This window comes from Mycolicibacterium sp. Y3 (genome assembly GCF_051188035.1).
Taxonomy (GTDB): domain Bacteria; phylum Actinomycetota; class Actinomycetes; order Mycobacteriales; family Mycobacteriaceae; genus Mycobacterium; species Mycobacterium fluoranthenivorans.
In genome coordinates this window covers 3,211,791-3,268,005 of the sequence record NZ_JAVQLT010000001.1, presented here as the reverse complement: position 1 = coordinate 3,268,005, position 56,215 = coordinate 3,211,791, and the positions used below count along the sequence as shown (strand labels likewise).

At 65.8% G+C, this 56,215-nt stretch carries 60 protein-coding genes and 1 pseudogene (2 of these 61 only partly in view); 26 read left to right on the top strand and 35 right to left on the bottom strand.

From position 1 onward, the window contains the following. From mgtA to QN239_RS15830, 4 genes are all read right to left on the bottom strand, one after another. Positions 1–206: the 5' end (the start) of a magnesium-translocating P-type ATPase gene (gene mgtA, locus QN239_RS15845; RefSeq protein WP_499011706.1), read on the bottom strand. 2,422 nt of this gene lie to the left of the window's left edge; the window shows 206 of its 2,628 coding nt (coding positions 1–206); the start codon lies at positions 204–206; the stop codon falls past the left edge of the window. Beyond that, positions 206–1,093: a universal stress protein gene (locus QN239_RS15840; RefSeq protein ID WP_499011704.1), complete on the bottom strand. Its 888-nt coding sequence runs from the start codon at positions 1,091–1,093 to the stop codon at positions 206–208. Before QN239_RS15840 ends, mgtA begins: the two co-directional genes overlap by 1 nt. Before the next feature lie 135 nt (positions 1,094–1,228). Then, on the bottom strand, positions 1,229–2,275 hold the full coding sequence (locus tag QN239_RS15835) for a zinc-dependent alcohol dehydrogenase family protein (RefSeq protein ID WP_499011702.1): 1,047 nt from the start codon (positions 2,273–2,275) through the stop codon (positions 1,229–1,231). Between the two features lie 49 nt (positions 2,276–2,324). Continuing rightward, entirely contained in the window at positions 2,325–3,806 is a 1,482-nt protein-coding gene (locus QN239_RS15830) for a bifunctional aminoglycoside phosphotransferase/ATP-binding protein (RefSeq protein ID WP_499011701.1), read from the bottom strand. 212 nt (positions 3,807–4,018) lie between these two features. On the opposite strand from QN239_RS15830, the gene QN239_RS15825 reads away from it, so the two are divergent. From QN239_RS15825 to QN239_RS15810, 4 genes are all read left to right on the top strand, one after another. Then, on the top strand, positions 4,019–4,993 hold the full coding sequence (locus tag QN239_RS15825) for an Acg family FMN-binding oxidoreductase (protein ID WP_499011700.1): 975 nt from the start codon (positions 4,019–4,021) through the stop codon (positions 4,991–4,993). Between the two features lie 28 nt (positions 4,994–5,021). Beyond that, positions 5,022–5,303, top strand: coding sequence for a dsRBD fold-containing protein (locus tag QN239_RS15820; protein WP_499011699.1), 282 nt, complete (start codon positions 5,022–5,024; stop codon positions 5,301–5,303). 20 nt (positions 5,304–5,323) lie between these two features. Further along, the gene (locus QN239_RS15815; protein WP_499011698.1) at positions 5,324–6,166 is read left to right on the top strand and encodes a universal stress protein; all 843 of its coding nucleotides are present in this window, start codon (positions 5,324–5,326) and stop codon (positions 6,164–6,166) included. An 86-nt stretch (positions 6,167–6,252) separates the two neighbouring features. Further along, positions 6,253–6,900, top strand: a complete 648-nt coding sequence (locus QN239_RS15810) for a response regulator (RefSeq protein WP_499016813.1) — start codon at positions 6,253–6,255, stop codon at positions 6,898–6,900. A 16-nt stretch (positions 6,901–6,916) separates the two neighbouring features. Here QN239_RS15810 and QN239_RS15805 read toward each other — a convergent pair whose 3' ends face one another. Beyond that, positions 6,917–7,207 (bottom strand): dsRBD fold-containing protein, encoded by a 291-nt coding sequence (locus QN239_RS15805; protein WP_267289028.1) that lies wholly within the window; start codon positions 7,205–7,207, stop codon positions 6,917–6,919. Positions 7,208–7,352: 145 nt separating this feature from the next. On the opposite strand from QN239_RS15805, the gene QN239_RS15800 reads away from it, so the two are divergent. The 3 genes from QN239_RS15800 to QN239_RS15790 all read left to right on the top strand — a co-directional run bounded on the left by QN239_RS15800 (position 7,353) and on the right by QN239_RS15790 (position 11,307). Next, entirely contained in the window at positions 7,353–8,009 is a 657-nt protein-coding gene (locus QN239_RS15800; RefSeq protein WP_499011696.1) for an SRPBCC family protein, read from the top strand. Then, positions 8,006–10,348, top strand: coding sequence for a heavy metal translocating P-type ATPase (locus QN239_RS15795; RefSeq protein WP_499011694.1), 2,343 nt, complete (start codon positions 8,006–8,008; stop codon positions 10,346–10,348). Before QN239_RS15800 ends, QN239_RS15795 begins: the two co-directional genes overlap by 4 nt. 83 nt (positions 10,349–10,431) lie before the next feature. Next, complete coding sequence (locus tag QN239_RS15790; RefSeq protein ID WP_499011693.1) at positions 10,432–11,307, top strand: universal stress protein; 876 nt, start codon at positions 10,432–10,434, stop codon at positions 11,305–11,307. Between the two features lie 112 nt (positions 11,308–11,419). Here the strand turns inward: QN239_RS15790 and QN239_RS15785 are convergent, their stop codons facing one another. The 4 genes from QN239_RS15785 to QN239_RS15770 form a co-directional block, all read right to left on the bottom strand. Next, positions 11,420–11,800, bottom strand: coding sequence for a three-helix bundle dimerization domain-containing protein (locus QN239_RS15785; RefSeq protein ID WP_499011692.1), 381 nt, complete (start codon positions 11,798–11,800; stop codon positions 11,420–11,422). After that, entirely contained in the window at positions 11,800–12,402 is a 603-nt protein-coding gene (locus QN239_RS15780) for an Rv1733c family protein (RefSeq protein ID WP_499011690.1), read from the bottom strand. Before QN239_RS15780 ends, QN239_RS15785 begins: the two co-directional genes overlap by 1 nt. Positions 12,403–12,538: 136 nt before the next feature. Further along, complete coding sequence (locus tag QN239_RS15775; protein ID WP_499011689.1) at positions 12,539–13,531, bottom strand: Acg family FMN-binding oxidoreductase; 993 nt, start codon at positions 13,529–13,531, stop codon at positions 12,539–12,541. A 104-nt stretch (positions 13,532–13,635) separates the two neighbouring features. Beyond that, positions 13,636–13,995, bottom strand: coding sequence for a hypothetical protein (locus QN239_RS15770; RefSeq protein ID WP_499011688.1), 360 nt, complete (start codon positions 13,993–13,995; stop codon positions 13,636–13,638). Positions 13,996–14,191: 196 nt separating this feature from the next. On the opposite strand from QN239_RS15770, the gene QN239_RS15765 reads away from it, so the two are divergent. Beyond that, positions 14,192–15,067 carry a universal stress protein gene (locus tag QN239_RS15765; RefSeq protein ID WP_499011686.1) on the top strand — a complete coding sequence of 292 codons (876 nt, stop codon included), beginning with the start codon at positions 14,192–14,194 and terminating at the stop codon, positions 15,065–15,067. Positions 15,068–15,081: 14 nt separating this feature from the next. Here the strand turns inward: QN239_RS15765 and QN239_RS15760 are convergent, their stop codons facing one another. The 11 genes from QN239_RS15760 to QN239_RS15710 form a co-directional block, all read right to left on the bottom strand. Next, entirely contained in the window at positions 15,082–16,272 is a 1,191-nt protein-coding gene (locus tag QN239_RS15760) for an alpha/beta hydrolase family protein (protein WP_499016812.1), read from the bottom strand. A gap of 68 nt (positions 16,273–16,340) precedes the next feature. Beyond that, positions 16,341–16,619: a DUF1876 domain-containing protein gene (locus tag QN239_RS15755; RefSeq protein WP_267289012.1), complete on the bottom strand. Its 279-nt coding sequence runs from the start codon at positions 16,617–16,619 to the stop codon at positions 16,341–16,343. A 39-nt stretch (positions 16,620–16,658) separates the two neighbouring features. Then, positions 16,659–17,282 (bottom strand): hypothetical protein, encoded by a 624-nt coding sequence (locus tag QN239_RS15750; protein WP_499011684.1) that lies wholly within the window; start codon positions 17,280–17,282, stop codon positions 16,659–16,661. A 126-nt stretch (positions 17,283–17,408) separates the two neighbouring features. Further along, positions 17,409–19,016 carry a GAF domain-containing sensor histidine kinase gene (locus QN239_RS15745; protein ID WP_499011682.1) on the bottom strand — a complete coding sequence of 536 codons (1,608 nt, stop codon included), beginning with the start codon at positions 19,014–19,016 and terminating at the stop codon, positions 17,409–17,411. Positions 19,017–19,397: 381 nt separating this feature from the next. Beyond that, a complete protein-coding gene (locus QN239_RS15740; RefSeq protein WP_499011681.1) occupies positions 19,398–19,658 on the bottom strand; it encodes an acyl carrier protein in 261 nt (86 codons plus the stop codon). Between the two features lie 3 nt (positions 19,659–19,661). Beyond that, complete coding sequence (locus QN239_RS15735) at positions 19,662–20,795, bottom strand: dihydrolipoamide acetyltransferase family protein (protein WP_499011679.1); 1,134 nt, start codon at positions 20,793–20,795, stop codon at positions 19,662–19,664. After that, positions 20,792–21,769, bottom strand: coding sequence for an alpha-ketoacid dehydrogenase subunit beta (locus QN239_RS15730; protein WP_499011677.1), 978 nt, complete (start codon positions 21,767–21,769; stop codon positions 20,792–20,794). Before QN239_RS15730 ends, QN239_RS15735 begins: the two co-directional genes overlap by 4 nt. Beyond that, complete coding sequence (gene pdhA, locus QN239_RS15725) at positions 21,766–22,746, bottom strand: pyruvate dehydrogenase (acetyl-transferring) E1 component subunit alpha (RefSeq protein ID WP_499011674.1); 981 nt, start codon at positions 22,744–22,746, stop codon at positions 21,766–21,768. Before pdhA ends, QN239_RS15730 begins: the two co-directional genes overlap by 4 nt. After that, positions 22,743–24,539, bottom strand: a complete 1,797-nt coding sequence (acsA, locus tag QN239_RS15720) for an acetate--CoA ligase (protein WP_499011672.1) — start codon at positions 24,537–24,539, stop codon at positions 22,743–22,745. The genes pdhA and acsA overlap by 4 nt, the downstream gene beginning before the upstream one ends. Continuing rightward, the gene (locus tag QN239_RS15715) at positions 24,536–24,802 is read right to left on the bottom strand and encodes a hypothetical protein (protein WP_499011670.1); all 267 of its coding nucleotides are present in this window, start codon (positions 24,800–24,802) and stop codon (positions 24,536–24,538) included. Before QN239_RS15715 ends, acsA begins: the two co-directional genes overlap by 4 nt. Positions 24,803–24,876: 74 nt before the next feature. Further along, positions 24,877–25,335 (bottom strand): DUF2267 domain-containing protein, encoded by a 459-nt coding sequence (locus QN239_RS15710; RefSeq protein ID WP_499011667.1) that lies wholly within the window; start codon positions 25,333–25,335, stop codon positions 24,877–24,879. 222 nt (positions 25,336–25,557) lie between these two features. On the opposite strand from QN239_RS15710, the gene QN239_RS15705 reads away from it, so the two are divergent. Beyond that, complete coding sequence (locus QN239_RS15705) at positions 25,558–25,992, top strand: CBS domain-containing protein (RefSeq protein WP_499011664.1); 435 nt, start codon at positions 25,558–25,560, stop codon at positions 25,990–25,992. 73 nt (positions 25,993–26,065) lie between these two features. Here the strand turns inward: QN239_RS15705 and QN239_RS15700 are convergent, their stop codons facing one another. Beyond that, the gene (locus QN239_RS15700; protein WP_499011662.1) at positions 26,066–27,208 is read right to left on the bottom strand and encodes a site-2 protease family protein; all 1,143 of its coding nucleotides are present in this window, start codon (positions 27,206–27,208) and stop codon (positions 26,066–26,068) included. Between the two features lie 30 nt (positions 27,209–27,238). After that, positions 27,239–28,573 carry a phosphoribosyltransferase family protein gene (locus tag QN239_RS15695; protein ID WP_499011660.1) on the bottom strand — a complete coding sequence of 445 codons (1,335 nt, stop codon included), beginning with the start codon at positions 28,571–28,573 and terminating at the stop codon, positions 27,239–27,241. Between the two features lie 188 nt (positions 28,574–28,761). Here QN239_RS15695 and QN239_RS15690 point away from each other — a divergent pair, with 188 nt between their 5' ends. From QN239_RS15690 to QN239_RS15675, 4 genes and pseudogenes are all read left to right on the top strand, one after another. Next, the gene (locus tag QN239_RS15690; RefSeq protein ID WP_499011659.1) at positions 28,762–29,196 is read left to right on the top strand and encodes a PNPOx family protein; all 435 of its coding nucleotides are present in this window, start codon (positions 28,762–28,764) and stop codon (positions 29,194–29,196) included. Further along, positions 29,186–30,334 carry an Rv2629 family ribosome hibernation factor gene (locus QN239_RS15685; protein ID WP_499011657.1) on the top strand — a complete coding sequence of 383 codons (1,149 nt, stop codon included), beginning with the start codon at positions 29,186–29,188 and terminating at the stop codon, positions 30,332–30,334. Before QN239_RS15690 ends, QN239_RS15685 begins: the two co-directional genes overlap by 11 nt. Positions 30,335–30,374: 40 nt before the next feature. After that, positions 30,375–30,848, top strand: a complete 474-nt coding sequence (locus tag QN239_RS15680; RefSeq protein ID WP_499011656.1) for a DUF5709 domain-containing protein — start codon at positions 30,375–30,377, stop codon at positions 30,846–30,848. A 50-nt stretch (positions 30,849–30,898) separates the two neighbouring features. After that, positions 30,899–31,543: pseudogene (locus QN239_RS15675) on the top strand (dienelactone hydrolase family protein); the annotation flags it as partial. Between the two features lie 21 nt (positions 31,544–31,564). Here QN239_RS15675 and QN239_RS15670 read toward each other — a convergent pair. Further along, entirely contained in the window at positions 31,565–31,756 is a 192-nt protein-coding gene (locus QN239_RS15670; RefSeq protein WP_499011654.1) for a DUF1918 domain-containing protein, read from the bottom strand. A gap of 197 nt (positions 31,757–31,953) precedes the next feature. Here QN239_RS15670 and QN239_RS15665 point away from each other — a divergent pair, with 197 nt between their 5' ends. Together QN239_RS15665 and QN239_RS15660 are read left to right on the top strand one after the other, a co-directional pair. Next, positions 31,954–32,214, top strand: coding sequence for an Rv2628 protein family (locus tag QN239_RS15665; protein WP_499011652.1), 261 nt, complete (start codon positions 31,954–31,956; stop codon positions 32,212–32,214). Further along, positions 32,211–32,564 (top strand): hypothetical protein, encoded by a 354-nt coding sequence (locus QN239_RS15660; RefSeq protein WP_499011650.1) that lies wholly within the window; start codon positions 32,211–32,213, stop codon positions 32,562–32,564. Before QN239_RS15665 ends, QN239_RS15660 begins: the two co-directional genes overlap by 4 nt. On the opposite strand, the gene QN239_RS15655 is transcribed toward QN239_RS15660, so the two are convergent. The 3 genes from QN239_RS15655 to QN239_RS15645 form a co-directional block, all read right to left on the bottom strand. Further along, entirely contained in the window at positions 32,527–33,534 is a 1,008-nt protein-coding gene (locus QN239_RS15655) for a 1-phosphofructokinase family hexose kinase (RefSeq protein ID WP_499011648.1), read from the bottom strand. The genes QN239_RS15660 and QN239_RS15655 overlap by 38 nt on opposite strands. Continuing rightward, positions 33,489–35,537, bottom strand: a complete 2,049-nt coding sequence (locus tag QN239_RS15650; RefSeq protein ID WP_499011647.1) for an erythromycin esterase family protein — start codon at positions 35,535–35,537, stop codon at positions 33,489–33,491. Before QN239_RS15650 ends, QN239_RS15655 begins: the two co-directional genes overlap by 46 nt. A 115-nt stretch (positions 35,538–35,652) precedes the next feature. Next, the gene (locus tag QN239_RS15645) at positions 35,653–36,432 is read right to left on the bottom strand and encodes a sigma 54 modulation/S30EA ribosomal C-terminal domain-containing protein (protein ID WP_499011645.1); all 780 of its coding nucleotides are present in this window, start codon (positions 36,430–36,432) and stop codon (positions 35,653–35,655) included. Positions 36,433–36,616: 184 nt separating this feature from the next. Here QN239_RS15645 and QN239_RS15640 point away from each other — a divergent pair, with 184 nt between their 5' ends. From QN239_RS15640 to QN239_RS15625, 4 genes are all read left to right on the top strand, one after another. Then, a complete protein-coding gene (locus QN239_RS15640) occupies positions 36,617–37,048 on the top strand; it encodes an Hsp20/alpha crystallin family protein (protein ID WP_499011643.1) in 432 nt (143 codons plus the stop codon). Between the two features lie 139 nt (positions 37,049–37,187). Continuing rightward, entirely contained in the window at positions 37,188–38,012 is an 825-nt protein-coding gene (locus tag QN239_RS15635; protein ID WP_499011641.1) for a universal stress protein, read from the top strand. A 69-nt stretch (positions 38,013–38,081) separates the two neighbouring features. Next, entirely contained in the window at positions 38,082–38,978 is an 897-nt protein-coding gene (locus QN239_RS15630; protein ID WP_499011639.1) for a universal stress protein, read from the top strand. After that, positions 38,971–39,552, top strand: coding sequence for a hypothetical protein (locus QN239_RS15625; protein ID WP_499011638.1), 582 nt, complete (start codon positions 38,971–38,973; stop codon positions 39,550–39,552). Before QN239_RS15630 ends, QN239_RS15625 begins: the two co-directional genes overlap by 8 nt. 70 nt (positions 39,553–39,622) lie before the next feature. On the opposite strand, the gene QN239_RS15620 is transcribed toward QN239_RS15625, so the two are convergent. The 8 genes from QN239_RS15620 to QN239_RS15585 form a co-directional block, all read right to left on the bottom strand. Then, a complete protein-coding gene (locus tag QN239_RS15620) occupies positions 39,623–39,751 on the bottom strand; it encodes a hypothetical protein (RefSeq protein WP_499011636.1) in 129 nt (42 codons plus the stop codon). Positions 39,752–39,800: 49 nt separating this feature from the next. Continuing rightward, positions 39,801–40,700, bottom strand: coding sequence for a universal stress protein (locus QN239_RS15615; RefSeq protein WP_499011635.1), 900 nt, complete (start codon positions 40,698–40,700; stop codon positions 39,801–39,803). 129 nt (positions 40,701–40,829) lie between these two features. After that, complete coding sequence (locus tag QN239_RS15610; RefSeq protein WP_499011633.1) at positions 40,830–42,206, bottom strand: MprF family protein; 1,377 nt, start codon at positions 42,204–42,206, stop codon at positions 40,830–40,832. A gap of 454 nt (positions 42,207–42,660) precedes the next feature. Then, entirely contained in the window at positions 42,661–43,131 is a 471-nt protein-coding gene (locus QN239_RS15605) for a hypothetical protein (protein ID WP_499011631.1), read from the bottom strand. A gap of 209 nt (positions 43,132–43,340) precedes the next feature. Next, positions 43,341–44,660 (bottom strand): wax ester/triacylglycerol synthase domain-containing protein, encoded by a 1,320-nt coding sequence (locus QN239_RS15600; RefSeq protein WP_499011630.1) that lies wholly within the window; start codon positions 44,658–44,660, stop codon positions 43,341–43,343. A 53-nt stretch (positions 44,661–44,713) separates the two neighbouring features. Beyond that, positions 44,714–45,007 carry a hypothetical protein gene (locus QN239_RS15595; protein ID WP_499011629.1) on the bottom strand — a complete coding sequence of 98 codons (294 nt, stop codon included), beginning with the start codon at positions 45,005–45,007 and terminating at the stop codon, positions 44,714–44,716. 9 nt (positions 45,008–45,016) lie between these two features. Then, complete coding sequence (locus QN239_RS15590; protein WP_499011628.1) at positions 45,017–45,547, bottom strand: pyridoxamine 5'-phosphate oxidase family protein; 531 nt, start codon at positions 45,545–45,547, stop codon at positions 45,017–45,019. Between the two features lie 31 nt (positions 45,548–45,578). After that, positions 45,579–46,943, bottom strand: coding sequence for a WS/DGAT/MGAT family O-acyltransferase (locus QN239_RS15585; protein WP_499011626.1), 1,365 nt, complete (start codon positions 46,941–46,943; stop codon positions 45,579–45,581). 175 nt (positions 46,944–47,118) lie between these two features. On the opposite strand from QN239_RS15585, the gene QN239_RS15580 reads away from it, so the two are divergent. Continuing rightward, complete coding sequence (locus QN239_RS15580) at positions 47,119–47,988, top strand: Crp/Fnr family transcriptional regulator (RefSeq protein ID WP_499011624.1); 870 nt, start codon at positions 47,119–47,121, stop codon at positions 47,986–47,988. Positions 47,989–47,993: 5 nt separating this feature from the next. Then, positions 47,994–48,881, top strand: coding sequence for an NAD(P)H nitroreductase (locus QN239_RS15575; protein ID WP_499011622.1), 888 nt, complete (start codon positions 47,994–47,996; stop codon positions 48,879–48,881). 26 nt (positions 48,882–48,907) lie between these two features. On the opposite strand, the gene QN239_RS15570 is transcribed toward QN239_RS15575, so the two are convergent. Further along, complete coding sequence (locus tag QN239_RS15570) at positions 48,908–50,632, bottom strand: SulP family inorganic anion transporter (protein WP_499011620.1); 1,725 nt, start codon at positions 50,630–50,632, stop codon at positions 48,908–48,910. A 300-nt stretch (positions 50,633–50,932) separates the two neighbouring features. Here QN239_RS15570 and QN239_RS15565 point away from each other — a divergent pair, with 300 nt between their 5' ends. From QN239_RS15565 to QN239_RS15545, 5 genes are all read left to right on the top strand, one after another. After that, the gene (locus tag QN239_RS15565; RefSeq protein ID WP_499011617.1) at positions 50,933–51,796 is read left to right on the top strand and encodes a universal stress protein; all 864 of its coding nucleotides are present in this window, start codon (positions 50,933–50,935) and stop codon (positions 51,794–51,796) included. 30 nt (positions 51,797–51,826) lie between these two features. After that, complete coding sequence (locus tag QN239_RS15560) at positions 51,827–52,549, top strand: BON domain-containing protein (protein WP_499011616.1); 723 nt, start codon at positions 51,827–51,829, stop codon at positions 52,547–52,549. Continuing rightward, positions 52,546–53,367: a universal stress protein gene (locus tag QN239_RS15555; protein ID WP_499011615.1), complete on the top strand. Its 822-nt coding sequence runs from the start codon at positions 52,546–52,548 to the stop codon at positions 53,365–53,367. Before QN239_RS15560 ends, QN239_RS15555 begins: the two co-directional genes overlap by 4 nt. A 26-nt stretch (positions 53,368–53,393) precedes the next feature. Continuing rightward, entirely contained in the window at positions 53,394–55,208 is a 1,815-nt protein-coding gene (locus QN239_RS15550; RefSeq protein WP_499011613.1) for an AMP-dependent synthetase/ligase, read from the top strand. A 138-nt stretch (positions 55,209–55,346) separates the two neighbouring features. Beyond that, positions 55,347–56,215 carry the 5' portion of a zinc-dependent alcohol dehydrogenase gene (locus tag QN239_RS15545; protein WP_499011612.1) on the top strand. Its footprint extends 178 nt past the window's final position, so the window shows 869 of its 1,047 coding nt (coding positions 1–869); its start codon is at positions 55,347–55,349; its stop codon lies beyond the right edge, outside the window.

Below are 56,215 nucleotides of genomic sequence, written 5' to 3'. Positions count from 1 at the left end.
AGCAGCAGCAGGGCGCTGCGCAATTGGCGCATCAGCACGGCCCACGCGCTGACCCGGTGGGTGCGTACGGCGTTGGGGCCGTCGCGGTCCAGCCGCAGCCGGGCTTCTTCGGACGTCAGACCGGTGGCCATACTGCCGAGTGTGGTGAATGCGTCCTCGGCGGGCACCGCGGCGGCCCACTCCCTGGTGAGCTGGTCCGGCGCCATCACAGGTCTGCCGGCCTCGGCCGGCAGACCGCCACCGGAACCGGCGAGTGGTGCAGCATGTTGAGACTGGTGGATCCCAGCACGGTGGCGGCCAGCGGATTGCGGCCTCGGCTACCCACCACGACGAGCTGAGCCTCCCCCAGCCGCTGCAGGAGTGCGCGGCGGGGTTTGGCGGCATCCACGAAAAGACTGACCTCGATATCGGGGTACTTGCGGCGGTAGGGCTCCACCGCATTGACGAGTTCCTCGCGTTGAAGTGTCTCCAGGGCGTCCCAATCGATCAAGAACGGGATGGACACCTCCCCGGGTGGGGTGCGCATCGACCAGGAGTGCACCGCCCACAGCGGGGCGCCCAGCGCAGCGGCCAGTTCGAAGGCCAGATCAACGGCGCCATCGCTCGAGCCGTCCACCCCGACGACAATCGGTTGTGCTGTCGGACTGAGTAATTCGCCACGCCACGCCACCACCGGGCACTCGGCGTGGGCAGTGAGGTGGAGCGTGAGTGAACCGATGAGTAGAGCGACCGAGGGCGACAGCTCATCGCACCCGAGCACCAGCATCCGCGCGTGCCGACTCAGCGCTTGCATGGCTGTGTCGACGTTCTCGGTGAGCGCCTCTGTGGTGATCTCCAGATCAGGATGGTTCTCCCGAACCGCACTGGACACCGCAGCGAGGATGGGATGTGCGGCCTCCCTTTGCTCGTCGATATAGGCCGCCTGGAACGCGGCCATGGCGTCGGTGAGGTTGTGCCCGGAGTACGGCATGGCGTGCACGATGTGCAGCCGCGCTCCCAACCGCACCGCGAGCGCGCCTGCCCAGCGCGCCGCGTGCCGTGCCGAGATCGTCCCGTCGACACCCACCACGATGGGTCGTGCCGAATCAACCATGGTCCGTCCCTTCTATTTCGTTGCCGGGGCGGCGCCGCGCCGATTCCAACAGGATCCGCTGTTCGGCGGCCGCAACCACACGGCGCGTCCTGTCCGGGGCGTCCGCCACGATATTCGGCGATGTTGCTGACGTCGTCATGACGCCACCGTGAGCAGTACCTTCAACGCCCCCGTCTCCGCCGGCCGACTGAACACGTCATAGGCCGCCTCGAACTCATCGAAGGTGAACCGGTGAGTGATCATCGCGGCGGTGTCGAGCAGATCGTGAGCGACCAGGTCGATCAACGTCGGCGTGGAGTAGGTGTCGACCAATCCCGTGGTGATGGTGAGGTTTTTGATCCAGATGTCTTCCAGGTGCAGCGTCGCGGGCGCGCCGTGCACACCGACGTTCGCCACATGGCCGCCCGCCCGGGCCAGTCTCACCGAGTCCTCGAAAGTGCCGGGAGTTCCCACCGCCTCCATCACACAGTCCGCGCCGAGGCCGTCGGTCAATCGGTCGATCACCGCGCGTGCCGATTCCGCATCGGCGTTGACCACCGTGTCTGCGCCGAACTCACGGGCGGCGTCCAATCTGGCCTCGGCGACGTCGATGGCCACGATCGCGCGGGGGCTGTAGAGGCGCGACGTGAGAATCGCGGCCAGGCCGATCGGTCCGGCGCCGACGATGGCCACCACATCCCCCGGGCGGACGGCACCGTTCAACACACCGACTTCATAGGACGTGGGCAGGATGTCGGCCAACATGACCATCTGTTCGTCGCTCACCCCTGCGGGCACTTTGTGGGTGGAGTTGTCCGCGAAGGGAACCCGGACGTACTCGGCCTGAGTGCCGTCGATCAGGTGACCGAGGATCCATCCACCACCACCCAGGCACTGCCCGTAGTGCGCTTCGCGGCAGTAGCGACATTTCCCGCAGGCGGTGATGCAGGAGACCAGGACCCGATCTCCGACGCCGAGCGTCTCGACCGCGGTGCCGACGGCGGTGACGGTACCGACCGCTTCGTGGCCCAGGATCCGGCCGGTCGCCACTTCCGGGACATCGCCCTTCAAGATGTGCAGGTCGGTCCCGCAGATGGTCACGGCGTCCACGCGGACGATCGCGTCGCCCGGGCGCTGGATCTGCGGATGGGGCACTTCTTGCCAAGAACGGTGGCCGGGGCCTTGATAGACGAGGCCTTTCATGTGCGGATTCCTTCCGGATGAGTAGATGCAGCGTTGAGTTTCACGGCGGTCAGATGGCGACGCAGCACACCTCCCGCGCTTCCGCGATGTTCTCCTGCAGCGACCGGCTGGTATCGACGCGGTGGGCGCCCACCCAGTCCTCAGGGTCGGGCGTCAGCGGGGCGGCCATCTCCGCGGTGGCATCGGAGGCTGTCTCACCACGTGTCGCGATACGCGCCTTGGCATCGTCAAGGGTTGTGGTGCAGACGAATTCGAGAACCGGTGCGGAACAGTTCGCGGCCACTTCATGTGCCAGGGTGCGGTGTCTCCGGTCTCGCCAGGTGCCGTCCAGGATGACGGTGTGCCCTCCGGCCAGGAACTCCTGTGCTCGTCGGAGCACATCGGTATAGACCGTGTCGACGTTGGCGGGGTCATACAGTCCGGCGTGCAAGGTGCCGGCGGTTCCGCCGATGCGGCCGCTCCGTTGCAGGTCGCGGCGGACATCGTCGGTCGACACCACGTGGGCGCCGATTTCCCGGGCGAGGGACTGCGCCAGTGTCGATTTCCCGGTGCCCGGTCCCCCGCCGATGATGATGAGCCGGACGGCACCTGCGCTGAGATGCTCCAGCGCGATGGCGAGATGCCTGCGCGCGTCCGCGCGTGCCTCGGAGCGCCCCTGTCGCACGCAGATGCAATCCACCTTGGCGCGCACGACCGCACGGTAGGCGATGTAGAAGTGCTTGAGTCCGGGCGGCGCCTGATCATCGGCCAATCGGCAGTACTGGTCCAGGAAGTGATCGCCCAGGTCCTTGTGGCCCAGGAACTCCAGATCCATCGCCAGAAACGCGGCGTCGTCGACGCCGTCGACATACCGCAGCTGGTCATCGAACTCGAGGCAGTCCAGGAGCGCCGGACCCTCCGGCAGGCAGAACACATCGGAGCTCTGCAGGTCGCCGTGACCGTCGACGATCCGACGGTCCTCGATGCGGCGGGCGAACAGGGCAGACCTTCTCGACATGAACTCGGTGGCGAGCTGCCCGACCGCTGCCACGGTATCGGCCGGCAGGATGTCCGCGGTGTAGCGGTGCAACTCGGTGAGATTCTCCTGCCACCGCGCGGCAACCGCCTCCGGGGTCGCCGACAGGTCGATGACGTCGCCGCGCTCTGCTCGACGGTGGAACCCTGCCAGTACCTCTGCGATCCGGTCCAGGTGACCCGTAACGGGTAACCCGGCGGCGGTCATCGTGGCGAGGCACCGTGAATCGGGGTGGCGCCGCATCACGATGACCGGTTCGGCGTGACCTTCCTGCGGACCGGTCAGGTGCGCGACCCCCAGGTAACTCGATGGCGCCAACCGCCGGTTCAATGCGACCTCGCGCTGACACACCTGCTCTCGCGCCTGTGGTGTGCTGAAGTCGAGGAAATCGGTGACCACCGGCTTCTTCGCCTTGTACGCACGGTCACCCACCAGCACCACGATCCCGGTATGCGTCTCGTGGACCGCAGGGCTGATCATCGCGGAATCGACGGGCAAGCCGGGTACTTCGTCCATGGCAAGAATGGTCGCCGCCGGCACACCCTCGGCGGAAGCGGTCGACCGTCCCCTGGGGGACGCCATTGGTCCTCATTCACCAGAGCACAAAGACTCTGTTCGGAGCCGTGCTGCTGCCAGGGGCGAAATCCTGGGACCAATGGCCCTTCTGCGCAACGTGACGTTGAGCGATGGTCAAGGGGTCTTCACACCATGCCGAAGGGACCCCGAACATGCAGCGGACCAAAGTGGCCACCAGCGTGCTCAAGGACGCGGTGCAGTCGGCGTGCCGAGCTCCGTCGATCCACAACAGCCAGCCGTGGCGCTGGATCGCCGATTCCGGTGCGCTCGAACTGCACCTGGACGCGAGCCGCCTGGTGCGGACCGATTCCTCTGGTCGGCAGGCGCTGATCAGTTGTGGAGCGGTCCTCGATCACCTGCGCGTCGCCATGGCAGCTGCGGGGTGGACGGCGAATGTGGACCGCTATCCGAACCCGAACGACCACAAACATCTTGCGACGATCCATTTCACCCCCATGGACTACGTGACCGAGGGCCACCGCCGCCGCGCACAGGCGATTCGGCTGCGCAGAACGGACCGTTTGCCCTTCGCCGCACCTGTGGAGTGGAGTTCCTTCGAACCGGAACTGCTCCGGGTCGTCGGCGATACCGCGGTCGTCGACGTGCTCGACGACGACGATCGTCCGGTCCTGGTCAAAGCCGCGGCCCTGACCGAGGACGCGCGGTTGTACGACTCTGCCTATCATGCGGAATTGGACTGGTGGACCTCGTCATTCGACCCCACCGCGGGAATTCCACACAGCGCACTGATCACAGCGGCGGAGACCGACCGGGTCGCCCTCGGACGTCGGTTTCCCGTCACCCACCATCAGGAGCAGCGCAACGAGGTACCCGAAGACCACTCCCGGATCGTCGTGCTGTCCACCTACGACGACACCCACCTGGATCTGCTCGGATGCGGCGAGGCACTGTCTGCAGCACTCCTGTCGGCGACCATGGCCGGGCTGGCGACGTGCACGCTGACCCACCTCACCGAGGTGGCGGCCTCCTCCACGATGGTCCGGTCACTGACGGGTCACGAGTTCCCCCAGGTGTTGATCAGGATGGGCCGAACCCCGGCCGGCGAGCCGGTGCCCCCACCCACCCCGCGACGGCCGCTCGCCGAAGTCCTCACCATCAACGATTGAGCACGTACTTCATACGAGAGGGAAACCCATGAGTCACAAGCATTCCAAGAAACATCTCGATCACCTGACCGTGAAGATCACCGTCGACGAGGTCGACAACGGCACCAATGCCACCGCGAGAATGACCTGGGAGGATGGGGAGCTGATCGGGAAAGGCCGTACGACGCTCGACCCGGATGACCACTTCCCCGAGCTGGTCGAGGAGAACCTCGCCATCGCCCGGGCATTGTCGGATATCGCAGGAAAGCTCTATGCCGCCACCGCCTCGGATATCGAGTCGGTGACCGGCGAGCGGGTATCGGTCCGCTGATCGGTGCGGAGACAACCACCATGAACACACGATTGCCGTCGCGACCGGTGGTCGTCGGGGTGGACGGATCACATGCGGCGGTATCGGCAGCCGTCTGGGCTGTCGATGAGGCCATACGACACGATGTCCCGCTTCGTCTGTTGTGTGTGGTGGACGATACCGACTCTGCTGCAGGAGCTCTGGCGGCTGCCGAGATCGCGGTGCGCGAGTGCGTCGTGGCGGTCGAGGCGGGCCGGACACCTGTCAAGATCGAAGTGGAGATCCGGCAGGGCGACCCGACCGCGGTGCTCATCGAGGCTTCCACGTCGGCACTCATGTTGTGCGTCGGGGCGACCGGCCAGGAGCACACGCCCGGAGTTTCCCTGGGTGCCCGGATCGGCGAATTGACCAGCGCGGCACACTGTCCGGTTGCCGTCATCCGCCCCGACAGCTCGGCCTTCGACGGGACGGGAGTGGTCGCCGAGATCGACGACTCATGCGATATCGCCGCGGTTCTGGAGCACGGGGTCGCGGAAGCGCGGGGCAGACACGCCACCCTGTCCATCGTGGCGACCTGGCAACCGCGATTCACCGATATTCACGACACCCAGGCCCGGGCGGCCGGAAACCGTCGTACCCGCGCCGGGCTCGAGCGCAAGCTTGACTGGCTACGGCGCAAGTACCCCGAACTGACCATCAAGATGGCTGCAGCGCAAGGCAGTACGACCACGTACCTGCGCCGGCACGCCGCATCGGTTGATCTCCTCGTCGTGGGCCGTACCCGGCGCGGCGGTCTGTACGACCTGATCGGGTCACCCGGGCATGCCACCCTGACCGACACCATGTGTTCGGTTCTGGTCTGTCCACCCCGGGCGGCATTGTGAACGCCACCCGCCACGCTCCCTCACCGGGACGCCCGCCGGCCGTCACGGTCGGCACCACGTCCAGGGAAGATCCGGATGACGCCGGGGTGTTGCGCGTCTTCCTCGTCGACGACCACGAACTGGTGCGGCGCGGGCTCATCGACCTACTCGGCGCCGATCCGGACCTTCGGGTCGTCGGTGAGGCGGGTTCGGTGGCAGAGGCGATGGCGTCGATTCCCGCGCTACAGCCCGACGTGGCCGTGCTCGACGTGCGGCTGCCGGATGGCAACGGTATCGAACTGTGCCGAGAGCTGCTGTCTCGACAGCCCGGTTTGAGTTGCCTGATACTGACATCGTTCACCTCGGACCAGGCGATGCTCGATGCGATCCTCGCCGGCGCCAGCGGTTACGTCGTCAAGGACATCAAAGGAATGGAGTTGGCGCGGGCGATCAAAGAGGTCGGGGCCGGCCGCTCGCTGCTGGACAACCGCGCGGCCGGTGCGCTGATGGCCAGGTTACGGGGAGCCGCCGGCCGGTCCGATCCCCTGGCGACCCTCAGCGATCAGGAACGGACACTGCTGGACCTGCTCGGGGAGGGGCTCAGCAACAGGCAGATCGCCGCCAGGATGTTCCTCGCCGAGAAGACCGTGAAGAACTACGTGTCACGCCTGCTGACCAAACTGGGAATGGAACGTCGTACTCAGGCAGCAGTATTCATCTCCACGCTGCAGCGGCCGCGGCATCCGGAGTCCTGACGGAAGTTTCCGGCGGTCACGGGGTGCCCGGCAGACGATCCATATCGCGGGCGGTGACACTCTCCAGCCGGTTGGCCAGATCGGCCAGCGCACGAGCGACCGCCAGTTCGTCACCGACTTCCGCGAGACTCCGGTCGCCCGACCGCAACCGGGTGAAACCGACTCCGGCGGTCGTGCGGCCCCGCCAGCTCAGTCGGGCCTCGGCTCTGGTGTATCCGCCGTGCCGATCGAAGACCAGTTCCACGGTCCTCGGCAGGGATTCGTCACCGGTGTCCGCGCGCGGCGTGCCGGCATCTGCTCCGTTCATAGCCCCATCCGACTACATCGGCGCCACGGTGAGCTAGGGACGGAAGTCACGACTTCGATCCGACTTCGGGCCTCAGGACGATCTCCTCGGTAACGAGGGACCAGTGGCCCTATCTGCAGCTTGCGCGCACGAGCATGGTGGGACCATGAAGATCGACGCGACGCGGGTGGCGGCCCTGGCGGTACTGCTCTACGGGGCAAAGCGCTACTGGCGGAACTGGGGCACCACCAAGGACGAATGTGCGATGAATCTGCCCGGCGATGAACTGTTGCGGGAACCCCTGGTCAAGACCACCGAGGGGGTGTGGATCGATCTGCCCGTCGAGCAGGTGTGGCCGTGGGTGGTACAGCTCGGTCAGGACCGCGGCGGCTGCTACACCTACGACACGGTCGAGAACGCCTGTGGGCTCGACCATCACAGCGCTGACCGCATCCATGCCGAATGGCAGAACCTCAGCGCCGGGGACACGGTGCGTTTCGCCCCGCCCGGATGGCTGGGACGACGCGACGGCGTCACCTTGCCTGTGGCGAAGGTGATCCCGCAGGAGGCGATCGTGCTGCACGGGTCACCACCGGCCATCCCGTGGGACATCGTCTGGTCCATCCATCTGATGCCCCGATGGGACGACCGCTGCCGGCTGCTCGTGCGCACCCGGGTAGGGCTGCGGCACCCGGCTGAAGTGGTGGCGCTGAGTCTGGCCGGTCCCCTGCACTCCGCGTTGACCAGGAGAATGTTGTTGGGCATCAAGCACCGAGCGGAGCGGCAACGTCATTCCGCCGTGGTCGAGGCATCCTCGTCGTGACCGTTTCACGGCAGACCGTGGTGGCACCAGTCGGCCGTATCCTGCCCTTCCTCCTTCTCGCCACCACGTTGAGCGCTCTCGGCGGCGGCGGCCTGGCATGGTCCCTGGGAGCGCACCACACCGCCGAAATGCTCTGGAATGCTGGAACTCTGATCGCTGTGGTGCCCGCCCTCTGGTGGGTGGCCGCCGCCATGAAGGACCGCCGGTTCGGAGCCGATCTCATCGCCGTTCTGGCGCTTGTCGGTGCACTGGCGGTCGGCGAGCACCTTGCCGGAGCGCTGATCGCCGTCATGCTGGCCACCGGCCGGGCGCTGGATTCCGCGGCCGAGCGCCGTGCGACCCGGGACCTGCGCGCACTGTCCGATCGCATGCCGCGAGAGGTGCGAAGATGCGACACCGACGGGGTCGTGACGGTCCCGTTGGACGCGATTCAGCCCGGCGACCGGCTGATCATCGGTCCGGGTGAGGTCGTGCCGGTGGATGGGCTGATCGCCGCAGAGGCCGCGATATTCGATGAATCCGCGCTGACCGGCGAGTCCGTGTACGCCGAGCGGCAGGCCGGTGATGGGGTACGCAGCGGCGCCGTCAATGCGGGTGCCGCAGTGGAGATCGAGGCGACCGCGACCGCGCAGGACAGCACCTACGCCGAGATAGTGCGGTTGGCACAGGAGGCCGCCGCGCAGAGCGCACCGGTGGTGCGCCTCGCCGACCGGTTCGCCGTGTGGTTCCTGCCTCTGACGCTCACCGTCTCCGGTGCGGCGTGGCTGCTCAGCGGTTCGGCCGAACGCGCGGTCGCGGTGCTCGTGGTGGCCACCCCCTGTCCGTTGCTCCTGGCCGCGCCGGTGGCGATCGTCTCCGGTCTGTCCCGGGCCGCCCGGCTCGGTGTCATCGTCCGCAGCGGTGGCGCACTGGAGAATCTCGGAAAGGCGACCACCCTGGTCCTGGACAAGACCGGCACGATCACCACCGGCCGGCCCGTCGGGACCGATATCGTGACCGCCCCGGGGTGGACGCAGACCGAGGTTCTGCGCCTGGCCGCCTCCGCTGACCGGTTCTCTCCTCATGTCCTCGCCCACGCGATCGTCGACGCCGCCCGCGACCGGCAGATAGCCATCAGTGTGCCCACCGATGCCGTCGAAGTCGCCGGCATCGGCACGTCGGCAACAGTGGACGGGATGCGCGTGAGGGTGGGAAATCATGAACTTCCGTCCAGCCCGCCGCAGTGGGCCGGTACCGCGCTCACCCGGGCGACGTTCGACGGCGCCGTCATCGCGTGGGTGTCGGTCGATGACGGATTGATCGGCGCTGTGCTGCTCAGTGATCCGTTGAGAGTGGACGCGCCGCGCACACTTCGCCGGTTGCGCGCCGCCGGCATCAACCGGATGGTCATGCTCACCGGAGACCGGCCGGCTCCCGCCGAGCACATCGCAGCCATGCTCGGGCTCGATCAGGTGCGTGCCGACCAGACCCCGGCCGACAAGGTCGCCGGAGTGCAGGCGGAGCGGGAGAAGGCCGTCACCGCGATGGTCGGCGACGGTGTCAACGACGCGCCCGCACTGGCCGCGGCGGATGTCGGTATCGCACTCAGTGGGTACGGGTCGACGGCGAGTTCCGAGACCGCCGATATCGTCCTGGCGACCGGCCGGATCGACCGCTTGGCCGATGCCATGCTGATCGCTCGCCGTTCCCGGCGCCTCGCCGTGCAGAGCGCGACAGTCGGGATGGGTCTGTCTTTGGTGGCGATGGCCTTCGCCGCGGTCGGCCTTCTCCCGCCCACGATCGGCGCTCTTCTGCAGGAGTTGATCGACCTCACCGTCATTCTCAACGCTCTGCGCGCGTTACGGACTCCAGGAATCGGCACGCCGGCGCTGGTCGCCGGCACCGAGGATCTGCTCCGCAGGTTTGCGGCCGAGCATGTTCGGATGCGCGGCGAACTCGGCGCTTTCCGCGCAGCCGCACATCAGCTTTGTGACGGCAACGTCGTGGCCGCATTGCCGTTGGTGCAACGTGCCGACACCTTCGTGCAGCACGTGCTGCTGCCGCACGAGCACGCCGAGGACCACAATTTGTATCCCGCCTTGGCGACACCGCTGGGCAGCCCGGAAGCCACCGCGACGATGAGCCGCATGCACGCCGAGATTGACAGCCTGGCCCGCCGGCTGCACACCCACGCCACCGTCGCCGAAGCCAAGGGCGGGATCGACGAGGCGCAACGCGAGGATCTCCTCGCCTGCCTCTATGGACTCGACGAGCTGCTGGCCGTGCATTTCGTCGCGGAGGAGGAGAACTACTTCAGCCTGTTGCCCGATGCCGCCCCGGAGCGAACTGGCGGTGAATGACCTTCTGCCCTAGTCAGCGTGGACGCAAAACCTGACGATGAGTGGTATCAACGACATCCGACGCACACCGAAGGAGCACCCAGATGTCACCGCTTGCAGAGAAATACGGAATCCTGGTCGCCGTCGACGGCTCCCCCGAGTCCGACGCGGCGGTGTCCTGGGCGGCCCATGAAGCCGCTCTGCGCCACACCGAGGTCACGATCATGCACGTCATTGCTCCGATGATCGTCACGTGGCCCATCACCACGGCCCAACTGGATATCGCCGAATGGCAGAACGGGGCCTCCCAACAGATCCTCGAACAGGCGGAGAAGACCTTTCACGCCAGTGTCACCGAGTCGAATGCCCCGGTTGTGCGCACGGAATCGGTGCCCTCACCGGTGATCTCGGCCCTCATCGACAAGTCGAAGGATGCGGCGATGATGGTGGTCGGAATCCGCGGCGCCGGAAAACACGGGCGGTTGGCGATCGGCTCTGTCAGCAACGCACTGCTCCATCACGCACATTGTCCGGTCGTGGTGGTTCATCCCGAGGACCGGACAGACCCGACCGCACCCGTCCTGGTGGGAATCGATGGGTCGCCTGCCTCCGAATCGGCGACCGGACTTGCGTTCGAGGAGGCCTCGTTGCGTGGGGTGGATCTGGTGGCCGTGCATGCGTGGAGCGATACCGCGGTCTTCCCCGCCATCGAAATGGACTGGTACCTCTATGAGGAGCAGGCGCATGAAACGCTCGCCGAGCGCCTCGCCGGTTGGCAGGAGCGGTATCCGGACGTCGATGTCCACCGCAGACTGCCATGCGACCGGCCCGCGCATTGGCTGGCCGCAGAGTCGCAGAAAGCGCAGCTGGTGGTCGTCGGTAGCCGCGGGCGCGGCGGTTTCACCGGGATGTTGCTGGGCTCGGTGAGTTCTGCTGTGGCACAACAGGCCGATGCACCCGTGATCGTCGTTCGGGATTGAGTGCGGCGCGCACCTCGCATGGATCGACGTTGAGCGCCGTCGTCCACTCCTGGGTTTCCGCACGAGGCAACCAAGACCAGGGCAGTTTCACATGCTCATTGTGGTACCGCTGTCACCGGCTGCATCTTGCGATCATCAACGGCCGCACTGCTGAGGTAACCGCCGACCCGACGGGTGCGCGCCCGCGATCCAGTTTGAGTGCCGGGGCCGTGTTCAGCGCCTGTCGTCGGGACAAACCATCCACGTCGGTTGAGCCCGCGACCGCGGTGCGCAGCGCCAGAATGCGACGGCTGATGTTGAGGGTCAGGGGTATCAGGTGGGTGGTGATCCGCGCACCTGCCGCCAGCCGCAGGTAGGTGCGCGTCACGACCGATGCGATCTCGTCGCGGCCGCAGTCCGGAAATCTGACCGCCAGCATCGTCGTCGTGCGGTCCAGCTCGTCTTGCACCATCGGTGCCAGCGCCCCGCGGGAGCCGATTGCGTTGAGGTTCATCAGTTGTCGGTCTGGTGAGGGGCTCGACCGCCGTGGCCGCCGACCACCGTGGCCAGTTCCCGGTCCCACGCGCTGTGCCGAGACCGGTCGAGCCGGCACCGCACCACCCAGACGAATCCGGCCGAAGCGCCGGCAACGACGAGCCACAGAGACAACGCGATACCGACTGCATCCACCGCCGCCTGACGAACCGGGGTAGGCGCGACGGTGTTCTCCCCGCGCGCATCCACCCAGATATCGGTCTTGTCACCGAGCGAGGCCGGCGACGGCCACGGCACGAGTCCGGTGTGCTCCGACCCGGCGGCGGTCCAGCGGGCCGGCACGACGTAAGAGAGCTGATTGCGCTGCACCACGGTCTCGGTATCCGTCTGGGCGGTGGCCGAGACGATGTGCCGAGTCAACGCCTGTTCGGCGTACAGGCGGGCGTTCGAGTCGTGTACCGCAGTGCCGACGGCTCCCGCGACGGGTGTCATCAGGACGACCAGTGACAGCGCGAGAAATGTTGTCAGGGCCTCGATTCGGTCGCTCATTCGTACCAACGGGTTGCGGCTCGCCAACAGAGCACCGCTGCGTCGGCCCAAGCCGATGGGGTAGATCTCCACGTCCCGCTCCTCACGCGGCCGGATTGACTGAGGATTTCAGCTTGCGCCGAACCACCCGGAATTCTTAGGGTCCAAGGTCACCGCCCGGATGGGCGCACGGCCCCAATACATCCCGCCGAAGGACCAGCCGCCGATGCTAAGCGAGCGGGAAGCCGTCGAGGTTGCAGGCGACTTCGCTCAGCGGCCGCCGCGGGGTGGCGGGAAGCGGGTCCGCGTTGATGGGCGCCCACCCGATACGCAACAGCACCTGAGGGAACTCCCCGATGCCGAACACCGCGGCCTGGAGCTGATCGCGGGTCGCCTGGATCTCGAGGGGTTCGGTGAGAATGCAACTGGCCAGACCCATCGACGTCGCCGTCAGGAGGACCTGACTGGTGGCTTCGCCGGCCCGCAGTCGGGCGATGACATCGTCGGCGGCGGTGCCGAGCGCGAGCACGACTCCGTGATCGTCCTCGGCATCCGACTCCGGCGCCTGCGGCAGCGCCGGCCCCGCGAATATCCGCGCCGGCACCGGGGAATGCTGGTCCGAGGCAGGGGCGTTACGCGCGGGCACGCCCGCGGTGGCCCCGTAACGACCACTCCAGGAAGCTAATTCGCCGAGGTACCCGGCATCCTGGCTGTGCTCACGCGCCGCCCAGGCAAGGATCGCCCTGAATTCGTCGTTCGTCTCGACCCGTCGCATGGTGACACCCATCCGTGCGGCACGCGCGCCCATCATGGCAATGTGTCCGGGTGGGACCGGCCAGGAGCTGTAGTGCCGGCGATCGGTGCGCCGTTGCGGGATCGCCGCGGCTAGGGAGATGTCCATCTCCCCCGGCCGGACCGGATGAAACTCGATCGAGGCCAGGTGATCGGATTCATCTGGGTTGGGTAACCGATGAATCTTGGACTGCCAGCCCAACGCCGCAAGCGCAATGACGCAGTGGTTCAAAGCAATTCCGCAGCTGACGAACAGGTCGCGCCGATCCGGGTCGGTATGTTCGAGGTGCAGTGACGGGTCGGCGAAGAGATGGACACTTCGCGGCCCCACCCGCCAACGCCAGGGTTGCGAATTGTGCACCGAGGGCGCACGCGTTGCCAAGGACAGCGCAGCATGCACCGTTTCGGTGGCGGGAAAATGACCGGACATCGGGTAGACCTTTGCTCGTGATGTGCTTCAGCTCAACTATGTGCAACGGTGGACGACTCCGTCAGAGTCGGAGGTGTGCACTATGAGGGACTTCTGACCTTCGGCTACGCCCGAAACGTGATAGCCAGAACGACAAGGTCGATGAACAAGAGTCCCAGTCCGGCCACCGGCACCCAGATCGCGTGTTTGCGCGATGCGGTGTAGAACGAGGCGGCGATCGTGACGACCGCCACGACCGGCGGTCCGTAGGCCAGTATCCCGAACCAGAACTCACCCGGGCCCATGTGATCGCAGCCTCCGTCGGTACACCGTGCCAGGCCCATCACCGCTGCGAAGGCGAAGAGCATGACCGCCATCGCCACCGGCACGGTCAACAAGGCCAACAACCAGTTGAGCCACACCGGACTGCCGCCACGATGTCGGGGCTCCTTCTGGCGAGAGGATGGTTCGGTTGTGGTGTCCATCGGTGGGGTCCTTTACACGTCATTTCACAGATGGCGAACATCAAAACACCGTGGCGAATCCGCACACTAGGGCCTGAAGTCCTCTCCGGGTCGGTCACCCAGCTGAGTACGAAAGCCCCTAGAAGCGGGTACCCGACCGCACCTACCGTCCATGGCACGCCGCTCGTCTGCCCAGGCCGAAGTGAAGGACGCCACAATGAGCCACACCGTAGATATCGAGACAATCGTCGCCGGGGTCGATGATTCGTCATGCTCGCAACCCGCGTTGGAATGGGCTGCCAAGGAGGCTGCTCTGCGCCAGGCCACCCTTCGCATCGTGTACGCGGCCACCCTGCCCATCGGCGCATGGCCGGTGGCCCCTGCGCCGAGCGGGTTCATGGAGTGGCAGGCCGAGCGCAGCAAAGGCATCCTGGACGACGCCTGCAAGCGGGTCCAGGACGTGACACGCGGGTCGGTTGGGGTGGAAACCGTGTTCGCGGTGGCGACTCCTGCCGCCGTGCTGGTCGAGGAGTCCACAACGGCGGGGCTGGTCGTCGTGGGTTCGCGGGGTCGCGGGTCGTTGGCCCGCCACCTGTTGGGCAGTGTCAGCACCGCGCTCGCGCACCGCGCCCACTGCGCCGTAGCCGTCATTCATGACGGCGAACCCACGCCGGATCAGCACGCCCCCGTCCTCCTTGGCTACGACGGGTCGCCGGCATCGGAGGATGCGGCCACGCTGGCGTTCGATGAGGCAGACCGCCGCAACGTCGAGTTGGTGGTGCTCCACGCGTGGTGGTCACCAGGCGCATTCGACATGCCGGGATTCGACTGGGAGCAGATGCGGCCCGACGTCGATCGCGAGATGGCCGCGCGGCTGGCCCCCTGGCAGGAGCATTTTCCCCGGGTGAATGTGCGCCGCATCGTCGTCGCCGATCAACCCGCTCACCACCTCGTCGAACTGTCCGCCACGGCGCAGCTCGTCGTCGTGGGCAGCCACGGGCACGGGGCGTTGGCCGGTACTCTTCTGGGCTCGGTCAGCGGCACGGTGGTCCAGTCGGTGCGCACGCCCGTGGTCATCTGCCGTCCACGCTAGGCGGCGGCCGGTGTTCACCCCGCGATCTGCCCGGCCTCCGGCCGATCCGGCACCAACCCCGATCGCACCAGTGCGTCGGTGACGAATCGGTTCACCGGTCGCGACTGGAAGAAGCCGGTGTGGCCACCGCGATACCATTCGATATCCGGTCGCCCCCAATGCTCCCAAAGCCTGGTGACCTGTTCCCGCGGATGCACCACCTGATCCGCCAGGCCTGCATAGATGAAGCGGCCGGCCGGCGGTACCCGCGGCTCCAGAGACAACGGTGAGATCATCCGGCCGAGCGCACCGGCCAGCAGAATCGTCCGCCGACGCGGATCCTCGCGGTCCAGTCCGGAATGCCTGCTGAGCAGGTCGACCAGGTCGGCGACCGGCACGCCCAGCACCGCGCACCTCAGGTCGTTGTCGAGGCTTGCCACCAGCGCAGTGATGAAACCGCCCAGCGACAGACCGTAGATTCCGATGGTCGGCGCCGGATGTTGTTGCCTGATCCAGGCCAGCAGGCCGCGAATATCCCAGACTGCCTGTGCGGTCGCATGCACATCGTCGATCACGTTCTCGCCGGGGAACACCGCACCCTTCGGCAGGCCGGTGGCCCTGGGACCGTGTAGCGGAAGCACCGGAAGGACGACGTTGAGTCCCAGGTCGTCGTGCAGGTGCCAGGCCCGAAACAGTGCCAGATCCAGTGCGGCGCGGCCCATCTCGGTGCCGTGCACACACACCAGCCAGGGACGTTCGTCGCGGTGCCGCAGCAACAGCGCATAGCCGTTGCCGACTGCACCGTAGCTACGCCACCGATCCGCCCCGGGCTCACCGACCCGCGGTGTGTAGTCACTGGGCCAGCGCATCCGGGCATAGAATCTGCCGCCCCGATGTACCGGTGTGATCTCCACCCCGGAAAGGGGTCCGGGCGTGACGAAGAAACTACCGGGATCGCGCAGACAGCCCAGGGCGCCATAGAATTCGAGTGCCGCGACCACCTCGTCGTGGATGTGCGCGAATGCCCGCGGTTGGCTCAGTGGACGGCGGGCCCGAAGGCCCAACAGCACCACCTCATCGCGCAGCGCCTGTGCCGCCAGCGCGAGACTCGGCCTCGCGATCGGCAATTGCGGCGAACCCGCCCCCAGGTAGTCTCGCCAGGACCGGGCGTAGTAGCTCCCGGTCTTGGTGAAGGGCCGGATCACGTCACCCAGCGACGGACTCATCGTTGCCGCGCTGTCGACGGGACCCACACCAGCACATCAGAATTGGTCATAGCGCGGCCATCCATCGATCAGTGCAGCGGATGCACGTGTTCATGGGTGACGGTTTCGATATCCCCGGCCGTCGCCTTGAGCATCTGCTCCGCGAGATCGGCCAAGGCGCGGGCCACCGCGAGCTCATCGCCGATCGCCGGTACATCACGGTCGTCCGGATTGCGCCGCGCCACACCAACCCCGGTGAAGCCACGGTCATCGCCGACCAGCCAGGTGGTGGCACGAGTGTGATCCTCGTGCTCGTCGACGCAGACGCCGACTGCCCACTCTCTGCCCTGATTGCTCGGAACGTTCATCGCCGCGCTCCCCTGCTCGTCTGTGTGGCCGCCAGTCGTTCATTCGAGGCCCGAAGCGCCCATACGGTACCCGGGTGCCGCAGCAGCGACCAGATAGTTAGCGCTGGACGGGATTTCAATGCTGCCGGATGATTCATGTGTTCTTCTCCTTCCGAAGGACCGCGGTAGCACAAGTAGTTCGAAGCGCGCCCGCATCGCGGCCAACTCGGCATTTCCGAGGAGGGTGTCGATCAGCGCGGCATCGTCGGCCGTCGTGACGATCAGATGATCCACACTCGGTTGCTGCAGTATCAGCGCGGCGAGATCGTCCGGTCGGGGTATGGCCCACACCTCGGGTTGCTCCGCGGCTTCGACGTAGCCGATCGCACTCACATAGTCGTCGGGGTCCCACGGCGCCGGGGTCAGCACCATCACCGCCGCGCCTCTCAGCGCCGCCTCGGCCATGGCGGTGCGCAATACCGATCTGGCCGACGCCTTCCGGCTCGTGACGGCAACGACCCAGCGATCGGTAGAAGCCGCCGCAGGACTACCAGAGTTGTTCCACGCCAAAAGCATGGGCGACTTCGCGGATCGGGTCGCCGAGCCGGCATCGCCGTGTTCCGCCGCGCGGCATATCTGTACAGCCGGGGTCGATCCGGCGATCAGAACATCGGTGATATCCATGAGCAGACCTTCGGTAGTCCAGAAGTTCAGCGGTCATCTGACGCTAGGTCGCGGCTGCCGGCTTGCACTACAGGCTTTGGTCGGGTTCAGGAGGGACCTTGGTCCCCATCCCGAGCCCACCAACCGTCAGTCCACCGGTAATGGTGCGCTCCATTGCAGCTGCGTACCGCCGGTCCGGCCACCGGTGACGGTGAAGTCACCACCGGCCAGCTCGGCGCGCCGTGCGAGGTTGCTCAGGCCGCTGCTGCGCTGATTGTCGGGCGGTATCCCGCTCCCGTCGTCGGAAACGACGATGCGCAGATCGTCGGCGACCACGATGCTGACCGTGACCTCGGCAGCGCCCGAGTGGCGGATAGCGTTACTCAGCGCCTCTGTGACCACAGCTTCGCCATGGTCGGCAAGCGTCGAGGTGACGACGCTCAACGGACCCGTCAGGTTCAACGACGCCGATAGGTCGCGGTTCTCCGTCAGGTGTTCGAACACGGTGTGGATGCGCGAAGCGAACCCTTCTTGAGCCTCGGACGGATTCTGCAGATTGAAGATGGTCGCCCGAATGTCGTTGATCACGGACTGCAGCTCGTCAACCGACCGCGAAACCCGCCGTACCAGCTCGGGCTTGCGGATACGCGCGACGACGCCCTGCAGGTCCATGCCGACGGCAAAGACGCGCTGGATCACCTGGTCGTGCAGGTCATTCGCGATGCGCTCTCGGTCGGTGAGCAGGTTGAGTTCAGCCGTGTATTGGCGAGCTCTGGCGATGGTCAGCGCGATGGCTGCGTGACCGGCGAAATCCTGGACAGAGTCCAGATGGCCCTCAGTGAATTCTGCTCCAGATACATTACGTGCCAACACCATCACGCCCAAGGTGCGCTTCTCCGCGCACAGCGGTACGACGATCGCCGGCCGTTCGCCCAGGTCGGTGAACGCTTGGATCGGTCTGCGGAACGTCTCGGTGATCAACGGTTTGCCCGACCGGAACACCGCACCGGTGGTCGATCCCTCGACCGGAATACGCTGACCGAGAACCTCATCTGCCTGGCGACCGACCGAAGCGGACACCACCAGTGCGTCCACCTCGTCGTCGGGTTCGTCCGGATCCTCGGGCAACAGCACGATGGCCTGCTCTGCGTCGATGAGCTCGAGTGCCCGGTGGGCGATCAGCTGAAGGGGCCGCTGATACGGGGGCACATCGGACAACACCGCAGCGGTGATCTCGCGGCTGGCACTGGTCCACAGCGCGGATACGCGAGCTTGTTCGAACAGCCGCGCGTTATCGATGGCAACCGCCGCCACCGACGCCAGCGCCCGGGTCGCCATGTCGTCGGCTTCGGCGAAAGCGTGACCCGGTCTGTCATCGGCTATGTACAGGCTGCCGTACGGCCGACCGCGGATCATGATCGGCACGCCGAGGAAGGCTCGCATCGGGGGGTGGCCGTCGGGGAAGCCCGCGGCAGCCGGATGTTCGGTGAGGTCGTCCAGCCGCAGACGTTCGGTGCGATCACGCAGCTCACCCAAGACTCCTTTGCCCACCGGCAGGTGGCCGATGCGCTGTACGGTCTGGGGGTCCATGCCGTCATGGACGAACGAGGACAGTAGGCCGTCGGAACCCCACACGCCGATGGCCCCGTAACGCGCGGTGGTCAATTTCAGCGCCGCGCGAATGATCCGGTGCAGAATCGAGTCCAACTCCAGGTCAGCGCTGATCTCGATCGCCAGTTCGAGCAGTAGGCCCATCTGATCACGATCGGCGGCCAGCTCGTCGAGTTGGTCGTGTATGCGACGAAGGTCTTGCGGTCTCCGTCGCCTGAAGACCGCTTCTGGTTCGTGTTCGTTGCTCACGCGGTTCCTTGCGCTGGACCTCCAATTCTGTCACTACCGCAGCCGCCACGATAGGGACGCGGTCGTCAATTTTGCGGCGCTTACCGATTCAGGACCTGTTCGTGCCGACAAACTGCGACGTGACGGCCATGGTGAGCGGGCGCAGTCAACTCCGAAAGCGACCTCCCATGGCGCTGTTCACGCGGCATCAAAGTTTGCTACGCTTCAGCGCTTCGACACATGATTCACATCAGCAACATCGGCTTGACGCTGACATCGCACGATGGTCCCGCGGTGTCAACCTCGTCGGCCCGCGGTCCGTTGCTCGGCGTACTCCACGAGGTCGGCCAGGGTGCGCAGCCGCTTGTAGTCGACCTCGGGGATGTCCAGTTGGAGTCGCTCGTGAACGCCGCGGAGGAAGTTCAGCCAATCCATCGAATCAAGATCCACCTGCTGCCTCAGCGGCGCTCGCTCGTCGACCTTGTCGGCCTCGATTTCGGGTGCGATGGCTGTCAGCGCTGCGAGGATCTCCTCGCGGATCCGATCGGTTTCCGTCACCGGTCATCCTTCCAACGTGTGCGGCTGCTGCAGGAGCTCCGCGATCGCCGCGAGAAACAGGGCACCCCGATGGCCGTCGCTGGCGCGGTGATCGGCGGCCAGGGTGGCGTGCACGGTGGTGGCGATGCGGATGCCGCCGTCGACGGCGCACACCCGCTGCGCCGGCGCCCCGAAGCCGATGAGGGCGACCTGCGGCGGATAGATGACGCCGAACACGGTATCGACGCCCTGGTCGCCGAGATTGGTGACCGTGATGGTCGGATCCGAGATCTCCGAGCTGCGCAAGGATCCCGCCCGCGCCCGTGCCACCACATCGGCGAGATCTGCCATCACCTCGTCGAGCTTCTTGCCCGGCACATCATGGACCGCCGGCGCCACCAGCCCACCGCCGCGAAGTGAGATGGCCACGCCGACATGAACGCCGGCGGCGGGCCGGAAATCGTCATCCCGCCAGAACCCGTTGAACTCGGGGAAGCGCTGAGCGGCAACGGCAACCGCTTTGAGCAGCAGCGCTGCCGGAAGCACCCGCTCGGTGATGGAGCGCTCGGCGTTGAAGGCGCTCATCCAGTTCAACGCCGCATCCATGTTCACCTCGTGGGCGAGATAGTAATGCGGAATTTCGCGTTTGGACCGTCCCATGGCCGCCGCGATCGACTTCCGCATCTGCTCGGCGCGGCCTCCGCCGGCGTGCGGCTGGATACCTGGACTCGAGGCAGCGGTCCGCTCGACGTCGGCGATGGTGACCGACCCCTGCGGCCCGGTACCCTCGACCGCGTCCAGGTCGACATGTCGCGCCAGCGCCATCCGGCGGGCGGCCGGCGATACCCACCGGCGGTGCTCTGCTGCCGCAGGTGCAGGCTGCACGGCCGGAATCGGGGTATCCGCGGCCTTCCCCTCCTCCCCCTCCTCCGTCAACGTCGCCAACGGCGTACCCACCGAGATGGTTTGGCCGACGGGCACCAGAAGTTCGCTGACGATGCCGTCGTGCCAGCACTCCACTTCGACTGCTGCCTTCGTTGTCTCCACCACGGCAACCACCTGCCCACGATGGACCGTGTCACCGGGCTTGACGAGCCATTCGTTCAGCGTCCCCTCATCCATATCCGAGCCCAGGGCGGGCATCTTGAACTCGATCACAGCCGATCTCCGAACAGACTCTTGACCGCGGCGATGATGCCCTCTGGTTGTGGAAGCGCCGCCTGTTCGAGGTGCTTGGCAAAAGGCATCGGGACTTCGGCGCTGCACACCCTGGCGGGTGGGGCATCGAGATCGAAGAACGCACCCTCCGTGATCTGGGCGACGACCTCGGCCGCAAGGCTTCCGGTCCGCCAGCCCTCGTCGACCACGACGGCACGGTGCGTCTTGCGCACCGACTCAAGGATGGTGCCGGTGTCCAGGGGTCTGAGGACCCGCAGATCGATCACCTCGCAGTCGATACCCGTCAGCGCCAGCCGGTCAGCGGCGTCGAGGGTCTTCGGCAGTGATCCACCGTAAGTGACCACCGTGACATCGGAACCCGTCCGGCGCACGGCCGCACGCGAAATATCGCTCTGCACCGGAAGTTCCACATCCGAGGAAGTGTTGTAGAGCTGGACGTGCTCGAACACCATCACCGGGTCGGGGTCGCGTAACGCCGCCGACAACATGCCGTAGGCATCCGCCACGGTCGCGGGGGCCACCACCTTGATGCCTGGGATGTGCGCATACCAGCACTCCAGGCTGTGCGAATGCTGCGCCGCCAACTGTCGGCCCGCCCCCGTCGCCATCCTGACCACCAGCGGCACCGAGAATTGCCCGCCCGACATGTGACGAAGGGTTGCCGCGGTGTTGACGATCTGATCGAGTGCCAGGAGGCTGAAGTTGACCGTCATGATTTCGACGATCGGGCGGAGCCCGCCCAGGGCCGCCCCGATGCCGACACCGACGAATCCCAATTCCGACAACGGCGTGTCCCGCACCCGCTCGGGCCCGAACTCTTCCAGAAGGCCCTTGGACGCCGCGTAGGTGCCGCCGTAGCAGCCGACATCCTCACCCATCAACACGACTCGGGGGTCATCGCGCAGCGCATCCCGCATCGCGTCGTGCACCGCGGACCGGTATGTCGTCTTCATCGTGATCGTTCCGAAGTCGGGGTCAGTACATCGCGAGTGAGTTCGTCGACGTCCTCCCATGTTCCCGCGTCGGCAAAGGCCACTGCGGCGAGCACTTCTGCGTCGGCGGCCTGCTCGATCGCAGCGATATCCGCCGCTGAGAGCAGGCCGTCCTGTACACACCGCTGGGTGAAAGCGGCGATCGGATCCCGGGTGCGCCACTGCTCGACCTCGGCTTTGTCGCGATACAACTCGGGGTCGAACATCGAGTGTGCACGGAACCGATAGGTCCTGAACTCCAGGAAGAACGGCCCGCCGTCGGTGCGGATGTGGTCGGTGGCTTGGGTGGCCGCGGTATGGCAGGCGGCGACGTCCATCCCGTCGACAGCCAGCGTGGGCACCTTGTAGGAAGCAGCCTTGGCCGTCAGGTCGGTCTGCGATTGGGCGCGGGCCAGCGCGGTGCCCATGGCATAGAGATTGTTCTCGCAACAGAAAAGCACCGGAAGCCGCCAGAGCGCCGCCATGTTCAGCGACTCGTGGAAGACCCCTTCGGCAACGGCGCCGTCACCGAAATAGCATGCCGTGACCCGGTTTCTGCGTCCCAATTGCACGTCGGCGAGTCCCAGCCCCACTGCAAGCGGCAGCCCGCCGCCCACGATGGCGTTGCCGCCGTAGAAACGCCTGCCGGCGTCGAACAGGTGCATCGAGCCACCCCGACCGCGCGAGCATCCTTCGGCCTTGCCGAACATCTCGGACATGATGGATGTCATGGGCACACCCCGCAGGAGTGCGTGGCCATGCTCGCGGTAGGTGGCCACCACGGCATCGTCGGCGGTGAGCGCGCGCAGGGAACCCGTGGCAACCGCCTCCTCACCTACGTAGAGGTGCAGGAATCCGCGAATCTTGCTCTCTCCGTACAGTTCGGCGCACTTTTCCTCCATCCGGCGAACGCGCACCATGTCGGACAGCAGGTCATGGGCCAGATCGCGGGTGATCACGGCGCCACCGATCGCAGATCTGGCTTTGCGCCGCGCTCCACCGTGGACGTGTCCCCTTCCGGCAGGCCCAGCTCGCGAGCCTTCAGCAGCCGTCGCATGATCTTGCCGCTGCGCGTATGGGGCAGGGCATCGGTGAACTCGATCGCCTTGGGTGCCACGGCGGCACCGAGGCGTCGGCGCGCGTGTGCGAGCAGGTCCCGGCGGAGGTGTTCGTCGGCGCTGAAACCGTCCTTGAGCGTCACGAAGGCTTTGACCAGCTCGCCGGTGGTCGGATCGGGTATGCCGATCACAGCAGCTTCCGCCACCGCCGGGTGGTCGGTCAACGCGTTCTCCACCTCGAACGGGCCGATCAGGTGTCCGGCCGACTTGATGACGTCATCGGCGCGTCCCACGAACCAGAAGTAGCCGTCGCCATCCTTTTTGACCAGATCACCCGTGAGGTAAAGGCCGTCGCGGAAGGCTTTTCGGTACCGCTCCTCCTCGTGCAGATAGGTTCGGAACATCGACGGCCATCCCGGCCGCAGTGCCAACTCACCTTCGATATCGGGTTCATCGACGAGGTGGATCGTGCCGTCCTCGCCGCGATGGACGACGCAGGCATCAACTCCTGGTAACGGTCTGCCCATCGAACCGGGTTTGATATCGAACGCCGGTGTGTTCGCGACCATGATTCCGCCGGTCTCCGTCTGCCACCAGTTGTCGTGAATCGGCAGTCCGAGAACCCGCTTTCCCCACCAGACCGCCTCGGCGTTAAGCGGTTCTCCCACACTGGCGACGAACCGCAGTTTCGGGAACCGGAAGGCAGCGGCAAGCTCGGCGCCGGCCTTGATGAGCATCCGGATGGCGGTCGGCGCGGTGTACCAGACGGTGACGGCCTGGCTTTCCAGGACGCGGTACCAGCGCTCGGCGTCGAAGACACCTTCGTCGATGACCGATGTGACACCGTGCACGAGGGGCGCGATGACGCCGTAGGACATCCCCGTCACCCACCCGGGGTCGGCCGTGCACCAGTAGATGTCTTCAGGATGAAGATCCAGCGCATACAGCCCGGTGATGAAATGCATGGTCACCGCGCCGTGGACGTGCACGGCTCCCTTGGGCGTCCCGGTGGTGCCACTGGTGAAGTGCAGCAGGGCGGGGTCATCGGCGGTGGTGGGTTCGATCGGGGCGTCGTCGTTCTCGGTATCCATCCACGGCCAGAAACCTCTCGTGGCGTCCCCACAGTCGCGTTGATCGCCGTCGATGATCAGCACGTGCCGCAACGCCGGCAGTCGACCGCGTATCTCCGCGACCTTCTTCGCGTAGAGTGCTTTCGTGGTGACCAGGACGTTTGCCACGCCATTGTGCAGCCGGGTCTCGACGGGTTCGGGACCGAACGCCGAAAACAGGGGTGCGACGATACTGCCGTTGCGCAGGGCACCCAGGATCGCGACGTAGAGCTCGGGGCACCGGTCCAGCAATGTGAAAACCCGGTCGCCCTTGCCGGCCCCCAGCGAACGCAGAACATTGGTGAATCGCCGCGCGAGAGAACCGAGTTCGGCGTAGCTGAGGTCGTGAATTGTCAGATCGCCCTCACCTTCCGCCCCTGATACGAAACGAAGTGCGGTGCGAGAGGCCGCGGGCCCTTGAGCGTTCCGGTCGACGGCCGCGTAGCCGATATTGCAGAGACCGGCTCCCATACCCGCACAGACATCGGGAACGTCTCGCCAATCGAACGAGGCGCGGGCCCTGTCGTAATCGACGAGATTGGGGGTGACCCGCCAATCTCGGGCGGTCTTGTGAATGACCTTCACGACGTCCGTCCGGCGTTCGGTGGAGGAAGCACCCCCATTCGCGCGGCGGTCGGCAGATTGGCCATCACGCGGTCGAGCAGTGCGCCGTAGGCGGAGCCGTCGTCGTGCAGCTTTCGGAATCCTCGATGCAGTAGGAACGCATCGAGCCGCCGTTCGATGGGCCACTGCGCGTAGGTCTCGTCGGTGAACTCAGACCGGAGAAATTGCCATGCCACGTTGTCGAGTTGGCTTCGCGTCAAGGTCAGTCGTTCGATCGTCGTCATCGGTCATTTCCCTCCGGAATGTCGTCAGTACCATGGTTTTCCAGAGAGATCACGCAGGATAGAGACCAAAGTCACTACTGCCCGAGAAGGTCGGGGGCTTTCGTCACGGCTGGGCGCAGCAGTGTGCGGATTCCCTCGGGCAGCTGATCGAGCACCTTGTCGATCTGCGCCCGCGGCAGCAACCGCATGAGCGCGGCGGTCACCGCTGCCGACGCCACGCCGACGTCCTGGACGGCGATATTCGCCGCCCGGGCGAAATGCACGGTGTAGGCCCCCACGTCGTACTTGATCGGCACCACGCTGGGATCCCAGCCCGCGTAGAAAATCCCCCTGATCAGGTCCGGCAGCTGGGCCGCGAAATGCGCCGCCGCCTCGACGGTGAGTCGGTCCCGGAGGGTCTGCAGCCATCCACGCAAGACCCGGTAGGCGAACTCACGGTCGTCGGTGTCGAACTGCCCCGCGACCTCGTTGACCCACGCGCGAGCCGTCTGCACGGAGTGGTCGAGTTCGGTGATCTTGGAATTGGTGGACATGCTGATCCTCCCGTGACACTCCCTACCAGCACACCGCAACGCGTCAAGCCAGACCAGGGCCGAAGGTCACCGATTGCCGTGCACCCGGGCTACCGACAGGACGACCCGGCCCGGTGCCCGACCGACCGGGGGTCCAAAGACCCTAGATCAGCACGTCGCCGAGAGCTCACACTTCGCAGATACACCGGCCGGAACGGCCCATTCGCAGCAAAGGAGGACGCGATGAAAACCGCTCGAGAGATCATGCGCACGGGAGTGACCTGTATCGGCGAACACGAGATGCTGGCCACCGCGGCACAGCACATGGCCGAACTCGGCATCGGCGCACTGCCGATCACCGGGGACGACGGACGCGTGCGCGGCATGCTCACCGACCGCGATATCGTGGTGAAATGCCTTGCTGCTGGCCGTGATCCGAACACCACGACGGCCGGCGAGCTGGCCCAGGGCACGATCCACCACGTCGGTGCACATGCCAGTGTCCAGCAAATGCTGGATCTCATGACAGAACACCGGGTCCGGCGCCTACTGGTGCTCGACGATCATCGCCTGGTCGGCATCGTCAGTGAGGCCGATATCGCGGGCCATCTACCCGAGCATGCCACCGCCGGCTTCGTCAAAGCGATCTGCGCCCAGCAGGCCATCGCCAACCGTTGAAGGCCCGACGGGGGACATGCTGTGTGGGTGTGCCGGAAGAGATTGTGAAGCAACGCTTTCGAATATCTTACGCCTATCCCACTTGCCCGGCGCTCGCGAGCTGATAGACCTCGATGAGCCGGGTCAGATCGCTGGCGGTGACGATGCCGACGACCCCTCCTGATTCGACCGGGTCGACGACCAGGGCGCGGTGTTCGGACTTCGCTGCCAGGCGCTGCAGCAGCGCCGTGACCGATTCGTCCGACGTGGTCGTGATCACCGCGGACAGCGGCATCGCAGCTTCGCGTACCAATGTCGTGTTGCGCCGGCCCGGTGCGACGCGACGCAACACCGACAGGCTGATCAACCCGATGACCGACCCGTCGCGATCGGTGACCGGGTAGGCCGAGTGGCGGTCCCCCAGCAGGTACCGCTGAATGAACTCCGCCACGGTGATATCCCCGGGGGCGGTGTGAGGGTGGGCAGTCATCACGTCGGCGACGTGCACCGTGTCGAAGGCGTGTTTCGTCCTCACCTGCGCCTCCTCCTCACGAGATGCAGAAAAGATGAACCATCCGAGAAACACCAGCCACACGCCGCCCACCGTTGCGCCGGCCAGAAACTCACCCAGTCCCAGTGCGATCAGCACGAGCGCCAGAATGCGCCCTACGCGTGCGGCACCCACACCCGCCCGTACCGGATCACCGTAGCGACGCCAGAGGTAAGCCCGCAGCACCCGTCCGCCGTCCAGCGGTGCGCCCGGCAGCAGATTGAACAGACCGAGCATCAGATTGATGCCCGCCAGCCACGACGTGACCCCCACCAGGATGGGCGCAGCGCCCAGCGCACCGAGACCGTACCCCGCGACCCCGAACACCGCGGCGATCGCCAGACTCGCCAAGGGGCCCGACACCGCGATGCGAAACGCCTCTTTCGGAGTCTTCGCGTCACCGCCCAGACGAGTGACGCCACCGAACAGCCACAGCGTCACATCGGACACCGTCACGCCGGCACGGCGTGCGAGAACCGCATGCGTCAACTCGTGGGCAAGGAGGGACCCGAGCAAGATCAGCGCGCCACAGATCCCGGCCACCCAGTAGGCGGTTTGCGGATAACCAGGCGCTTCACCGGGCAGGGAGGATGCCAGACTCCACGTGAACAACCAGAGGATGACCAGCACGCTCCAATTGACCCGTACCACGAATCCGGCGATCCGTCCGATCGGGATGGTATCCATGTTCGCTTTCCAATACTGTTGATCGCCAGTTCACTTCGGCGTTCCGGAGGAACCGAGGTGGTCGATGAACCAGTCCCGCGCCAACTCTGCGACCTCTTCGAGGGTCCCCGGCTCCTCGAACACATGGGTAGCACCGGGGACTATCGCGATTTCGCAAATGCCGTGCATGACCGCGCGTGCGAGCTTGTTGAATTTCAAGACGACGTGATCCCGTCCACCAACGATCAGCAGTGTCGGTGCCACCACTTTCGCCAGCGCAGCATCCGCGAGATCGGGCCGGCCGCTTCGAGACACCACTGCGTCGACCTTTGTCCATGGGTCAGTGGCGGCGGCGAGCGCGGCAGCTGTCCCCGTGCTGGAACCGAAGTAGCCCACCGGCAACGATGCGGTATCAGGTCGCTCGCCCAGCCAACGGGTGACGTCGACCAGTCGGCGACCCAGCAGATCGACGTCGGATACGTTCGCGCGGTTGCGTTCCTCGTCCTGTGTGAGGAGATCTACGAGCATTGTGGCTAACCCGGATTGGTTCAAAACCCGCGCCACCAGGCGGTTGCGTGGGCTGTGCCGACTGCTCGCGCTGCCGTGCGCGAAGACCACGACACCCGCGGCGTGTTCAGGAACGGTGAGAAGACCGGTCACCACAGTATTGCCGGCCACCCGCACCTGAACTTCATCGTCTCGGAGAGGTACTTCCTCTAGCGTGTCGGGCTCGAGCACGGCTGCACCACCGCGGCCCGCGCGGCGGAGCAGCGTTGCCACTTCGCTGTCGGGCACCGGAGGTAGGTGCCGATACTCCCGGCGGAGCGAATATGTCGGCGCCGGGGTGTCTACGCAGACCACGTCGTCTGCATATCCTGCCAACATCGTCTTGACGTCGCCCGGAGCCGTCGGTGCGGCGACGATCACCTTCCGAGCGCCTCGTGCGCGGGCGATCCGGCATGCCGCTTTGGCGGTCGTACTGATCGACATACCGTCATCGACGATCACGGCGACGCGGCGCCTCAAGGAAATACGGTCACGGTCGCCCCTCAGCCGTTTCGCGCGCCGACGCAGATCCGAACGCTGTCTGGCTTCGATCTGCGCGATCTCGTCCTGACCGAGGTGCCACTCGCGCACGATTGCATCGTCGATCAACCGCGCCCCTCCCTCGCCGATCGTCCCGAACGACAGCCCGGGCTGACCCGGTACCGGGAGCTGACGAACCAGGAGGATGTCCAGCGGGGCTTCGAGCTGTGCGGCGACCTCGAACGCCACCGGCATACCACCGCGCGGCAAACCGAGAACGACGACATCTTGACCGGCAAGCGATTCCAGATGCGGGGCAAGTTCGAGTCCGGCGCCGAACCGGTCGGTGAACACCTTCATAGGCAAATTCTGGCGACCACGAAGGTGGAGCGAAGCGGTACTTGGTCGCCGAACGGAGGGACGATGGTCCCTGGTTCACGGGTAGCGCCGGAACGCCGGTTACCACGGCACAACAGAGGCCTTTAGTCCTCACAGCTGCGTGCTCTATACCCTGCCCCGCAGGTGCCGTGCTCGACCAGCATCGAGGAATGCCAACGAACGCCAGCAGCCCAGTCAACGACGGGGTGCGCAAGTTCAACAAACACGTGCTGAATCCGCTGATGCTGCACCTGGCGGGCCGCAAGCACTGGTACGCGGGCGTGATTCGGCATACTGGCCGCCGCACCGGGCGGACACACCGGACGCCGGTCGTCGCCGTGAGGGTGGCCGACCACATCGTCACTCCGTTGCCCTATGGCGCGGATACCGATTGGCTCCGTAACACCCTCGAAGCCGGCGAGGCGACCATCACCACGGGCGGCGAACGCCTCGATGTGGTCAACCCCCGGATCATCGACACCGCCGACGCGGCGACCCTTCTGCCGGCCCGAAGACTGCGGGAGTTCACCCGCTTCGGTATCGACCACTTCGCCGAGTTCGACCTGGCGACTGACACCCCTGAGGAATCTGGCCATGAAGACTGATGCTGTTCGCCAGCTCACCGATGCGCCCGGACCGTTCGTGTCGGTACTCATCGATGACAGCCACGAAACCCATGACGCCGTCGAGCAAGCGGAAGCTCGCTGGACCGGCATCGGTCGACAGTTGGAGGACAGGGATGTGGCCCAAGACGTCATCGAAGCCCTCAAGCGCGCCGTTCTGCACAGCACACCCGTGGTCGGGCGGAAAGGTCGCCTGGTGATTGCCGGACCGGATGTGGTGCTTGTCAACGAGCAGCTCGACCACGCGCCACCAGCGACCGTGGTCCGCATCTCCGATTACCCCTATCTTCTTCCCCTGCTCGAACTCACGATGCGGCACCCGGCCTACGTCGTCGCGTCGGTCGACCATCTCGGCGCAGATCTCACCGTGCACGACCGGCAGCACGTCCATACCGAAACCGTTGAAGGTCCCGGCTATCCGGTGCACAAACCCGCCGCGGCCGGCCGGTACGGCTGGGGCGACGCCGAGCGCTCCACAGAGGAAGCGGTGCGCATGAACGTGCGGTCGGTGGCCGACCGCATCACCGAACTGCTGACCACCAGCGGCGCGGAACTGGTGTTCGTGAGTGGAGAGGTGCGGGCCCGAACTGACGTCATCTCGGCACTACCGGCACACATCGGTGCGCATGCGGTTCCGCTGTCTGCTGGAGCGCACGGCTGCCGGGCCCCCGAATCGGAACTGGCCGACTCGATCGCCGCCGAATTCGCTCGCCGTCGGCGTGCCGCGGCCGAAGCGGTCATGGACCGTTTCCAGGCCGAAGACGCGCGAGGTTCGGGCTTGGCCGTGCAAGGCTTGCCCTCGGTGTGCGCGGGGTTGCGTGACGGCGCGGTCGACACGTTGATCATCGGCCGGCTGGGCAGCGCCACCGTCGTCTCAGGTCGGGACCGGACCACCATCGCGGCGGATGCCGATTCGCTGTCCGAGTCCGGCGAGGCGCCATGCCGGATAGCGCCGGCAGACGAGGTGCTGCCGTTCGTTGCCATGTCGACCGACGCGTCGGTGGTGCGCGCGGCTGACGGGGTTGCGCTGACGGACGGGATCGCGGCGATCCGGCGGTATCCGGTCAGCAGCACTGCCGGGGCCACAGCGGTGCGCCAACCACAGTCCTCGGAGGCGTGAGCCCACCGCGCCAGACGGTCACTCGAAACAGGCAGAGAAAATGGACAACTCGCGATTCGCCACCGGCCCGGCGCCGGGCCAGTACGCCCTCGAGACGGAGGATCAGCTCCAGCCGGAGGACACGCTGGTCGACCGGGGCGTCGAGGACGTCCTCGACGAGGGGTACTCACCACCGGACCGGCCGGTCGGTCCGGGCGCATATGGCCCTCCAGAGAACATGAACCAGCTCCTCGCCGAGGAAGAGCCCGATCCGGCGGCACGGCTCAACGTGCTCCTCGACGACGCTGAACTGTGTCGCTCCGACGCCGCCGAACAGGAAGCCGAGTTCCCCCTGCAGCACGAGGTGGGGCAGGTGCGCGCAGGCCGACTTGTCGCACCGGACGAGGGCTTCGGCTGCGACGAAGAGCCACAGTTGATCGCACAGGACGTCGGATTCAGTGGAGGGGCAGCGTCCGCCGAGGAGGCCGCCGTGCACATCATCGACGACGTCCAAGAACCGACCGCCGAAGACTGAAGGGCTCGACGATGACTGATACCCGAGGAACCGACGCAGGGGTCGGTGCCGACGAGCCGGTGCAGGTGAAGAGCGGCTCCGTCACTGTGGCAGGCATTCTCACGGTGCCACCCCGCCCATGCGGTGCGGTGATATTCGCTCACGGCAGCGGCAGTAGCCGCTTCAGCGTGCGCAATAGGTATGTGGCCTCCGTCCTGAACAAGGCGGGCTTCGCCACGTTGCTGTTCGACCTGCTCACACCGGAGGAGGAAGCCAACCGTGCCAATGTGTTCGATATCGGGCTGTTGGCGAGCCGGCTGGTCGACGTCACCGGGTGGCTCGCCGGCCGTCCCGGGACAGCGGGACTGCCCATCGGGTACTTCGGCGCGAGCACCGGGGCCGGGGCGGCTCTGGCCGCGGCCGCGGACAAACGGGTCGAGATCGCAGCAGTGGTCTCGCGAGGTGGTCGTCCCGATCTTGCGGGCACCCGGCTTGCCGGCGTGACCGCGCCGACCCTGCTCATCGTCGGCGGACGTGACGAGCAGGTGCTGGAACTGAATCGGCAGGCCAAGGCGGCGATGACTGCCGAATGCACGATATCGGTGATCGACGGCGCGACACACCTTTTCGAGGAAGCCGGCACCTTGGAGCAAGCCGCCGCGCTGGCACAGGATTGGTTCACCCGGCACATGACCCGCCGGCCCGACGCACCATAGTCGATCTGGTCCAGCCGGGGATCACCCGTCCGCTGCCACGATGACGGCATCCGATCCCGGATACACCATCGCCTCGTCATCACCGTCGAGCCAGCGGACGATGTACGGCGGCGACCCGTCACCCGATCGCACGTCGGTGATCACCCCACGCCGGCCCCGGCGGCCGGTCGAGGAACCCTTGACGACAAGCCAGTCACCCACCTGAGCATGCATGGGCACTCCTCTCCCTCACCACTTCGATGGTGACCGCGTCGACCACCTGTCCGCAAGGGTACGAAGTCCCTACCCGCGCACCGCGTGTGCACTCGCGAATGTGGACCAAAGACACTCGCAATACGTGAATTTCGGCCTTAGCGCACGCCGGCGTGCAGTGGTGTGATCTATATGACGGACTCACCGAGGAGCCAACGATGAAAACACTGAACAGCTACCGGCATCGGCAGGTGAACACGGTGTCGGCACGGTATGTCGTCACCGACCGTTTGCATCACGAACGCTGCGTCTGCGTGGCAGCCGACCAACTCACCGCGACGGTGTCGAACTGGCTGGCCCAGCTCGGGGCGCACAGCAGTTTGGTCGAGGAGCTCGCTCGTACGGTCCGCCAAGGCGATTGGGCTGCCGCGCATGCGATCGCCGACGCCTTGTCGATCGAAGTGACGGTGGCCGCATGAATGACTCGACCTCGGCAGTCGCAGATCCGCACCTACGGGGTGCCGGTGAACACTGTGCCACCATCCTCGCCGACGATGAGTTACGCCGCCGCATCCGTGATTCGGCCATTCGACAGATCGGGGCTCAGGGAGTCCCCTTTTCGTGGCAGGCGCTGGCCACCACGACCGGCGTGAGCCGCGACGTCCTGGTACGGCTCTTCGGGTCCCCCGACATCCTGCTCAGATCCTGCGACGATCACCTGGTCGAGTCCCTGCGCGTCGCCGGCAGCCAGCGTACGCGTCGTGACGGTCCAGCCACCTTGTTGGCCGCGCTCACCGCGATCGGACTGGGCGCCCCGCTGTCCCTTTAGCATCGATGCCGTCGAAGTAGCCGTCGACATCGCTCCGGACGAATGCCGAGGTCCCCGGCGTCTGAAGCTTCGCAGTCGCAGCGGCGATCCCGTACCGCACCGCAACAGGTACCGGCCACTTCCGCGCCAGCCCGACGACGATGCCGGCGACCATGGCGTCCCCGGCACCGACACCGCTGACCGAGGGGACGTCGATGGCCGCGTAACGATGGCTGGACCGCGCCGTGACGAGGAGGGCGCCTTCGGCGCCGAGGGAGACCGCGACCATTTCTGCGACACCGCGGTCGATGAGTTCACGAGCTGCCGTCGTTTGCTCGGCCTCGGTGTCAAGAGGACGCCCGACGCACTCGCGTAGCTCTCGTACGCTCGGCTTCACCATGAACACGCCCGAACTGATGTGCGCCAAGCCCCCACCCGAGGTGTCCAGGATCAGTCGTGCACCCCGCTTCCCGCAGATGTCGGCCACTTGCTGATAGAAATCGGGCCGAACACCCGGCGGCAGGCTTCCACTGGCAACGACGAACTCCGCTGATCCCGCGGCGTCGCTCAGCACATCGAGACACCGGATCTGTTCCTCTGGGGTTAGGGCGGGTCCGGGAAGCACGAAGCGATACTGCCTACCCGTCGCACACTCGTTCACGGTCAGGCTCTGTCTGGTGTGACCGCTGACCGTGATCGGCAGGCTGGGGACTTCCGAGTCGTCGATGAGTGCGACGACGTGCGCTCCCGTGGGGCCGCCGGCGGTGAACACGGCCGACACGGCGGCGCCCAACGCGTGAGCGAACCTGGCGACGTTGACACCACCGCCGCCCGCGTCGTATCTGACTGCACGACAACGGATTTTGTCAGTCGGTCCGACATGGTCGGCATCGACGGTGACATCGAGTGCTGGATTCACCGTCAAGGTGACGATGGCGGAGCCGCTCACAGACCCGTGGGGTAGGTTTCCGGAGTCTGGCCGGCGACCCATGTGCTGGTGAGCTCCAGAGGTTCCAGCGCAGTGGTCCGGTCGATGTGGATGATCGCGTCGAACTGATCCCCCGGCCGGACGTGGTAGTAATGACTCTGCCGTTCGGTGGCGGGCAGGTAGATGACCCCGATCGCCCGGCCCAGGCGGACGGTGTCCAGCGGCTCTTCGGCATCCCGGCTGATATCCGCGGACACCAGAAACTCCGGCCGGTCGACCTCGTGCAGAAGTTCTTCGACACTGCCGTTGAGCGCCGGCCGGACCACCTTTCGCTCAGCGATACCGCCCCACTCGGTGGCGGCGGTGACCGTGCCGGAGTAGGTCGTGAATCCGATCAGCCGTGCCTGCTCGCCATACCCTTCCCGAACCAATTGCCCCAGGGTCAACTGCCCGTCCACACCAACCTCGGTGGCCCGTGCGTCACCGACATGAGAATTGTGTGCCCACACCACAATCCGCGTCGGTTCACCCTCTGCATTGTCACCAAGATGCGCGCGCAGGGCCTTCAAGGTCTGAAACATGTGCTGATCTCGCAGATTCCAGGAGGTGACCCTGCTGCCGAACATCGCACGGTAGTACATCTCCGCATTGCGCACGGTCTGCGCGTTCTGCTGTGCGTAGAAAAGTTCGTCCTCGGCGAGGAGTCCGTCGCGCCGCGCATACTGCAAGCCGTTGCGCTGCAAATCGACCAGCTGGTCGACCACCTGCCGTTCACAGGACATCCCGGCACCGAAAGCCGCGGCGTACCCGTAGGACTGCCCGTCGTCACCAGACGTACGATCGAAACAGGCATAGCGTTCGCGCGCCCGTCGCGCGGCTTCTGGATCCACGTTCTCCAGATAGTCGACCACCTCCTGCATCGAACGGTGCAGACTGTAGAGATCCAGGCCGTAGAAACCGGTCTCGCGATCCCCCTTCGCGCGACGCGCAGCATTGTGTGTGCGCAGCCACCCCACGAAGTCGCGCACCACGGTGTTGCGCCACATCCAGGACGGAAAGCGCTCGAAACCGTTCAATGCCTCATCGGCCGAGCCATCGGTCCCCTGGCCCCGGACATACCGATTCACCCGATATGCATCGGGCCAGTCGGCTTCCGCCGCCACGGCGCAGAAACCCTTCTCTTCGATCAACCACTTGGTGATCTCGGCCCGCGCCTGATAGAACTCGGCCGTGCCGTGCGAGCTCTCGCCGATCAGCACGACTCTCGCATCGCCGATGATCTCGTCGAGCGCCTCCTTGGGCGGCACACCCGACGGCGCATCGACCGCGCATCGGGCGATGACCTCAGCGGGCGATTCGGCAAGGCGACGCCTCGCGGTGGCGATACCGACAGTGGGCGTGGCAAGCAGTTCGCGCACCTCGTCGTCACTGACCTGTGCGAAATCCCAGAATGACTCCCCCACCGCAAGGAAAGGCGTGGGCATCGAGGCGCAGACGACATCGTCGACGATCGCCTCGAATTCCCGGCATGTCGACTCCGGCGCCGCGGGTACGGCGACCACGATCTCGGCCGGGTCCATATCCCGCAGCGCTTGAACCGCAGCCAGCATGCTGGCACCGGTGGCCAGGCCGTCGTCGACCAGGATGACAGTCTTGCCCGCGAGTTCAACCGGCGGACGGCCCGCCCGGTACGCTGCTTCGCGCCGGGTGAGTTCGCGGGCCTCGCGCTCGGTGATGTCGCGCAGCTGCTGCGGTGTCACGCGCAGCGCCCGGATCACATCGTCGTTGACGACCACCCGTCCACCGCTGGCCAGCGCACCCATCGCGAACTCGTCGTGCCCAGGCGCACCGAGTTTGCGAACGATGAAGGGATCCAGCGGAGCTCCCAGCGCCGCAGCGACTTCCCATGCCACCGGAACGCCGCCACGGGCCAACCCGAGCACCACGACACCCGCTTTGCCGCGGTAGCCGCCCAATAGGCCGGCCAGAACACGGCCGGCCTCCCGTCGATCACGGAACATTCGTCTCGGTTGACCCGCACCTATAGTCCGTCTCGCTGTGGTCATGGTTACTCCGTTTCCTGGTCTTCTCCGTCGGTGCATATGGGGTGACTGTAAGCAGCGCGCCCGGGTGACTGCTGTGGCACAAAGTCCCTACCTCCACGGATAACGACCCCACCATCTACACCGCGGGCGTGATCAATCCGAAGTCGCCGTCGAGGCGCCGATACAGCACACCGGCCCGGCCTTCGCTGGCCTCGACGAAGAACAGGAAAGGGGTACCGAGCAGGGCCAGCCGCTCCAGAGCCTGGTCCTCGGTCAGACAGGGCAGAGGATGTGGACTGATGGTCACCAGTTGTTCGAAGGGAGCCACCCTGGGCGCGAGGGCCGGAGCCACCAGGGCGAGCCGATACCCGGTAGGTCCGCCCCGATAGACGACAGCGGCTACGCCCGAACCGATCTCGCGGAAGAGATGGAAGTCGTAGCCGAACAGTTCCATTTCGGCGATCGCCACGTCCACCGAGCACGGTACGGTCGAGAACGACTTCCGCCGGACAACGTGTCCGGATTCGTCCGGTACCCCGGCCCCATCGACCTGCGGGCTGCGCCAGGGTGGCGCCAGACCCGGGCGGTGCTGGCGGCGCTTCCACTCCAGATGATGCACGAGACGCCGCCGTAGCCGCGCCTCCAGCATGTCGACCGCCTCACGTGCGGCATCTGCCTCGGCCTCCGCGGTCAATACGTGACCGCCGATCTCCAGATTCGCGTGTGCGACCACCGGATGCTCGACAGCCGGATCCCGACGACGCGTCACACTGACGTGCGCCCTCGACACGGGTGACTCGAGGAACCGGCCCAGACTGCCGATCTTGGCCCGTGCGTACCCAGCGACATCCGGAAGCTCACCGTGTGTGGTGACCTCGACGGCGAAGGCGGGTGCGGACTGCACCTCATCAGACATATCTTCGTTGGTACGCCATGCGACGACCAACCGTTAGGGCCGAAGGTCACTCCGTCTGGCAGCGGCAGGTTCGCCGGACCAACGGCCCCCGGGGCAGGGACTTCAGCCCCTAGTGCGCCCCGCCGGCCGGTGGTCGAATTCGTGGTGTCACAGCACTGGCCACACTCGATCAAAGGAGAACAGCATGAACAATGTCGCTGTCCCACAGCGCCATCTGCCGACCTGGCCGGACCTCTCGGAATTTCTTTCGGGCTTCCCGGCGTGGTCCGGCCTTCGCCCGAACTTCATCGGACACCCGATCAAGGTCGAGGACGACATCAAAGACGGCAAATACGAACTGCGCGCCGAGCTTCCAGGTGTCGATCCCGACAAGGACGTCGACATCACCATTCGCAACGGGGTTCTGACGATCAAGGCCGAGCGGAGCGAGAAGAAGGAGTCCAACGGCCGCTCGGAGTTCGCGTACGGCTCCTTCACGCGGTCGGTGACCCTGCCCGCCGGTGCCGACGAGGAAGGCGTCAAGGCGACCTATGACAAAGGGATCCTCAACGTATCGGTTCCGGTGAACGAAGTCGAAGCACCCGGTAAGCACGTCGCAATCGAATCGGCGAAGTGACCGGTCGTGGTCCCGGGGGTTTCGTTCGCACATCCCGGGACCACATATCGGACCTTCGCTCTCACGCCGAGTTGGCCTCTCGCATCAGCGCTTTCGGGACAGATGAGACCGATCACACCGTTGGACCGAGGAGGTCATGATGGAAGGTGAAGTCGACGCCCCACCTGTTTTGGTGGGGATCGACGGGTCGGACGCGGCGGTGAACGCGGCGCTGTGGGCCGTCGACGAAGCCACCGGACGTGATGCGCCGCTGCGCCTGATCTACGTGATCGACGACGAGCGATGGCCCGGGACCGTGCACAGTGAGGCCCAGATCGAGGTCGACTTCGCTCAAAGCGCCCTCGACCGCGCAGCGGAGGCCGTGCGAAGCGCCGGCAAACCCGTCACGGCCACTGGCGCGGTGTTGCGGGGCCATCCAGACAAGGTGTTGATCACGGAATCCACCCACGCATCGTTGGTGTGCGTCGGATCGAAGGGCATCGGTTGGGCGGCCAGCAAGGTGCTCGGTTCGACTGCTGAATCAGTAGCGGCGCAGGCACACTGCCCGGTGGCGATCATCCGGCACGGCGAAGGGTCACCTCCGACCCGTACGGGTGGCGTCATCGTGGTCGGCTTCCGGCGAGCGGAACACGAAGACCGCGTGTTCCAACAGGCGCTGGAAGAAGCCAGACTCCGTCACTGCGCGCTCATTGCCGTGGGCTTGTGGCGGGAGGACTTCGGCGAAGCCCCCTACGACGAATTGGAACGCTGCGTCCAGCAGTGGCAGAGCCGCTATCCCGATGTGCACGCCTATCCGGTCGCCAGCCGGGCCGACCTGCCCAGGTTTCTGGCCGACAATGCCGACGGCCACGTACAGCTGGCTGTCATAGGTGAGGACGATGCTGACCAGGTGGCGAATATCGTCGGCCCGCAAGGCCATTCGCTCGTCGAGCACGGCCGGTGTTCAGTGCTGATCGCACGATGATCGCCGGTGAACTTTCGTCCCCCGCCCTACCCCTCAAGCAGCTGATCTCAACCTCGAAGGAGAACGTACATGTCTAGCGCCACCGCCCCCCACAATGGAATATTGGTCGCCGTCGACGGCTCGGGATGTTCGGACGACGCCGTACGCTGGGCCGCCGCCGAGGCGGTTCTGCGCCGGCAGAAGCTGAGCATCGTGAACATCGTCAGCCCGCTGACCGACGGCTGGTACGGCGCGGGAATGTTCGGTTCTCCGATCACAGCGGAGTTCGGTGCCTGGCAGCAGGATGAGGCTGACAAGATCATCGCGGACGCCGTCCGTATCGCGCGGGACAGCGTCGATGGCGCGGACCTGGACATCAGCACCGAAGTGCCGTTGACGGCGGTGGTCCCGACCCTCATCGACTTCAGCAAGCAGGCCGCGATGATCGTGCTCGGCAGTCGGGGAATGGGTGCGGTGGGGCGGCTGCTCCTCGGATCGGTGAGCACCGCCCTCGTCCATCACGCCCACTGCCCGGTCGCGATCATTCGCGGCCCGTTGAGCGAAGGACAGACCCACGGTCCGGTGGTGGTCGGTATCGACGGTTCGCCGGCCTCCGAACGTGCCACGGCGGTCGCGTTCGAAGAGGCCTCCTTGCGCCACGCCGAATTGGTGGCCCTGCACGCGTTCAGCAATACCGAGTGGCCCGAGGTGATGCCGCTACCGTGGTCGGCCTTTGCCGCGGAAGCCGGCGAAACGCTGGCCGAACGTCTCGCCGGATGGCAGGAACGCTATCCCGACGTGGTGGTGCAGCGGGTGGTTGTCCGGGACCAACCCGTGCAGAATCTGCTTGCCCAGGCCGAATCAGCACAGCTGGTCATCGTCGGTAGCCATGGTCGTGGTGGCTTCGCCGGGATGCTGCTGGGATCGGTGAGTTCAGCTGTGGTCCACCAGATCCAGTCCCCGGTGATCGTGGCACGCCATGACTAGCCGGATCGAAGAGTGTGCCGGGGTGGGTCGGAAAGCGGACCGTCAACGCAATGCGCAGCGCACCCTGGGTACGGCCGAAGGCATTCTCGTGGCTCTGGGCTGGTGCAGCCTCGACCACGCGTTCGCCGAGATCGTGGACACCGCCAAACGTCACAACGTGTCGGTGATCGAGCTGGCCAGTGCGCTGGCAGCGATCGTCGATGACTCGGTCGCCCATGATGCACACGATGACGCGCTGGCCGCCGCCAAGAGAGCCTGGGGCGCCCCGGCCGATCGACTCCGTGCCCGTACCGAGGCCAAAGGGGCACGTCCCGCTCGAGATTCGGCTGGCCCTCTTGCCCCGTCGCAGACCACGCTGATCGACCCGATACCGCTCGGCGACGACGCCGACCTGGCCGAACAGTCGGACGACATCGTCCGGACCGCGCCGGTCGGTGATGATCTCGATGACGAACTCGTCGGCAGTCGGGAGGCCGATGCCGCCGACCTCCTCGAGCAACGAATGACGATCGCGGACTCCAGCCATCGCAGCCCCGACTACGACGACGACCGCACCCTGAGCGCCTACGAGTGACATGCAGTGAGCCGCCGACCGTTCGGCGATGTGATCTCGCGTAGTCATCTCGCGCCGTCGATCCGGCAGATCAAGGCCACAGCGGCAGCCGCCACAACGTCTGGTCGGGCTCGAGTTGCCACAGCCGCGCCGCATTCAGTCGCACGATGCTCAGGGCGCCGGCGATCCAGGGGATCATGAACACCGCGCCACCGGCCATCAAGTGACACCGGAATTCCCTCCACGGACAAGCCCGTTCGAATCTGTGGTCAGTCCGCTCGGGCGACGATCACCGGCATCCGGGCAGCGTGGACCACCGCAGAACTGACCGAGCCGAGCAGCATTGCGCCGGCGCCGCCGCGGCCATGGCTGCCGACCACGAGCAGCTGGGCCTTATCGGCGTGGCTGAGCAGCTGTCGGGCGGGATGACTGCACTCCAGCACCGGGCGGACCGTCACCTCCGGGTAACGCTTCGTCCATTCTTTGAGGTGCTCGGCCAGCATGACTTCGGCCGTTCGTTGAAGGTCGCCCCAGTACGGCGTGGCAAGGTCGTCGCTGCGGTCACTCCACACGTGCACGGCGACAAGCTCCACACCCCGCCGGGTGGCCTCTTCGAAGGCGATCTCGGTCGCCAATTCGGACGCCGGGGAACCGTCGATGCCCACCACCACGGGTGCGTGTGCAGGGTCGGGCATCAGCGGATCCTCGTCGCGGATGACCGCGACCGGGCAGTGCGCCCGGTGCACCAGGCCGGACGAGACGGACCCGAGGAGCAATCGGCCCACCCCACCGAGCCCGCGGCAACCGACCACGACCATATCGGCGTCCGCGGACATCTCCACCAGCGCAGGAACCACGGGAGCCGACAGGAGCCGGCGCTGAACGACCACACTCGGGTGTTCGGAGATGGCATCGGCAACCACGCCGAGTGCATCGGTGAGGACCTTTTCCGCGAGCCGATCACGCTCTGCCCAGTAATCTTCCGAGATCGGTACGTCCATCCAGGAGACCATCGTGCCGGTCGGCACCACATGTACGACGGTGAGCGTGGCCCCGCGCAGCTCGGCATCCCGAGCCGCCCAATCGACGGCAACTCGGGATGCGGGCGATCCGTCGGCTGCCACGACGATGCCGAGTGGCTTTCCCTTCGATACTGCATCGGTGCTCATGACACGCTCCTTCGACACATCCAGGGCTCCCCGGTCTGCTGCCGGATCACCAACAGCACCAACGCATCATGAATCAGCCGGGGAACCGTCGTCGAGAGTCGAAGGTCACCCAGTTCAGTTGTCCTCGCTTCAATCCCGCCGATCACGGTGTGGAGCGAATTCGAGTGCCAGCAAGACCGCCACGGCGGGAACGACGCCGATCAAGGGCAGCAACACGTAGCGGCGCTCCGACATCGCATCGAACTTTCGCAGGTAGCGATAAAGCGATTCGAGCTTGACGACCCGATCGCCGGCATGGGCAAGCAGCCGAAGGACTCGCAGCCCCGCATTGGTGGAGGCACTTGCGAACAGGTCGGGAAACGGCGCGAAGGACAGCGAAACCCGTTGGAAACCATGCTCCTTTGCCCAGGTGATCATGTCCACGGCCAGCCGCTCATCGACTCCGTTCGGCGCGTCCGGCCGCCGCCAGGGCAGATCCAAGCTCAGATCGCTCCCGTTGCCCGCACTGACATAGCGCTGAAACGCCTCCACTCGCCCGGCCTTGCCACGGGCGATGATCAGCAGCACACCCGGGTAACGGCCCGACAGCGCACGACCGAGCATCATGGAAAAGCCCCGGTGCGTGTTCTTGTGCGATGTATAAATCACTTCCAGTAGTTCACGTTTCAGAGCGTCATCCAGATCGCGTTCCGGCACCACCTCTGTTGTCACATGAGCGTTATGGGTGCGGTTGACGGCCTGCCGCAGATTTCGCTTCGATCTGCCGACCAGATCGAACCGATCGACATCGACCACGACGTCGCGACCGAACGAGATCGCCCGCAGGCGCGGACCCGGAACCAGCTCGCTCTGCCACATACCCACATGGTGCGCAGACGCGCCCAGCACCACGATCCGCCAACCGTGGGCCCGACACAGTACGGCGAAATCGCCGACTACCTCGCTGTAGCGTGCCGGGTCGCCGATCGGATCGCCGCTGACCACGGCGAACCCGGCCACTGCGCGGTACGCCAATGCGGCAGCCCCGTCACTGGAGAAGACGTAGCTCTTCCCCGCCGCCATCGCAAACGGTGCCAACGGATCGTCGCGCGTCTGGTCGACCAGCACCGACACCGCACCCACTGCGGCCGGCTGATACCTGGAATCACTGGGCCACACGAAGACGACCGCCGCCGCAACGACACCCAGGAGCGCACCGCCGGGGTGCCCGCTGAGGCCGATGAGCACCCCGGTGAGCGCCAGTGCCGCAGCATATCCCGCGTGCAGTGCGGTGAGCGGGCGCCCGAGTGCACGCCCGTGCACGACGATGACCGCCGCCGAGGACACGGCCACGACATCCATCCGGGTGACTCCACGAGCGGTCTGACCAGCACGGTGCAGAGCGAACAGCAGCGCGGCCGCGCACACCGCGAGAAGGACAAACCCAGCCCAGGAGGTGTGCCCGCGGGTGCTTCCTGTCGGGAAGCGGATCGGCGTCGTCACCTCGGTAACGCAGTCATCGTTCATATGCAGCACCGTTGATACGCAGCACCGAATTCCTCGGATGACCGTCACCCCCGATTCTGCGAGCCTGCCAGCCGGCAGACACACCCGCTAGGGTCCAATGTCCTTGTTTCCGGGTGAGCAGGGGATCTTCGACTCTATCCACCCTGAACCGGCGCCGCGGAGACTCTTGCCTGTGGCCCCCCTGCCGCGTGAGGACAGACGCCCCCGACCGCGGGCTCGTTCCACCATCTTGCCGAGGTGGAGATCGGCTCAACCACGGGTGTACTGCTTGGGCGGTGCTACGACGCGCCGTGCCGGTGGAGCTGCGTGCCGGGTGGCGGACTACCGCCACAGTGGCGGCTACGGTGGACTCAATCGCGCCCTCTCCATCGGCGTCGAGGCGACACCGGTCCTGGCCGCGACCCCACCGCACACCCCCGAGTACACGAGCAGATGGCCCATCAGCACAATCCCGTCAGGCGGCACGCGGGGGTTCATGTGCGCCGGCCTCTTCGCTTCTCCGCACATGTTCCGAAGTCAGCGGCTTCCATCCGACATAGGTCAGGTACAACCCGATCGCCGCCACGATGACGAAGCCCGCTCGCCACGAACCGACGGAGCCGACCATGCGATTGGCCACTGACGCGAACACCGTAGGAAAGGCCATCAGGAAGATCCCGCGTACGATCAGCAGCCAACCGATAACCGACACGATCACAGCGGCCGGGCCGCGCCAACGTTGATGGAATGCCACGATCGCGATACCACCGAGCAGGATCAAGGCACCCGTCACCCACGGCCACACCGGGGTGGCGGAGAACTTACCCAGCAAGACCGCCATGTCAGAACTGCGGAAGACGGCAATCAGTGCCATCACAGCGAAGAACGGTCCGATGACCCGCGCGAAATCCCTTGTCCGATAATGAAGTGGTGATGAGGTGCTCATGCCGTCCTCCTTCAGGGCAGTATCGTTCATCCGATCATGTCGAGCACCTGTGACCGAAGAGCACATTGCCCTCGTTCGAGATGACGGAACTCACCGATAGAACAGATTCGACGTCCTGAAGGGTCACCAAGGTCTCTTGAGGGAGAGCACGAAGCCTCTCCCGAGGACACCCGGCATTGCGCTCCGTGTGGCCACACCCAGGCTTGAACTCAGGCACCGAGCGCGAGCACCTCGTCGAAACTCTCGATCAGGCAGTCGCGGAATGCCGCGACATCCGGGATGGCGGCGGTGTCGACATTGATCCCGAAGGCGCAGACGTCACCGTAGCTCAAGAGCGTGATGTTGACCGCCGTACCCAGCGTCGGGGCGAACGCGTATTGCCTGCGCACCGCGGCACCAGCCAGGCTGACCGGCGTGGGGAATCCGGGCACATCGCTGGCCAGGAAGTCGACGTTTTGAAATAGTGATCGGGCATACCAGTCAGGCACGAGGTTGAGCGCACCGGCGATGAGGGGTGTGACCGGCACCGCCTTCTCCGCCCGTTGGGCGCCCGTCAGTTCATGGATCTTCCGGATGCGCACCGCGGAATCGGCCGGACCGGTGGGGACGGCGAACCGCATCAGCGTGGTCCGGTTGCCACCGACCTGGTCGGTTTTGGTGCGAAGGTTGATGGGCATCATCACCACCAACTCATCCACGGACACCCCGTGTTCGGCGTGGTAGCGACCGAGACCGCCGGAAACCGCCGCGAGGAAGGCGTCATTGAGCGAGCCGCCGGCGATCGCCGCCGCCCGGTGAAGTGCCTCCTTGGACACCTCATGCATGACCAGCTCTCGAATGCTGCCGCGTTTCTGCATCATCGGTGATCTGCGACGGCGTGGACGAGTGGTCCGCCATACCGAGGCCGTCAACGCACCGGCCATGCCGAACGTCGCCACCGGCCGCAACATCGCCTCGACGACAAGTGCCGGCCCGGCGCGCATTGAGCCGAACAGTGCGCCTGCAGCCATCCGCGTCAGCTGCAGGAGATCAGGTTGCTTCGGTGTCGGCAGCGGCCGCCCCTGCGCCAGGTCGTCGAAGAGGAGCCGGCCGATCTCCACCGCCCCGACACCGTCGGTCAGCGCATGGTTCATCCGGCAGAGCAGGGCTGCTCCCCCACCGGCCATTCCCTCGATGAGCGTTGCCTCCCACAGCGGATGAGCCGCGTCGAAGTCGGCCATCGCGGCGAGCCGCGCCATCTCCAAAACCCCGTCGAGGTCCCCCGAACGGGGCGCGCCCACCCGGCGAAGGTGGAAAGCCAGGTCGAACTCGGGATCGGTTTCCCAGCGCGGTGGTGCCGGCCACGGTGACGGCACCACACGCTGACGGAACATCGGCGCCATGCGGCTGATGGCTTCGAACCGATCGGCCACGTTGGCGAAGTCCGGTGTGCTGTCGAGCAGTATCAGCGTCACGATCGTCGATCTGAATCGTGCGTCCGCCCCGATCGACCAGATGAACGCGTCGCTGCTCCTCAGGAAGGCGACCATGGCGCGTCCCCTCTCAGTCGAGACGATAGCGCCAAGCCACAGCCCTGCGCTCGCTACTTCTGGTCGGCCTCTGACCGCGTCAGTGCCCGATCGGCGCTGCGAATGAGCTTGCGGTTGAACTGATACTGTGCGGCGGCCAGGGTGTCAGCCAAATCGATCGCGGCGTCGATGATCTTCGTCCGGAGCGGCTGAACCGCCTCCGGGATCGCCTCATCGAGGGTGCGGCTGAACTTGCGCAGGGCCTCCGCCGCTGCGTGCTGGCCTGTCCGAGCGGACTCACGAACTTCGTCGAACAGTTCGGCCGGCTGCGTTCCAGGGGATTTTTGTTCCGTTGTCGTCTCGGTCATTTCGGCTCCTTATCGATGGTGGTTCCTGCCGCTGCCAACGCTATTCGCCTGGTCCTCGTCCCGATAGCGACCAAGGTCCCTAGGTGTCGCGGACGTTGGTCCTCGCCGGGCGTCGGCGGCTTCGAAGCGACCGGTTATCTCGGTGAGATGAATTCGGAAGACGCCGGCGCGATGCCCTTCTCCGTGGTCGGGCGGGCGTTGCGCGTCGCCGATGCCCAGAAGCGGCATGAGGCGCTCGATGAGCATGTCCATACCGTGTTCCGCGGTGGCGCCGGCCAGTGCTTCGAAGCGCCCCCAGCCGATCACACTCCGCCAATTCGTCAGATCGTCGACATGCTCGACCTCGAAGCACACGTCCGGATGGGCCTGCATCGACTGCCACTTCATTCCGTCCATCGAGTGGCCGTAGACGAAACCGTCGCGGTACACGTAACAGACGGGTACGACGTAGGGGCCTCGCGCACTGATACATCCGAGCCGGCCGACCACCTCGGTATGCAGAAGTTCCTCGATCTGAGCGGAATCAAGAGTTCCGAGCATGGGACGCCTTCCTTTCGTGTGGGGTCCACTGCTATGGGCGTTCGGCCAGTACGGCAAGCCGGTCAACCGCCTGTTCGATTCCCCGCGCCAGCTCATCGACATCCGGCGCGGCGTCGTAGTCGGCGGTGATGCCGAAGTACAGACCGTCGGCGTAGCTCAGAATCGCGATGCCCGTGCGCAACTGGAGTGCAATGGGTGGAATGGGGAGTATTCGCGCCACCCTGCAGCCCATGATCTTCAGGCGCCGGCGCGGCCCGGGAACGTTGGTCGCGAACGTCACGACACCTCGTTGCGGGAGCCGCATCAATGCTCTGGCCGCCCACGCCGTCAGGGCGAAGGGCAGTGCGCCGACCGCGGTGACGAAGATGCTCACCGCCTCGCGTTGGCCGGCCTTCTTCGACCTGGTCAGGCGGTGGCGCACCGATTGAAGCTGTTCCAGCGGATCGTCTTTGTCGACGGGGAGCAACGGAAGCATCAGCGATACCCGATTGTCGGTGAGATTCATTGCGTCGCTGGTGCGTACGGACACCGGTACCAAGGTTCGAAGCGACGTCTTCTGCGGCTCTTCTCCGCGGCGAATCAGGGCATCCCGGTAGCTGGAGGTGATGGCGGCCAGGGCGACGTCGTTGAGCGTGACATCGAACCTGCCCTGAATTCGCTCCACGTCGCAAAGGCGGACATGTGCGGCGCTGAACCGCCTCATCGTCGTCACCGGCCCCGTCAGCGACGACTCTGCTGCCGGGTTCAGCAGTCCCCCGGCGATCTGCAACGCACCTGCGACCGACCGTGACGCCGTATCGGTGAGGGTCGTGGCGACATGCCAGAGTGCGCCCGGCCATTCCAGCGGATTCAGCACCACGCCATGTACATCGGGGGCGCCGACAGCCACTCTGGACGCCCGGATGTCGGTGGCGAACGTGTCCGGGCTCCCCGAATCACTGAGGCCGGCGAACATCTGCATGGTCGCGATACCGTCGGCGATGCAGTGGTGCATCTTCATCAGCAGACCCCAGTGGCCGCCGGCCACACCCTCGATGATCCAGCATTCCCACAGCGGCCGGTCCCGGTCGAGCCGGCGTTCCATGACATCGGCGACGAACCGGAACAATGCCTGGTCGTCACCACCGTGCGGAAGGGCGGCCCGATGAATATGGCGATGCGGGTCGAACGTGGGATCCTCCGCCCAGTGCGGGGCGCCCAGATCGAGACGATGTACCTGCAACACCTGCCGGAAGCGCTCGACCCGAGCGACCCGCTCAGCGATCGCGGCGCCAACACTGTCGAATTCCGGCATCGGGCCATCCATCACCGCCACCGCCCCGAGGGCAAGGCTCACGTGCCGGTCGGAATCCTCGGCTTCGAGAAACGCTGAATCCAGAGGCGATAGTCGTTCCATGCGACGACTGTTCGCCGTCCACAGCCGAACGCACAGAGGCGAAAGTCACCGATCCGCCGGGAGATTCCACCCGCGGCGTGTGACGCGACAGAGGACTTTCGGCCCTGCTGTGGACCGATGCACCGGCGGCATCATGTTCCTTGCCGATGGACGTCGCGTAGAAAAGGCCGCAGCTGTGAAGTACACCTATCGAACGTGCTCTCAACCGCCGTTGGTGCGCGCGGCCCGGGGCGATCAGCAATTCGCGACGGTGGCACAGCTTCCGTCGTTGCGTGCGACGAGCCCGTCCTCAGCCTGGGCAAGCGTCCTGTCACACAGTTGGCTGCTCGACGATCCGACAGCTCAAGACGCCCTTTGTATCGACGAGGTGTTCGGAAAGTACTTCCATCTCGCGGATTTCCCCTCGGGTAAGCAGATCTACCACCAAGGCGATCCAGGCGACCGGGTGTACGTGATCATCTCGGGCTTGGTCAAGGTGTCGTGCACGCTGGCCAACGGGACCGAAGTGGTGCGTGGCTTGATGGGTGCCGGCGACGTGGTCGGCGAGCTCGCGGTCTTCGATCCCGGTCCGCGCAGTCAGACCGCAACGTGCCAAACCCTGGTTCGGGCAGCGTGGTTGACCAGGGAGTCGGTTCGCCGGCTGACGCGACAGCATCCCGACCTGGCCCAGCGCTGGTTGCAGGCGCTTGCTGCGCACATACGCAGCCGCGAAGCCGAGATCACCAGCATGCTGGCCGCCGACGTATCGACCCGGGTTGCCCGCCAAGTCGTCCTGCTGGCCGAGCGATTCGGCGAGAGTGCCGACGGGTATGTGCGCGTGCGGCACACACTCACGCGCCATGAGTTCGCTCAGCTCGCCGGCGCCAGACGGGAGGCGGCGAGCCAAGCACTTGCGAAATTCGTCGAGCGCGGCCTGCTCATCACCACACCCGGCGGCTTCGACATCATCGACCTGAGCGATCTGCGACGCCGCGCCCACTCGGCGTTTCCAGAACTCGGGACCTCAGTCATCGGACGATTCGACGCCGCGGTGGCACGGAGGTGACGGCTATGCCGAGCGCGATGCTGCCACCGCAACTGCTCAGTGACGCTGTGGAGATGGCCTGCCGCGCTCCTTCCCTGCACAACAGCCAACCGTGGCGCTGGGTCGCCGAAGGGACATCGACGCTCAACCTCTACGCCGAGCCCGGTCGCGCGCTGACCACGTTGGATCCGCTGGGACGTGAGATCTACCTGAGTTGCGGTGCGGCCCTGGATCATCTGGTGGTTGCGCTGGCCGCCGCGGGATGGGTCGCCGACGTGCAGCGGTTTCCTGATCCCGCCGCCCCGCTGCACCTGGCCGAAATCCACTTCCGTCCGGTCGCCGGTGATATATCGGTACAAGCGTGCGAGCGGGCTGAAGCCATCCTGGCGCGTCACACCGACCTGCGCCCCTTCGAGGCTCCGGCCGACTGGCCGAGACTCGAAGTGACACTGCGCCAAAAGGTCATTCCCTATCACGTCATGTTCGACACGGTGCTCCCGCCGGACAGACCCCGACTGGCCGAGACGTGGCAGCTCGCCGAGGAATTGAACCCCGCGGATCACCGCTGCCAACCCGAATCATGTTGGTGGGCATCTGAACTCGACCACTCGGAGACCGTTGTACTGTCCACGTCCCACGAGGATTCTCGCCACGATCTGCTGCGCTGCGGCGAGGCGCTGTCAGCCGTCCTGCTCGAATGCACGATGGCCGGCCAGGCCACGTGCACCCTGTCTCATATGACCGAGCTTGCGCAGCCCCGGGAACTCCTGCGCGCCCTCATCGACCAGCGCGGTACGCCGCAAGTGCTGATCAGAGTGGGTCAGGCAGAAGTGAAGCCAGGTTTCACCATGACCCCGCGCAAGTCCCTGGCACAGGTGATGGACTTTGAGCCCGAGGCCCCACGTCTCCAGTAACCCGATCTCATGTCCGGCACCGGTGTTCACACCGGTGCACCACCATCGTCGGCTTCCTGAGAGCATTCGAATGCCGCCACCGCGGTGGGTAGCGTGAGAAAGAGCCGGTCCCGCCCGATTCGGTCCACGAATCCAGCCGCGGTGAGGGCGTCTCGGAGATCTTGCTTCACCCTCGCCAACGCGAAGACGATATCCCGTTGCGTGAGGTCCTGGCGTAACCGCTCCAACGCGTCGACCGCCGTGATGTCGACTTCGACGTTGGCCTCGACGTTGAGAACGAACCACCGCACGGCCGACGACGCCGTGTCGACCGCCGCGAGGGCCCGGTGGCGGAAGTCCTCGGCATTCGCAAAGCACAACGGCGCGTCGTAGCGGTACACCAGCAACCCGGGGATCACGGTCGCATCCGGGTAGTCGTCGATATCGTGCATCCCGGGCAGCCCGGGAACGATTCCCTGGATGCTGTCATGGGCGCGTGCCAGACGACGCAGAAGGTCGAGAATGGTCAACCCGACCGCGGCGAACACGCCGTACAACACACCCGCGAAGATCACCGCGATCGCTGTCGTGAGGGCCAGGACCAACTCGCTGCGGCGGAATCGTGCCAGCCGACGGAACTCCTGGATATCGATCAGCGTCGTCGCGGCATAGATGATCAGCGCACCCAACGCGACTGACGGGATGAAGGCGACGAGGCTACCCCCGAGCATCAGCACGAACCAGACGATCACGAAGACGATGAGCGAATACATCTGGGTACGAGCCCCGGATACCGCCGCCAGGGCAGTCCTGCTGCCACTCGAGCTCACTGGCATACCATGAGCCAACCCGGCGGCGAGGTTGCTGACACCGAGGGCCCGGAGTTCGGCGTCGGCGTCGATCTCCTCGGTGGACGCCGATGCGAAGGCACGCGCTGTGAGGACGTTATCTGAGAAGGCCACCACCGCGATGCCGATGGCGGGCACGAGCAACTCTCGGACTGTGCCCGAGAAGTCAGGTGGAACAGAGATATTCGGCAGACCCCCGGGTACCGGTCCTACGACGTGGACACCATGGCCCGCCAGCCCGAGGAACTTCGCCGTCACCGCGGCGACCAGTAACCCGATGAAGGGACCCGGCCATCGCGGTGCCCATATCCGGAGCGCGACGACCACGACGATGACCCCAACGCCGAGCAGCGCCGTCGGCCAGTGGAGATCACCGGCTCCCGCCACCAGCGCGCGCAGGCGCGTGAGCGCACTGTCATCGGGCCGGGACGGAATGCTGAACAACGTGCCCACCTGGCCGAGGATCATCAGAATCGCGATGCCCGTCAGATAACCGACCAGCACCGGCCGGGACAGGAGGTTGGACAAGAATCCGAGCCGGAGCATGCCCGCGCAAAGACAGATTCCACCCACCATGATCGCCAGCGTCGCGGCATAACTCGCGTACCGTGCCCCATCCCCGAATACCAAGGGGCTCAACACCGCGGCGGTCATCAACGCCGTCGTCGATTCCGGTCCGACCGACAGCAAACGCGACGTGCCGAGTACGGCATATACGGCCAGCGGGGCCAACGCAGCCCAAAGGCCGGTGATCGGCGCCAACCCCGCCAACGTCGCGTAGGCCAGCGCCTGCGGTATCAGGTAGGCGGCGACGCTGACCGCCGCCTGAAGATCACCGCTCCACCAGGAGCGTTGATAGCGAAGCAGATTTGCCAAACCTGGCAGCGATGCAGCGAAACCGGGCCGCCATTTCGGGGCAGCCATCGCTACCGTGAACGGGCGTGGAGTTCGCCGTCCACTCCCGAGCACATGTCCGAGCAGGCCTGGACCGGGTTCGACGTGTGGCGGGAACTCGTCATGATGGCCACTCCAACCCTCGTCCTGCGGTATCCGAGAGAGCCTAAGCGGCCCGGCGTCGGGTGGTGAAGGGCCAAAGGTCCTGTTGGTACGTCTGCCCCCGGCGAAGACCTTTGGCGGTACGTCGGTGACCAAAGACTCCAGTGCACAGAAGTCCAGGTTCGTAACGTCATTTCCGAACTCGACTCCGGTACGAGAGGATGCGAAATGTCAGAGGTCACGACCAAACCGGTCATCGTCGGCATCGATGGCTCCGACCAGGCCCAATATGCAGCGGTATGGGCAGTCGATGAGGCATTGCGGCGACATGCCGTGCTGAGGCTGATCTATGTCGTGCGCACCGACCTGACCGGCACGCTGTCGGCCAGTGAGTATGAAGCTGATGTGGACTCCGCCAAGGCTGCGCTGGCGGCTGCGTGTACCGCGATAGCCAAGCGCAACCCGAGCGTGGTGGTGGAGACCGCCATCGTCGAGGGTTCCCCTGCCGGCGTTCTGCTGGCCGAATCCCCGGATGCCGGTCTGATCTGCCTCGGGTCGTCCGGGATCGGCCGGATCAGCAGGGCCATCCTGGGGTCGACGGCGGCCTCTGTCGCCGAGGAAGCGGCGTGCGCCGTGGTCGTCGTCCGCGGTGCAGAAAGCACCGTCGCACACGACGATCCACTGCACTGGATCGTCGTGCCGGTCACCCGCCACACGGAGGACAACCGCACCGTCATCACCGAGGCCATCGCCGAGGCGCGGTACCGGAGATGGCCCATGCTGGCCGTCGGGACGCACACTCCCCACGGCGACAACGCCACAAGCGACGAACTCGACCAGCTCGTGGCTGACTGGCAGCGGCAGTTTCCGGACATCCACGTCTATCCGATCTCGTGCGATACCGACGTGGCGCAATTCCTGCGAAACAGCCCCGATATCAACGGTCTCGTCGTCCTCGACGCCGCCCGGTCAACCGAGCTGGCGCAGATCATCGGTGGAGTGACACACGCTCATCGAGCGGACCTCGCCGTGCTGGTGGCTCGAGAGAACGCCGATGTACGCGTGACACCCGCACCTGCCCGACACCGCTGACGACATGTATCGACTCAGAGGAGATTCCACATGACCCTCACCAGCCGCATTCCCACCCGCTCCGATCCCGAGGTGAGGGCCGCTGTCACGGCCGAGTTGGAGTGGGCTCCCGACATGGTGGCCGCCCATATCGGAGTGACCGCCGACCATGGCGTGGTCGTACTGACCGGCGACGTCGACAAGTATTGCGAACGGACCGCCGCGAGTGAGGCCGCGCTTCGCGTGCGCGGCGTCACCGCCGTCGTCAACGAGATTCGGGTGCGCCCGAAGTCGACGTACACGCTCGGTGAGACCGATATCGCCAGGGAGGTCGAGCATGCGCTGCGTTCGACGGCGAGCATCCCGGACACCGTCAAGGCCGAGATCGTCGGCCACCAGGTGGATCTGACCGGAGTGGTCGAATGGGATTATCAGCGCCGCGCTGCCGCCCGCGCGGTCCAGCACCTACTCGGCGTCACGTCGGTCAACAACGCGATCTCCCTCACCCCGCGGCAGCCTGCACCCGACACCGAGGAACGCATCCGGCAGGCGATCGCCCGCAACGCGCTGCTGGACCCCGAGACGGTCCACGTGCGCGTGGCTGAAGACAGAGTCACGCTCACCGGGACCGTGCCGTCGTGGGCGGCCAGGCGCCAAGCCGACCTCGCCGCCTGGTCATCACCGCATGTGAGTGAGGTCTTCAACTACATCGTGGTCAAGGAGTCCGCAGCTCATGGGAACTCGCTTGGCTCCACTGCAAGGGGGACGAAATGAACGACAGTCGACCAGGCGCCGCGGTGGTGGTCGGCATCGACGGGTCGCACGCCGCCGTCGAGGCCGCCGTATGGGCGATCGACGAGGCCGTCGCACGACATGTGCCGCTGCGCCTTGTCCATGTCGCCGACCCCGAATCCAGTGTGTCGCAGACGGCCGGCGAGATCCCACTGGGTGTCGAATACGGCGAGACGGTACTGCGCCAGGCCCATACCGCGATCACGCGATCCGGCAAGGATGTCGACGTCGAGACGGCCGTCGTCGGAGGAGATCCGGCTCGGATACTGCTGGCCGAGTCACGTACCGCAGAATTGGTGTGCGTCGGCTCCTCGGGCATCGGCGCCGTAGCCAAGACCCTGTTGGGTAGCGTCGCCGCGACGTTGACCGAGAACGCATCCTGTCCGGTCGCGGTCATCCGGTCTCGCGACGATGGCCGGCGATCCATCGGCACCGCGATCGCCGTGGCCGTCCGGAAATCTCCCCAGGATGAGGATGCTGTGGTTGCCGCGATGCAGGAGGCCCGCCTGCGCCGGAGTTCGCTGCTGGCGATAGGACTGTGGGAGGAGGGTACCGATCTCCTCCCCCACGAGGAACTCGACGACCTGGTGCAGACGTGGCGGCAACGCTATCCCGACGTCCGCGTACAACCGGTCACGACCCGATCCGGCCTGGCCCGATTCCTCGAGGACGAGGACGCACCCGTCGCGATGGTCGTGATCAACGCCGAGGATGCGAGTCGGGTCGCAGACATCATCGGACCGCACGGTCACCCCGTCTTCAAGCATCCCGAATGCTCCGTGCTCGTGGTGCGGCACTGAGCTCCCTCAAGAATCGATCAACGGCGATGTCTCACATCCACACTCGCATCGACTGCGATGTCCCCAGCGTGGGGGCCTTATTCCTCGACCGCGTGCGCACCTCGGGCGACCGGGAAGCATTCCGATATCGCGACGGCCCGAACTGGACGTCGATGACCTGGGCCGATGCGGCCGTTCGCGTGGAAGCGCTGGCGGCAGGCCTACTGGCGCTCGGGATAGCACCCGAACAGCGCGTCGGCATTGCCTCGACCACCCGCATCGAATGGATACTGGCCGACCTCGCCGTCATGTGCGCCGGCGCGGCGACCACCACCGTCTACGCGAACACCAAAGCCGAAGACACCGCCTACATCCTCGGAGATGCCGAGTGCCGCATCGTGTTCGCCGAGAATCCCAGTCAGCTGGCGAAGTTGGCCGCGCACCGCAACGAGTTGGCCGAACTGTCCCATGTCGTCCTCTTCGACGGGGTCCCCGACGACGACTGGGCCATGACGCTCGATGACCTGGCCTCATTGGGTGCCGAGTATCTTCAGGCGCATCCGCAGTGCGTCCGAGACACCGTCGCGGCCATCACACCCGACCGGCTGGCCACCATCATCTACACATCTGGCACCACCGGAGTCCCCAAAGGGGTGCGCCTGCGACACGGTGCGTGGGTATACCAGGGTGCGGCAGTGGCAGCCCTGGACGTCCTGGGCACCGATGACCTTCAGCTGCTCTGGCTTCCGCTGGCGCATTCCTTCGGCAAGGTCTTGCTCGCGGCTCAGTTGTCATGCGGATTTGTCAGCGCGATCGACAGCCGATTGGACGCCATCGCAACCAACTGTGCCGAGGTACGGCCCACCTTCATGGCGGGGGTGCCGCGGGTCTTCGAAAAGGCCCACTCGCGACTGCTGATGACGGCGCATTCCCAGGGGCTGCTTGCGCGCAGCCTGCTTGGCCGGGCACTCGACGTCGCCCAGGCCGTGGGCGACCGACGACGAGCCGGGATCGCGGTACCACTCAGGCTCCGAGCCGAGTACGCACTGTGGAACCGATCGGTACTCACAAAACTGCGCAACGTGTTCGGTGGCCGCATCCGGTTCTTCGTTTCCGGTTCCGCGCCGCTGAACCGCGACATCGCAGAGTGGTTCCTCGATGCCGGCATGCTGATCCTGGAGGGCTACGGGCTGACCGAGACGTCAGGCGCTGCGTTCATCAACACGCCCGCCCAGTACAAGCTGGGCACTGTCGGGCGCCCGCTGCCCGGAACACAGGCCCGTATCGGGGACGACGACGAGATTCAGATCCTCGGCCCGAATGTCATGGACGGCTATCACGGCTTGACGGCGCTCAGCGTCGCAGCGCTGACCGACGATGGTTGGCTGCACACGGGCGACTGCGGCGATATCGACGCCGACGGCTTCCTCACGGTCACTGGCCGGATCAAGGACATGTTCAAGACCTCGGGTGGAAAGTATGTGGTGCCCACGGCGATCGAAGCAAAGTTCATTGCCAAGTGCCCCTACGTCAGTCAGTTTCTGGTGTTCGGAGAGTCCCACCGGTACTGCGTGGCGCTGATCGCATTGGACCCCGACGCCATCGGTGCGTGGGCCGGCAGCCACGGTCTCAACGCGTCCAGTTATGACGAACTGACGAAAGCACCGGAGGTACTCGACCTCATCGACAACTACGTTTCGCAGCTCAATCGCGACCTCAACAGCTGGGAGACCATCAAGAAATGGGCGATTCTGGACCGTGACCTGTCCGTGGAGACCGGCGAACTCACGCCGTCCCTGAAAGTCAAGCGCCCCATCGTTTTCGCACGCAACAGCGAACTGCTCGAGTCCCTGTACCAATGACGCGGCACTCAGGTCAGCAGACCTCTGCCGGTGAGGGCGAGAGCTTATGCGCAAGAGACTTCCGGCCCTGGTACCGACCGTCACCGGGTGGTCCGATCAACGAGGGTCTCTGACGACAACTACTCGCAATGGGGCAATATGACTCACCTTCCCGTCCAACGCGGACCGCGGTCGCCGCTGCACGAGGTCCCGGGCGTATCCCCTGGGTGGTCCACGACGCCGGCCACAGCCTCGATGCCGGCGATCTGCGTGCTGGCCAACGGCGAGTTGGCGGTCCAACAGCGCGCCGTGCCCACCCCGGGGGCCGGCGAACTGCTGTTGCGGACCGTCGTCTCCGCGCTGTGCGGGACCGATTTGCACCGGTTCCGCGGGACACAGTCGTACGGCAACGACACCGACGTGTTCGGCCACGAATCAGTCGGAGTGGTGCAACGTTGCGACTCCGGCCTGTTCGCCCAAGGCGACCGTGTTCTCCACGTGCCCTTCCCCACCGACGGTAAGATCTTCGCGCCCTACCAACTCGCGCGGGAGACCAACGTCGTGCCGGTTCCCGCTGGGCTGCCGTCGGAGATTGGTGTTTTCGCGCAGCAGCTCGGCACGGTGATCTACGCGCTGCGCAACTTCTGGCCTTCGCCGCAACCGCCCCGCAGTGCGTTCGTCGCCGGTGCCGGACCGGCTGGTCTGATGTTCATCCAGTTGCTCCGCGAGCGCGGTTGTGAACAGATCTACGTGTCCGAGCCGAATGAGCATCGCCGCCTACTGGCGACATCCTTCGGCGCAATCCCGGACGAGGACGGCACTCCCCCGGTCGAGCTCAGCGTCGACGCCTCCGGCATGCCGGGAGTACGCCGTAAGTGCTGGCAGCGCACCGCCTCATTCGGCACCGTGGGGATCTATGGACTCCCCGACGACGAACCCGGCGACCTGGAAGTGTCCGTGCTGGGTCTGGTGGCCAAGAATCTCCACCTGGTCGGAGCGATCGGTTCGCAAGCCGAGCCCGGCCTGCG

Bases quoted from the DNA above. Each gene is read 5' to 3' on its own strand.
- QN239_RS15840 (WP_499011704.1), bottom strand. From the start codon at position 1,093: ATGGTTGATTCGGCACGACCCATCGTGGTGGGTGTCGACGGGACGATC.
- QN239_RS15835 (WP_499011702.1), bottom strand. From the start codon at position 2,275: ATGAAAGGCCTCGTCTATCAAGGCCCCGGCCACCGTTCTTGGCAAGAA.
- QN239_RS15830 (WP_499011701.1), bottom strand. From the start codon at position 3,806: ATGGACGAAGTACCCGGCTTGCCCGTCGATTCCGCGATGATCAGCCCT.
- QN239_RS15825 (WP_499011700.1), top strand. From the start codon at position 4,019: ATGCAGCGGACCAAAGTGGCCACCAGCGTGCTCAAGGACGCGGTGCAG.
- QN239_RS15820 (WP_499011699.1), top strand. From the start codon at position 5,022: ATGAGTCACAAGCATTCCAAGAAACATCTCGATCACCTGACCGTGAAG.
- QN239_RS15815 (WP_499011698.1), top strand. From the start codon at position 5,324: ATGAACACACGATTGCCGTCGCGACCGGTGGTCGTCGGGGTGGACGGA.
- QN239_RS15805 (WP_267289028.1), bottom strand. From the start codon at position 7,207: ATGAACGGAGCAGATGCCGGCACGCCGCGCGCGGACACCGGTGACGAA.
- QN239_RS15800 (WP_499011696.1), top strand. From the start codon at position 7,353: ATGAAGATCGACGCGACGCGGGTGGCGGCCCTGGCGGTACTGCTCTAC.
- QN239_RS15790 (WP_499011693.1), top strand. From the start codon at position 10,432: ATGTCACCGCTTGCAGAGAAATACGGAATCCTGGTCGCCGTCGACGGC.
- QN239_RS15785 (WP_499011692.1), bottom strand. From the start codon at position 11,800: ATGAACCTCAACGCAATCGGCTCCCGCGGGGCGCTGGCACCGATGGTG.
- QN239_RS15775 (WP_499011689.1), bottom strand. From the start codon at position 13,531: ATGTCCGGTCATTTTCCCGCCACCGAAACGGTGCATGCTGCGCTGTCC.
- QN239_RS15770 (WP_499011688.1), bottom strand. From the start codon at position 13,995: ATGGACACCACAACCGAACCATCCTCTCGCCAGAAGGAGCCCCGACAT.
- QN239_RS15765 (WP_499011686.1), top strand. From the start codon at position 14,192: ATGAGCCACACCGTAGATATCGAGACAATCGTCGCCGGGGTCGATGAT.
- QN239_RS15760 (WP_499016812.1), bottom strand. From the start codon at position 16,272: ATGAGTCCGTCGCTGGGTGACGTGATCCGGCCCTTCACCAAGACCGGG.
- QN239_RS15755 (WP_267289012.1), bottom strand. From the start codon at position 16,619: ATGAACGTTCCGAGCAATCAGGGCAGAGAGTGGGCAGTCGGCGTCTGC.
- QN239_RS15750 (WP_499011684.1), bottom strand. From the start codon at position 17,282: ATGGATATCACCGATGTTCTGATCGCCGGATCGACCCCGGCTGTACAG.
- QN239_RS15745 (WP_499011682.1), bottom strand. From the start codon at position 19,016: ATGGGCCTACTGCTCGAACTGGCGATCGAGATCAGCGCTGACCTGGAG.
- QN239_RS15730 (WP_499011677.1), bottom strand. From the start codon at position 21,769: ATGAAGACGACATACCGGTCCGCGGTGCACGACGCGATGCGGGATGCG.
- QN239_RS15715 (WP_499011670.1), bottom strand. From the start codon at position 24,802: ATGACGACGATCGAACGACTGACCTTGACGCGAAGCCAACTCGACAAC.
- QN239_RS15710 (WP_499011667.1), bottom strand. From the start codon at position 25,335: ATGTCCACCAATTCCAAGATCACCGAACTCGACCACTCCGTGCAGACG.
- QN239_RS15705 (WP_499011664.1), top strand. From the start codon at position 25,558: ATGAAAACCGCTCGAGAGATCATGCGCACGGGAGTGACCTGTATCGGC.
- QN239_RS15700 (WP_499011662.1), bottom strand. From the start codon at position 27,208: ATGGATACCATCCCGATCGGACGGATCGCCGGATTCGTGGTACGGGTC.
- QN239_RS15695 (WP_499011660.1), bottom strand. From the start codon at position 28,573: ATGAAGGTGTTCACCGACCGGTTCGGCGCCGGACTCGAACTTGCCCCG.
- QN239_RS15690 (WP_499011659.1), top strand. From the start codon at position 28,762: ATGCCAACGAACGCCAGCAGCCCAGTCAACGACGGGGTGCGCAAGTTC.
- QN239_RS15685 (WP_499011657.1), top strand. From the start codon at position 29,186: ATGAAGACTGATGCTGTTCGCCAGCTCACCGATGCGCCCGGACCGTTC.
- QN239_RS15680 (WP_499011656.1), top strand. From the start codon at position 30,375: ATGGACAACTCGCGATTCGCCACCGGCCCGGCGCCGGGCCAGTACGCC.
- QN239_RS15670 (WP_499011654.1), bottom strand. From the start codon at position 31,756: ATGCATGCTCAGGTGGGTGACTGGCTTGTCGTCAAGGGTTCCTCGACC.
- QN239_RS15665 (WP_499011652.1), top strand. From the start codon at position 31,954: ATGAAAACACTGAACAGCTACCGGCATCGGCAGGTGAACACGGTGTCG.
- QN239_RS15660 (WP_499011650.1), top strand. From the start codon at position 32,211: ATGAATGACTCGACCTCGGCAGTCGCAGATCCGCACCTACGGGGTGCC.
- QN239_RS15655 (WP_499011648.1), bottom strand. From the start codon at position 33,534: ATGGGTCGCCGGCCAGACTCCGGAAACCTACCCCACGGGTCTGTGAGC.
- QN239_RS15650 (WP_499011647.1), bottom strand. From the start codon at position 35,537: ATGACCACAGCGAGACGGACTATAGGTGCGGGTCAACCGAGACGAATG.
- QN239_RS15645 (WP_499011645.1), bottom strand. From the start codon at position 36,432: ATGTCTGATGAGGTGCAGTCCGCACCCGCCTTCGCCGTCGAGGTCACC.
- QN239_RS15640 (WP_499011643.1), top strand. From the start codon at position 36,617: ATGAACAATGTCGCTGTCCCACAGCGCCATCTGCCGACCTGGCCGGAC.
- QN239_RS15635 (WP_499011641.1), top strand. From the start codon at position 37,188: ATGGAAGGTGAAGTCGACGCCCCACCTGTTTTGGTGGGGATCGACGGG.
- QN239_RS15630 (WP_499011639.1), top strand. From the start codon at position 38,082: ATGTCTAGCGCCACCGCCCCCCACAATGGAATATTGGTCGCCGTCGAC.
- QN239_RS15625 (WP_499011638.1), top strand. From the start codon at position 38,971: ATGACTAGCCGGATCGAAGAGTGTGCCGGGGTGGGTCGGAAAGCGGAC.
- QN239_RS15620 (WP_499011636.1), bottom strand. From the start codon at position 39,751: ATGGCCGGTGGCGCGGTGTTCATGATCCCCTGGATCGCCGGCGCCCTG.
- QN239_RS15615 (WP_499011635.1), bottom strand. From the start codon at position 40,700: ATGAGCACCGATGCAGTATCGAAGGGAAAGCCACTCGGCATCGTCGTG.
- QN239_RS15610 (WP_499011633.1), bottom strand. From the start codon at position 42,206: ATGAACGATGACTGCGTTACCGAGGTGACGACGCCGATCCGCTTCCCG.
- QN239_RS15605 (WP_499011631.1), bottom strand. From the start codon at position 43,131: ATGAGCACCTCATCACCACTTCATTATCGGACAAGGGATTTCGCGCGG.
- QN239_RS15600 (WP_499011630.1), bottom strand. From the start codon at position 44,660: ATGGTCGCCTTCCTGAGGAGCAGCGACGCGTTCATCTGGTCGATCGGG.
- QN239_RS15595 (WP_499011629.1), bottom strand. From the start codon at position 45,007: ATGACCGAGACGACAACGGAACAAAAATCCCCTGGAACGCAGCCGGCC.
- QN239_RS15590 (WP_499011628.1), bottom strand. From the start codon at position 45,547: ATGCTCGGAACTCTTGATTCCGCTCAGATCGAGGAACTTCTGCATACC.
- QN239_RS15585 (WP_499011626.1), bottom strand. From the start codon at position 46,943: ATGGAACGACTATCGCCTCTGGATTCAGCGTTTCTCGAAGCCGAGGAT.
- QN239_RS15575 (WP_499011622.1), top strand. From the start codon at position 47,994: ATGCCGAGCGCGATGCTGCCACCGCAACTGCTCAGTGACGCTGTGGAG.
- QN239_RS15570 (WP_499011620.1), bottom strand. From the start codon at position 50,632: ATGGCTGCCCCGAAATGGCGGCCCGGTTTCGCTGCATCGCTGCCAGGT.
- QN239_RS15565 (WP_499011617.1), top strand. From the start codon at position 50,933: ATGTCAGAGGTCACGACCAAACCGGTCATCGTCGGCATCGATGGCTCC.
- QN239_RS15560 (WP_499011616.1), top strand. From the start codon at position 51,827: ATGACCCTCACCAGCCGCATTCCCACCCGCTCCGATCCCGAGGTGAGG.
- QN239_RS15555 (WP_499011615.1), top strand. From the start codon at position 52,546: ATGAACGACAGTCGACCAGGCGCCGCGGTGGTGGTCGGCATCGACGGG.
- QN239_RS15550 (WP_499011613.1), top strand. From the start codon at position 53,394: ATGTCTCACATCCACACTCGCATCGACTGCGATGTCCCCAGCGTGGGG.